61 protein-coding genes (2 of these 61 running past the window's edge) are annotated in these 55221 nt (G+C 62.9%); 41 read left to right on the forward strand and 20 right to left on the reverse strand.

Going from position 1 to position 55221, the window contains the following annotated elements:
- On the reverse strand, positions 1-437 hold the start of the coding sequence (locus ACWF6P_RS12440; RefSeq protein ID WP_452621181.1) for an NAD(P)-dependent alcohol dehydrogenase. The gene continues 553 nt to the left of window position 1, outside the view; 437 of the gene's 990 nt are visible here — the first part of the coding sequence; the start codon lies at positions 435-437; the stop codon falls past the left edge of the window.
- Positions 438-502: 65 nt separating this feature from the next.
- On the opposite strand from ACWF6P_RS12440, the gene ACWF6P_RS12445 reads away from it, so the two are divergent.
- The 7 genes from ACWF6P_RS12445 (at position 503) to ACWF6P_RS12475 (ending at position 7018) form a co-directional block, all read left to right on the forward strand.
- A complete protein-coding gene (locus tag ACWF6P_RS12445; RefSeq protein ID WP_452621182.1) occupies positions 503-1159 on the forward strand; it encodes a TetR/AcrR family transcriptional regulator C-terminal domain-containing protein in 657 nt (218 codons plus the stop codon).
- A gap of 96 nt (positions 1160-1255) precedes the next feature.
- Entirely contained in the window at positions 1256-2221 is a 966-nt protein-coding gene (locus ACWF6P_RS12450) for an NADPH:quinone oxidoreductase family protein (RefSeq protein ID WP_378548677.1), read from the forward strand.
- 88 nt (positions 2222-2309) lie between these two features.
- Positions 2310-2780 (forward strand): MarR family winged helix-turn-helix transcriptional regulator, encoded by a 471-nt coding sequence (locus ACWF6P_RS12455; protein ID WP_317552414.1) that lies wholly within the window; start codon positions 2310-2312, stop codon positions 2778-2780.
- Positions 2777-4309 (forward strand): DHA2 family efflux MFS transporter permease subunit, encoded by a 1533-nt coding sequence (locus tag ACWF6P_RS12460; protein ID WP_003942006.1) that lies wholly within the window; start codon positions 2777-2779, stop codon positions 4307-4309. The genes ACWF6P_RS12455 and ACWF6P_RS12460 overlap by 4 nt, the downstream gene beginning before the upstream one ends.
- A gap of 147 nt (positions 4310-4456) precedes the next feature.
- A complete protein-coding gene (locus ACWF6P_RS12465) occupies positions 4457-5551 on the forward strand; it encodes an LLM class flavin-dependent oxidoreductase (protein WP_452621183.1) in 1095 nt (364 codons plus the stop codon).
- On the forward strand, positions 5538-6011 hold the full coding sequence (locus ACWF6P_RS12470; RefSeq protein WP_452621246.1) for a MarR family winged helix-turn-helix transcriptional regulator: 474 nt from the start codon (positions 5538-5540) through the stop codon (positions 6009-6011). The genes ACWF6P_RS12465 and ACWF6P_RS12470 overlap by 14 nt, the downstream gene beginning before the upstream one ends.
- 20 nt (positions 6012-6031) lie before the next feature.
- Entirely contained in the window at positions 6032-7018 is a 987-nt protein-coding gene (locus ACWF6P_RS12475) for a pirin family protein (RefSeq protein ID WP_452621184.1), read from the forward strand.
- 40 nt (positions 7019-7058) lie between these two features.
- Here ACWF6P_RS12475 and ACWF6P_RS12480 read toward each other — a convergent pair whose 3' ends face one another.
- Genes ACWF6P_RS12480 through ACWF6P_RS12490 form a run of 3 tightly spaced genes read right to left on the reverse strand, consistent with a single transcriptional unit; the run spans position 7059 to position 9288 of the window.
- A complete protein-coding gene (locus ACWF6P_RS12480; RefSeq protein WP_378638372.1) occupies positions 7059-7586 on the reverse strand; it encodes a gamma carbonic anhydrase family protein in 528 nt (175 codons plus the stop codon).
- Between the two features lie 44 nt (positions 7587-7630).
- Positions 7631-8491 carry an EamA family transporter gene (locus tag ACWF6P_RS12485; protein ID WP_452621185.1) on the reverse strand — a complete coding sequence of 287 codons (861 nt, stop codon included), beginning with the start codon at positions 8489-8491 and terminating at the stop codon, positions 7631-7633.
- On the reverse strand, positions 8488-9288 hold the full coding sequence (locus ACWF6P_RS12490) for a crotonase/enoyl-CoA hydratase family protein (RefSeq protein WP_452621186.1): 801 nt from the start codon (positions 9286-9288) through the stop codon (positions 8488-8490). The genes ACWF6P_RS12485 and ACWF6P_RS12490 overlap by 4 nt, the downstream gene beginning before the upstream one ends.
- A 125-nt stretch (positions 9289-9413) precedes the next feature.
- On the opposite strand from ACWF6P_RS12490, the gene ACWF6P_RS12495 reads away from it, so the two are divergent.
- From ACWF6P_RS12495 to tuf, 14 genes are all read left to right on the forward strand, one after another.
- On the forward strand, positions 9414-10235 hold the full coding sequence (locus ACWF6P_RS12495; protein ID WP_378537675.1) for a TIGR03084 family metal-binding protein: 822 nt from the start codon (positions 9414-9416) through the stop codon (positions 10233-10235).
- Positions 10232-11953: an acyclic terpene utilization AtuA family protein gene (locus ACWF6P_RS12500; RefSeq protein WP_452621187.1), complete on the forward strand. Its 1722-nt coding sequence runs from the start codon at positions 10232-10234 to the stop codon at positions 11951-11953. The genes ACWF6P_RS12495 and ACWF6P_RS12500 overlap by 4 nt, the downstream gene beginning before the upstream one ends.
- A complete protein-coding gene (locus tag ACWF6P_RS12505; RefSeq protein WP_452621188.1) occupies positions 11950-13098 on the forward strand; it encodes an acyl-CoA dehydrogenase family protein in 1149 nt (382 codons plus the stop codon). The genes ACWF6P_RS12500 and ACWF6P_RS12505 overlap by 4 nt, the downstream gene beginning before the upstream one ends.
- Positions 13095-14693: an acyl-CoA carboxylase subunit beta gene (locus tag ACWF6P_RS12510; protein WP_378447205.1), complete on the forward strand. Its 1599-nt coding sequence runs from the start codon at positions 13095-13097 to the stop codon at positions 14691-14693. The genes ACWF6P_RS12505 and ACWF6P_RS12510 overlap by 4 nt, the downstream gene beginning before the upstream one ends.
- An 8-nt stretch (positions 14694-14701) precedes the next feature.
- Complete coding sequence (locus ACWF6P_RS12515; protein WP_452621189.1) at positions 14702-16687, forward strand: acetyl/propionyl/methylcrotonyl-CoA carboxylase subunit alpha; 1986 nt, start codon at positions 14702-14704, stop codon at positions 16685-16687.
- The gene (locus tag ACWF6P_RS12520; protein WP_452621190.1) at positions 16687-17847 is read left to right on the forward strand and encodes an acyl-CoA dehydrogenase family protein; all 1161 of its coding nucleotides are present in this window, start codon (positions 16687-16689) and stop codon (positions 17845-17847) included. The genes ACWF6P_RS12515 and ACWF6P_RS12520 overlap by 1 nt, the downstream gene beginning before the upstream one ends.
- A gap of 24 nt (positions 17848-17871) precedes the next feature.
- Positions 17872-18657: an enoyl-CoA hydratase family protein gene (locus ACWF6P_RS12525; protein ID WP_378447207.1), complete on the forward strand. Its 786-nt coding sequence runs from the start codon at positions 17872-17874 to the stop codon at positions 18655-18657.
- Between the two features lie 60 nt (positions 18658-18717).
- Positions 18718-19329 carry a TetR/AcrR family transcriptional regulator gene (locus ACWF6P_RS12530; RefSeq protein WP_378447208.1) on the forward strand — a complete coding sequence of 204 codons (612 nt, stop codon included), beginning with the start codon at positions 18718-18720 and terminating at the stop codon, positions 19327-19329.
- Positions 19330-19379: 50 nt separating this feature from the next.
- On the forward strand, positions 19380-19928 hold the full coding sequence (locus ACWF6P_RS12535; protein WP_452621191.1) for a DUF3558 domain-containing protein: 549 nt from the start codon (positions 19380-19382) through the stop codon (positions 19926-19928).
- Entirely contained in the window at positions 19925-20470 is a 546-nt protein-coding gene (locus tag ACWF6P_RS12540; protein ID WP_378447210.1) for a DUF3558 domain-containing protein, read from the forward strand. Before ACWF6P_RS12535 ends, ACWF6P_RS12540 begins: the two co-directional genes overlap by 4 nt.
- A 409-nt stretch (positions 20471-20879) precedes the next feature.
- A complete protein-coding gene (gene rpsL / locus ACWF6P_RS12545; RefSeq protein WP_003941908.1) occupies positions 20880-21254 on the forward strand; it encodes a 30S ribosomal protein S12 in 375 nt (124 codons plus the stop codon).
- A complete protein-coding gene (rpsG, locus tag ACWF6P_RS12550; RefSeq protein ID WP_003941856.1) occupies positions 21254-21724 on the forward strand; it encodes a 30S ribosomal protein S7 in 471 nt (156 codons plus the stop codon). Before rpsL ends, rpsG begins: the two co-directional genes overlap by 1 nt.
- Positions 21725-21925: 201 nt before the next feature.
- Positions 21926-24028, forward strand: coding sequence for an elongation factor G (gene fusA / locus ACWF6P_RS12555; protein ID WP_378447211.1), 2103 nt, complete (start codon positions 21926-21928; stop codon positions 24026-24028).
- A gap of 126 nt (positions 24029-24154) precedes the next feature.
- Positions 24155-25345: an elongation factor Tu gene (tuf, locus tag ACWF6P_RS12560; RefSeq protein WP_019744283.1), complete on the forward strand. Its 1191-nt coding sequence runs from the start codon at positions 24155-24157 to the stop codon at positions 25343-25345.
- A gap of 93 nt (positions 25346-25438) precedes the next feature.
- Here tuf and ACWF6P_RS12565 read toward each other — a convergent pair whose 3' ends face one another.
- From ACWF6P_RS12565 to ACWF6P_RS12585, 5 genes are read right to left on the reverse strand one after another with little or no spacing between them, the layout of a single operon-like run.
- Positions 25439-26002 (reverse strand): hypothetical protein, encoded by a 564-nt coding sequence (locus ACWF6P_RS12565; RefSeq protein ID WP_452621192.1) that lies wholly within the window; start codon positions 26000-26002, stop codon positions 25439-25441.
- The gene (locus tag ACWF6P_RS12570) at positions 25999-26985 is read right to left on the reverse strand and encodes a DUF6286 domain-containing protein (protein ID WP_452621193.1); all 987 of its coding nucleotides are present in this window, start codon (positions 26983-26985) and stop codon (positions 25999-26001) included. The genes ACWF6P_RS12565 and ACWF6P_RS12570 overlap by 4 nt, the downstream gene beginning before the upstream one ends.
- Positions 26978-27157 carry a hypothetical protein gene (locus ACWF6P_RS12575; protein WP_003942043.1) on the reverse strand — a complete coding sequence of 60 codons (180 nt, stop codon included), beginning with the start codon at positions 27155-27157 and terminating at the stop codon, positions 26978-26980. The genes ACWF6P_RS12570 and ACWF6P_RS12575 overlap by 8 nt, the downstream gene beginning before the upstream one ends.
- Before the next feature lies 1 nt (position 27158).
- On the reverse strand, positions 27159-27536 hold the full coding sequence (locus ACWF6P_RS12580) for a hypothetical protein (protein ID WP_452621194.1): 378 nt from the start codon (positions 27534-27536) through the stop codon (positions 27159-27161).
- The gene (locus ACWF6P_RS12585; RefSeq protein ID WP_452621195.1) at positions 27533-28000 is read right to left on the reverse strand and encodes an Asp23/Gls24 family envelope stress response protein; all 468 of its coding nucleotides are present in this window, start codon (positions 27998-28000) and stop codon (positions 27533-27535) included. The genes ACWF6P_RS12580 and ACWF6P_RS12585 overlap by 4 nt, the downstream gene beginning before the upstream one ends.
- 184 nt (positions 28001-28184) lie before the next feature.
- Here ACWF6P_RS12585 and ACWF6P_RS12590 point away from each other — a divergent pair, with 184 nt between their 5' ends.
- The gene (locus tag ACWF6P_RS12590) at positions 28185-29363 is read left to right on the forward strand and encodes an NAD(P)/FAD-dependent oxidoreductase (RefSeq protein WP_452621196.1); all 1179 of its coding nucleotides are present in this window, start codon (positions 28185-28187) and stop codon (positions 29361-29363) included.
- Between the two features lie 42 nt (positions 29364-29405).
- Positions 29406-30170, forward strand: coding sequence for a glutamate racemase (locus tag ACWF6P_RS12595; RefSeq protein ID WP_452621197.1), 765 nt, complete (start codon positions 29406-29408; stop codon positions 30168-30170).
- 33 nt (positions 30171-30203) lie between these two features.
- Here ACWF6P_RS12595 and ACWF6P_RS12600 read toward each other — a convergent pair whose 3' ends face one another.
- A complete protein-coding gene (locus ACWF6P_RS12600) occupies positions 30204-30572 on the reverse strand; it encodes an SPW repeat protein (RefSeq protein WP_452621198.1) in 369 nt (122 codons plus the stop codon).
- 359 nt (positions 30573-30931) lie between these two features.
- Between ACWF6P_RS12600 and ACWF6P_RS12605 the strand changes: the two genes are divergently transcribed.
- Together ACWF6P_RS12605 and ACWF6P_RS12610 are read left to right on the forward strand one after the other, a co-directional pair.
- Positions 30932-31669: a DNA alkylation repair protein gene (locus ACWF6P_RS12605; RefSeq protein ID WP_452621199.1), complete on the forward strand. Its 738-nt coding sequence runs from the start codon at positions 30932-30934 to the stop codon at positions 31667-31669.
- A gap of 38 nt (positions 31670-31707) precedes the next feature.
- Positions 31708-33024 (forward strand): glycosyltransferase 87 family protein, encoded by a 1317-nt coding sequence (locus ACWF6P_RS12610; RefSeq protein ID WP_452621200.1) that lies wholly within the window; start codon positions 31708-31710, stop codon positions 33022-33024.
- On the opposite strand, the gene ACWF6P_RS12615 is transcribed toward ACWF6P_RS12610, so the two are convergent.
- On the reverse strand, positions 32996-34051 hold the full coding sequence (locus ACWF6P_RS12615) for a 2Fe-2S iron-sulfur cluster-binding protein (protein WP_378447219.1): 1056 nt from the start codon (positions 34049-34051) through the stop codon (positions 32996-32998). The two genes, ACWF6P_RS12610 and ACWF6P_RS12615, sit on opposite strands and share 29 nt — an antisense overlap.
- A 361-nt stretch (positions 34052-34412) precedes the next feature.
- Between ACWF6P_RS12615 and mdo the strand changes: the two genes are divergently transcribed.
- The 4 genes from mdo (at position 34413) to ACWF6P_RS12635 (ending at position 38780) form a co-directional block, all read left to right on the forward strand.
- A complete protein-coding gene (gene mdo / locus ACWF6P_RS12620; protein WP_452621201.1) occupies positions 34413-35687 on the forward strand; it encodes an NDMA-dependent methanol dehydrogenase in 1275 nt (424 codons plus the stop codon).
- Between the two features lie 86 nt (positions 35688-35773).
- Positions 35774-36856, forward strand: coding sequence for a MadB family AAA-type ATPase (locus ACWF6P_RS12625; RefSeq protein ID WP_452621202.1), 1083 nt, complete (start codon positions 35774-35776; stop codon positions 36854-36856).
- Positions 36853-38376: a MadC family VWA domain-containing protein gene (madC, locus tag ACWF6P_RS12630; RefSeq protein ID WP_452621203.1), complete on the forward strand. Its 1524-nt coding sequence runs from the start codon at positions 36853-36855 to the stop codon at positions 38374-38376. The genes ACWF6P_RS12625 and madC overlap by 4 nt, the downstream gene beginning before the upstream one ends.
- Positions 38377-38432: 56 nt before the next feature.
- Entirely contained in the window at positions 38433-38780 is a 348-nt protein-coding gene (locus ACWF6P_RS12635; protein WP_452621204.1) for a hypothetical protein, read from the forward strand.
- Here ACWF6P_RS12635 and ACWF6P_RS12640 read toward each other — a convergent pair.
- Positions 38769-39188: an RNHCP domain-containing protein gene (locus ACWF6P_RS12640; RefSeq protein WP_452621205.1), complete on the reverse strand. Its 420-nt coding sequence runs from the start codon at positions 39186-39188 to the stop codon at positions 38769-38771. The two genes, ACWF6P_RS12635 and ACWF6P_RS12640, sit on opposite strands and share 12 nt — an antisense overlap.
- Positions 39189-39203: 15 nt before the next feature.
- On the reverse strand, positions 39204-39566 hold the full coding sequence (locus ACWF6P_RS12645) for an RNHCP domain-containing protein (protein WP_452621206.1): 363 nt from the start codon (positions 39564-39566) through the stop codon (positions 39204-39206).
- 463 nt (positions 39567-40029) lie between these two features.
- Between ACWF6P_RS12645 and ACWF6P_RS12650 the strand changes: the two genes are divergently transcribed.
- The 3 genes from ACWF6P_RS12650 to ACWF6P_RS12660 are packed head-to-tail and all read left to right on the forward strand — an operon-like array spanning position 40030 to position 43377.
- Complete coding sequence (locus ACWF6P_RS12650) at positions 40030-41235, forward strand: iron-containing alcohol dehydrogenase (protein WP_452621207.1); 1206 nt, start codon at positions 40030-40032, stop codon at positions 41233-41235.
- Positions 41236-41293: 58 nt separating this feature from the next.
- Positions 41294-42697: a MadS family sensor histidine kinase gene (locus ACWF6P_RS12655; protein ID WP_452621208.1), complete on the forward strand. Its 1404-nt coding sequence runs from the start codon at positions 41294-41296 to the stop codon at positions 42695-42697.
- Positions 42694-43377, forward strand: coding sequence for a MadR family response regulator transcription factor (locus tag ACWF6P_RS12660; RefSeq protein WP_452621209.1), 684 nt, complete (start codon positions 42694-42696; stop codon positions 43375-43377). The genes ACWF6P_RS12655 and ACWF6P_RS12660 overlap by 4 nt, the downstream gene beginning before the upstream one ends.
- On the opposite strand, the gene ACWF6P_RS12665 is transcribed toward ACWF6P_RS12660, so the two are convergent.
- Both ACWF6P_RS12665 and ACWF6P_RS12670 read right to left on the reverse strand, forming a co-directional pair.
- Entirely contained in the window at positions 43374-43913 is a 540-nt protein-coding gene (locus ACWF6P_RS12665; protein WP_452621210.1) for an RNA polymerase subunit sigma, read from the reverse strand. The two genes, ACWF6P_RS12660 and ACWF6P_RS12665, sit on opposite strands and share 4 nt — an antisense overlap.
- A gap of 83 nt (positions 43914-43996) precedes the next feature.
- A complete protein-coding gene (locus tag ACWF6P_RS12670) occupies positions 43997-44491 on the reverse strand; it encodes a GbsR/MarR family transcriptional regulator (protein WP_452621211.1) in 495 nt (164 codons plus the stop codon).
- Positions 44492-44559: 68 nt separating this feature from the next.
- Here ACWF6P_RS12670 and ACWF6P_RS12675 point away from each other — a divergent pair, with 68 nt between their 5' ends.
- Positions 44560-45495, forward strand: a complete 936-nt coding sequence (locus ACWF6P_RS12675) for an ATP-binding cassette domain-containing protein (protein WP_452621212.1) — start codon at positions 44560-44562, stop codon at positions 45493-45495.
- Positions 45492-47162: an ABC transporter permease gene (locus ACWF6P_RS12680; RefSeq protein WP_452621213.1), complete on the forward strand. Its 1671-nt coding sequence runs from the start codon at positions 45492-45494 to the stop codon at positions 47160-47162. Before ACWF6P_RS12675 ends, ACWF6P_RS12680 begins: the two co-directional genes overlap by 4 nt.
- A gap of 11 nt (positions 47163-47173) precedes the next feature.
- Here ACWF6P_RS12680 and ACWF6P_RS12685 read toward each other — a convergent pair whose 3' ends face one another.
- Together ACWF6P_RS12685 and ACWF6P_RS12690 are read right to left on the reverse strand one after the other, a co-directional pair.
- On the reverse strand, positions 47174-47962 hold the full coding sequence (locus ACWF6P_RS12685; RefSeq protein ID WP_452621214.1) for a thioesterase family protein: 789 nt from the start codon (positions 47960-47962) through the stop codon (positions 47174-47176).
- Positions 47963-48195: 233 nt separating this feature from the next.
- Positions 48196-48672 (reverse strand): MaoC/PaaZ C-terminal domain-containing protein, encoded by a 477-nt coding sequence (locus ACWF6P_RS12690; RefSeq protein WP_452621215.1) that lies wholly within the window; start codon positions 48670-48672, stop codon positions 48196-48198.
- Between the two features lie 110 nt (positions 48673-48782).
- On the opposite strand from ACWF6P_RS12690, the gene ACWF6P_RS12695 reads away from it, so the two are divergent.
- Entirely contained in the window at positions 48783-49208 is a 426-nt protein-coding gene (locus tag ACWF6P_RS12695) for a DUF6314 family protein (RefSeq protein WP_452621216.1), read from the forward strand.
- 16 nt (positions 49209-49224) lie between these two features.
- Here ACWF6P_RS12695 and ACWF6P_RS12700 read toward each other — a convergent pair whose 3' ends face one another.
- Positions 49225-49437, reverse strand: a complete 213-nt coding sequence (locus tag ACWF6P_RS12700; protein ID WP_003942061.1) for a TOBE domain-containing protein — start codon at positions 49435-49437, stop codon at positions 49225-49227.
- Positions 49438-49578: 141 nt separating this feature from the next.
- On the opposite strand from ACWF6P_RS12700, the gene ACWF6P_RS12705 reads away from it, so the two are divergent.
- Entirely contained in the window at positions 49579-49782 is a 204-nt protein-coding gene (locus tag ACWF6P_RS12705; protein ID WP_452621217.1) for a DUF4287 domain-containing protein, read from the forward strand.
- Positions 49783-49788: 6 nt separating this feature from the next.
- On the opposite strand, the gene mftM is transcribed toward ACWF6P_RS12705, so the two are convergent.
- Together mftM and mftR are read right to left on the reverse strand one after the other, a co-directional pair.
- Positions 49789-50622 carry a mycofactocin oligosaccharide methyltransferase MftM gene (gene mftM / locus ACWF6P_RS12710; protein WP_452621218.1) on the reverse strand — a complete coding sequence of 278 codons (834 nt, stop codon included), beginning with the start codon at positions 50620-50622 and terminating at the stop codon, positions 49789-49791.
- Between the two features lie 47 nt (positions 50623-50669).
- Positions 50670-51269 carry a mycofactocin system transcriptional regulator gene (gene mftR / locus ACWF6P_RS12715; RefSeq protein WP_452621219.1) on the reverse strand — a complete coding sequence of 200 codons (600 nt, stop codon included), beginning with the start codon at positions 51267-51269 and terminating at the stop codon, positions 50670-50672.
- Between the two features lie 150 nt (positions 51270-51419).
- Between mftR and mftA the strand changes: the two genes are divergently transcribed.
- From mftA to ACWF6P_RS12740, 5 genes are all read left to right on the forward strand, one after another.
- On the forward strand, positions 51420-51515 hold the full coding sequence (gene mftA / locus ACWF6P_RS12720; RefSeq protein WP_063836238.1) for a mycofactocin precursor MftA: 96 nt from the start codon (positions 51420-51422) through the stop codon (positions 51513-51515).
- Positions 51500-51787, forward strand: coding sequence for a mycofactocin biosynthesis chaperone MftB (mftB, locus tag ACWF6P_RS12725; RefSeq protein WP_007728309.1), 288 nt, complete (start codon positions 51500-51502; stop codon positions 51785-51787). The genes mftA and mftB overlap by 16 nt, the downstream gene beginning before the upstream one ends.
- 76 nt (positions 51788-51863) lie before the next feature.
- On the forward strand, positions 51864-53078 hold the full coding sequence (gene mftC / locus ACWF6P_RS12730) for a mycofactocin radical SAM maturase (RefSeq protein WP_317552369.1): 1215 nt from the start codon (positions 51864-51866) through the stop codon (positions 53076-53078).
- Positions 53079-53118: 40 nt separating this feature from the next.
- On the forward strand, positions 53119-54297 hold the full coding sequence (mftD, locus tag ACWF6P_RS12735; protein WP_452621220.1) for a pre-mycofactocin synthase MftD: 1179 nt from the start codon (positions 53119-53121) through the stop codon (positions 54295-54297).
- 26 nt (positions 54298-54323) lie between these two features.
- A protein-coding gene (locus ACWF6P_RS12740) for a mycofactocin system FadH/OYE family oxidoreductase 1 (protein ID WP_452621221.1) crosses the window boundary here: on the forward strand, positions 54324-55221 show its beginning. It continues 1034 nt past the right edge of the window; the window shows 898 of its 1932 coding nt (coding positions 1-898); the start codon lies at positions 54324-54326; the stop codon falls past the right edge of the window.

Consider the following 55221-nt stretch of genomic DNA (forward strand, 5'->3'; position numbering starts at 1 on the left):
TGATCGCGCACCGCTTGCAGTGCCGTCAGGGCGGAGACCGGTACCGCTGCCGCTTGCGCGAACGACAACCGGGCAGGTTTTGCGGCAATCTTCGATTCGAGCGCGCACGCATATTCCGCAAAAGAACCGACTGCGATCCCGTACACCTCCTGGCCGACTGTCACGCGGGTAACCGAACTGCCGACGGCTTCGACGCGACCGCAGACGTCCAGTCCGCGTACCCGGTTCTTGGGTGCGCGCAGTCCAAATCCCGCGAGGCGCAACGGATATGGCAACCCGGCCATGAGGTGCCAGGCCCCTCTGTCGACAGACGCAGCCTCCACGCGTATCAGCACTTCGTTGTCGGCGACGGTGGGGCGCGGAATGCGATCGAGGTAGAGAACGCCGGCTTCGCCGTAGCGATCCTGCACGACGGCGGTCATCAGTTCCTGTGCCATGCGAGTCTCCGTTCGTCGATTACTTACACCGTAAGTATGACACTTACGGTGTAAGTTCTGTCAATGTGGAGAAGCGCGCGAGATTGACCCGGGACGACGTCGTAGGCGGTGCCGTCGCACTGGCCGATTCCGTGGGGATCGACTCGATGACGATGCGCAAACTGGGGACGCAACTGGGCGTCGAGGCGATGTCTCTGTACAACCACGTGTCGGACAAGGGTGACCTGCTCGACGGAATGGTCGACGCGGTTTTTGCCGAGATCGACCTGCCGACGCCGGGACGCCCATGGCGAACGGAACTTCACGCGCGAGCGGTTTCCACTCGTGCAGTATTGGGGAGGCACCCGTGGGCAACTCCGTTGATGGAGTCTCGAACGACCCCTGGTCCCGCGACGTTGCGTCACCACGACGCAGTGATCGGGACGCTACGCTCCGCCGACTTTCCGGTTTCCCTTGCTGCGCATGCCTTTTCGATCATGGATGCGTACATCTACGGCTTCGTGCTGCAAGAGGTGAGCTTGCCGTTCGAAACTGCGCAGGAGACGACGGAACTGGCGAACGCGATCATGGGATCGTTCGAGAGCGGTCAGTATCCGCACCTGGCCGAGTTGACCACCGAGCACGTGCTGGCGCCGGGATACAGCTACGCTGCCGAATTCGCTTTCGGTCTCGATCTGATTCTCGACGGACTCGAACGACTGCACATCGGGAGTGAACGATGATCTGACGTGAGTACCGGGTTAAGGTCGAGAAAAACCGGGTTACCGGTCCAGATTTCAGATGTCCCGAATTTCAGATGTCCCGAAGAGGAGCTTTCTGTGCGCGCAATGGTGGTTACGGAACTGACCGGTCCCGAAGGAATTGTCGCGCAGGAGGTTCCCGAGCCCGCAGCCGAAGGTCTGGTCCTCATCGACGTGAAGGCCAGTGGCGTCTGCTTTCCTGACCTACTGATCACCTACGGCAAGTATCAGATCCGGCCGGAACCGCCGTTCATTCCCGGAGCGGAGATATCGGGCGTCGTGGTCTCCGCGCCCGAGGGTTCGGGCTTCGCTCCGGGTGATCGTGTTCTGGCGGCCGCATATCTGGGCGGCTATGCGGAGCGGATCGCAGTCAACCCGGCGCAGGTACTTCGAATTCCGGACGGACTCGCATTCGACGAGGCGGCTTCGCTGATCATCAACTATCAGACGATGGAGTTCGCGCTCGCTCGTCGCGCAAAGATCGTCGCGGGGGAGACGGTGGTTGTACTCGGCGCTGCGGGTGGCGTGGGAACGGCAAGCATTCAATTGGCGAAGGCGCACGGCGCCCGGGTGATCGCGGTAGTACGACGCGAGGGCGTCGAGGACTTTCTTCGTGAGCTCGGTGCCGACGAGGTTGTCGCCCTTGCCCCGGGATGGGGAGAGCGGATTCGGGAACTGACCGACGGCGTCGGCGCTCAGATCGTGGTGGATCCGGTGGGCGGCGACGCGTTCGACGACGCGGTTCGTGTTCTGGCACCCGAAGGACGGCTTGTGGTGATCGGATTTGCCGGCGGCGGTATCCCCGAGGTGAAGGTGAACCGCGTGCTGTTCCGGAACATCAGCATTGTCGGGGCGGCGTGGGGCGAATTCACACGCACCAATCCCGAAGCGGTAGCCGAGGTGCACGCATCGTTGGTCGAGCACGTCCGAAACGGCCTGCGACCCCTGGTCAAGGCACGGTATCCGCTCGCGGACGCTGCGGTTGCCCTCGCTGATCTCGAAAGCGGCAAAGTTCTCGGAAAGGCCATTTTGCTGCAGGAATGATGTCGGCAACGTGATGGTGCTCACCAAATAATAAGTTGCAACATGTTTTCATTTGGGCAATAGTTGCAACCGCACTACCATTTGCCAGGTGATCGCTTCCGATTCTGATGACCTGTTTGGAGCACTCGACGAGTTGTTCACTCGCCTGATGAGCGCCGGTGATTCGGAGTCGATCGATGCGTTGATCGAGCTGGATCTCTCGTTCTCTCAGGTGCGTGTGCTGTTCGTACTTGCGCAACGTGATGCGGCGATCCCGATCAACGAGGTTGCCGAGGAGCTTCGGCTCTCGGTGGCAGCTACGGGACGAAACATCGACCAGCTCGTGAACATGGGCCTGGTCGATCGCCGTGAAGACGAGCGGGACCGGCGCGTCAAGCGGGTTTCCTTGTCGGAGGCCGGTCGTAAGGTGACGACCAACCACATCGAGTGCAAGCGCGGCCAGCTTCGCGAATTCGCGTCGCGTGTTCCTGAGCCAGAGCGGATTCGTTTGTTCGAGGCTCTCAAGCCCATTCTCGCGGGTGACTATCTGCGAGCACTTAACCAGGAGACTTCGCGATGACATCGCCGAACGCGCCGGCACCGGCGTCCGACAAACTTGACGGGGCGGTCCTCAAGATCGCTTCCGTGGTGGTGCTCGGCGCCATCATGTCGATTCTCGACGTAACCGTGGTGAGCGTCGCGCTCACCACCTTTGCCGAGGACTTCGAAACTTCGTACGCCACCGTCGCGTGGACGATGACGGCCTACACCCTCGCTTTGGCGACGGTCATTCCGGTTACCGGTTGGGCTGCCGACCGTTTCGGCACCAAGCGCCTCTACATGACGGCCCTGGTGCTCTTCGTGCTCGGTTCGGTCGCCTGTGCGATGGCGTGGGACATCACCTCGCTCATCGGCTTCCGTGTGCTCCAGGGCCTCGGCGGCGGCATGTTGATGCCGCTCGGTATGACGATCATGACCCGGGCCGCCGGTCCGGACCGTGTCGGTCGTGTCATGGCAGTTCTCGGTATCCCGATGCTGCTCGGTCCTATCGGCGGCCCGATTCTCGGTGGTTGGCTGATCGAGGCCGCGAGCTGGCACTGGATCTTCCTGATCAACTTGCCGATCGGCATCATCGCTCTGGCTGCTGCGTTCATCATTCTGCCGTCCGACAAGGCGAAGCCTTCGGAGTCCTTCGACTTCCTCGGCATGATCCTGCTGTCACCCGGCCTGGCGCTGTTCCTGTTCGGTGTGTCGTCCATCCCTGAGGTCGGAACCGTCGCGTCCGCTCGGGTTCTGGTGTCGGCCGGTATCGGTCTGGCACTGATCATCGCCTTCGTGTTCCACGCGCTCAACAAGGATCACCCGCTGATCGACCTGCACCTGTTCAAGAACCGTCAGTTGACCACCGCCGTCATCACGACGTCGCTGTTCATCGTCGCGTTCATGGGCGCCGGGTTGCTGTTCCCGAGCTACTTCATTCAGGTCGGCGGTCACACCACGCTCGCTGCCGGATTGTTGATGGCTCCGCAGGGTCTCGGCGCTATGGTCACCATGCCCATCGCTGGTCGACTGGTCGACAAGATCGGCCCGGGCAAGATCGTCCTGACCGGTTTGCCGTTGATTCTGATCGGCTTGGGTGTGTTCACACAGGTTGCCTCGGATTCCCCGACGTGGCTGCTGATGGGTGCCTTGTTCGTCATGGGCCTCGGTATGGGTTGCACCATGATGCCGCTGATGACCGCAGCTATCGTGACGCTCTCCAACGAGCAGATTGCTCGCGGCTCCACCCTGATGAACATCGTTCAGCAGACCGCAGGTTCGATCGGTACCGCCGTGATGTCGGTGGTCTTGACCAACCAGCTTCTCGATCGTGGCCTCGACACGACGATGGTCGGTGCGGCCTCGCACATTCCGACCGAACCGGGAAGTCCGCAGGAGTCTGCTGCGAATTCGATTCTCAGTGCGGCGTCGGATGCCTTCGGTAACACCTTCCTCGTTGCCACTGTGCTGATCGTCCTGACCCTCATCCCGGCGTTCTTCCTGCCGCGGAGCAAGACCACCAGGCCGGTGGCCGAGGGCGAGACGGCAACGCCGATCGTTATGCACTGACCGCTTTTCGGTAGATCGTTCGTCCAGGTGAGGGCGGCACACATCTTGTGTGCCGCCCTCACCTTTTTGCCGTGGAATACAGCTGGATGGTTGAATGTTTGATCAGTTACATGCAAACGAATGGATCTAGTTCGCGGAGGAGCAACCATGCAGTTCGGAATCTTCACGGTCGGTGACGTCACCACTGATCCCACGACGGGTAAGACCCCGACAGAGCACGAGCGCATCAAGGCCATGACGACCATCGCCAAGCACGCCGAGGAAGTCGGTCTCGACGTCTTCGCGACCGGCGAGCATCACAACAAGCCGTTCGTGCCGTCATCTCCGACCACGATGCTCGGATACATCGCGGCCCAGACCGAGAAGATCACGCTCTCCACGTCCACGACGCTGATCACCACCAACGACCCGGTGAAGATCGCCGAGGACTACGCGATGCTTCAACACCTCGCCGAGGGGCGCGTCGATCTGATGATGGGTCGCGGAAACACCGCGCCTGTGTACCCGTGGTTCGGCAAGGACATTCGCGCCGGAATCCCGTTGGCGCTCGAGAACTATCAACTTCTTCGCAGGCTGTGGGACGAGGAGGTCGTGAACTGGCAAGGGGAGTACCGCACACCGCTGCAGGGATTCACGTCCACTCCGCGCCCGCTGGACGGCATCGCTCCGTTCGTGTGGCACGGGTCGATCCGCAGCCCCGAGATCGCGGAGATCGCGGCGTATCACGGTGACGGATTCTTCGCGAACAACATCTTCTGGCCGAAAGAGCACTACATCGAGCTGATCAATCTCTATCGCCAGCGTTACGAGCACTACGGCCACGGGTCCGCGGATCAGGCGATCGTCGGCCTCGGCGGTCAGGTCTTCATGCGCAAGAACAGTCAGGACGCGGTCAAGGAGTTCCGTCCGTATTTCGACAATGCCCCGGTGTACGGCCATGGACCTTCCCTCGAGGAGTTCACCGAGCAGACCCCGCTGACGGTCGGTTCCCCCGAACAGGTCATCGAGAAGACCTTGGCTTTTGCCGATTTCTTCGGTGACTATCAGCGCCAGCTGTTCTTGATGGATCACGCAGGACTGCCGCTCAAGACAGTGCTCGAGCAGCTCGATCTGCTCGGTGAGGAAGTTGTTCCGGTTCTGCGCCGTGAGTTCGCGGCCCGACGCCCCGCCCATGTGCCGGACAACCCGCCTACTCACGCGTCGATGAAGGCGGCTCGTGAGGCAAGCAGTGTCACTGCCTGACGCACAACAGCCAGAGGCTCCGGTCAGCACCACCGAGCTCGCCACCGACGCCTGGGAAGCCTTGTTTCGCGCCCAGGTGTCGGTGATGCGGCGGCTCTCTGCCGACGACGTCTGGAATCAGGTGTCAATGCGCGAGTACGACGTGCTGTTCACGCTCAGTCTCGCGCCGCGGAACTGTCTGCGCCTGCATGACCTGAATCGGGAGATTCTGTTGAGTCAACCGTCGCTCAGTCGCCTGGTGGAGCGGCTGGAGGGCGAAGGCTTGGTGTCCCGAAGCGTGGATCCACTCGACCGCCGCGGCACGATCGTGCAACTCACCGAAGCGGGTGCAGCGCTGCAGAAATCAGTGGGTCGCCGTCATGCGGCAAGTATTCGCCGCCATGTCGGACCGGCGTTGGACGCGGACGAACTTCGACTGTTGGCCGAATTGTGCACGCGTCTGCGTCTCGCGCAGGCATGACTAGAGGCAGGATGGACGATATGAGCAACCTCGAAGCGCAACCCGTCGAGCAGGAATGCGAAGGCCATCCGGTCGAGAGCGAGATTCAGATTCTCACCCCGCGCGACGTGCCGCTCGGCGGCCCGCGGGCAATGCGAGTACGACGCACCCTCCCACAACGCGAGCGTTCGTTGATCGGAGCGTGGTGTTTTGCCGATCACTACGGTCCGGATGACGTCGGCTCTGGTCCGGGCATGCATGTGCCGCCGCATCCGCACACTGGATTGCAAACGGTCAGTTGGCTGTTCACCGGAGAGATCGAGCACCGTGACAGCATCGGTTCCCATGCGATGGTGCGACCGGGTGAACTGAATTTGATGACGGCCGGGAGTGGGATCGCGCACTCCGAGGTGTCAACGCCGAACACCAAGGTTCTGCACGGGATGCAGTTGTGGGTGGCGCTTCCGGATGCGGCACGCGATACCGCACCCGCATTCGTTCACTACCGGCCCGAGCCGGTGACCACCGGCGGCGCCACGCTCAGTGTGTTCCTCGGTTCGCTCGCCGGTGACACATCTCCGGTGTCGACGTTCACCGAATTGTTGGGCGCAGAGGTGATTTTGGATCCTGGCGCCGAGATCGCCCTCGACGTCGATCGTTCACATGAGCACGGCGTAATCGTCGATCAAGGATCGGTAGTGCTACGCGGAACCACCGTCGGCTGGGCCGAGTTGGGTTATCAAGCAACGGGTTTCGGCAAACTGACATTGCGTAATCCGGGATCCGAACCGGCTCGACTGCTACTTCTCGGCGGTAAACCGTTGGGAGAGCAGGTCATCATGTGGTGGAACTTCATGGGCCGCACCCACGAAGAGATCGTCGAGTATCGACGCAAGTGGCAGGCCGAGCTTGGCTCCGGATTCGACGGCAGCGTCCCGGACCAGCGTTTCGGCGTCGTGCCGGGATACGACGGTCCGGCGCTCCCGGCACCCGAGTTGCCGAACAGTACGTTGCGGCCCCGAGGCTAGTCGTTGCTCTTGCTGCTACCGGCCGCGAGCGTCGTCTCGATCAGGCCTGCTCGATGTCCTGGTGGGCCTTCGCGAGCATCAGGTAGCCGGCGCCGTTCGCGGTGATACCGGCCTTTTCGCCTTCGGAGAGTTCACGTTTGACCTTGGCGGGCACACCGGCGACCAGCGATCCGGGCGGGATCTGCATTCCCTGAGACACGACGGCACCGGCCGCGATCAGCGATCCCGAACCGATGTGCGCGCCGTTGAGCACCACGGCGCCCATGCCGACGAGCACGTCGTCTTCGACGGTGCACCCGTGCAGCACCGCGTTGTGGCCGACCGAGATTCGTTCGCCCAGTACCGCGGGGAACGTCGGGTCGGCGTGAACCGTGCAGTTGTCCTGAATGTTGGTGTCAGCACCGATGGAGATCGATTCGGCGTCGCCGCGCAGGACTGCGCCGTACCAGATGCTGGCGCCCGCAGCGATGGTCACCGCGCCGACAACGGTGGCGTTGGGTGCGATGAACGCACTTTCGTCGATCTGCGGGGTGTTACCGAGAACGGTGGCGATGATCGGGTTGGTCATGGTTCTCCTGTGCGTTGGAATGACGTGCTCTGACGGTACCTGGACTATTTCGGCGTGGACTTTCGATTCATGACAACAGTCCCGACACCCGCGGTCACCACCAGTCCGACGGCGACGAGTGTGAAGGCGTCGAGCGATTGCCCGATCACGAGAACTCCGGCCAGTGCAGCCGCAGCGGGTTCGAGGGCGATGAGGACGGCAAAGACCTTCTTGGCCAGCGAGCGTAGGGCCCACATCTCCAGGCTGTACGGAATGACGGACGAGAGGATGGCGACGGCCGCGCCGGCGGCGAGCATCTTCGGATCCAGCAGTTCGCTTCCGCCGGAGACGAGGCCGAACGGTAGGGTCAATACGGCCGCGACGATGCTTGCGCCGGCCAAACCGTCGGCGCTCGGGAGGGTCGCAGCGAGATGGGAACCGGCCACGATGTAGCCGGCCCACGCAGCAGCGGCGATCAACGCGAACATCACCCCGACCGGGTCCAATCCGGATTCGCCGTGATCTCCCAACCCGAGCAGCAGCACTCCGCCGAAGGCGAGCAGCACCCACGCTCCGTCGGCCCATCGACGAGACAGCACTGCGGCCAGCGTCAACGGTCCGAGAAACTCGATGGTGACAGCGGTGCCGATGGGCACCGTGTCGAGGGCGAGGTAAAAGGCACCGTTCATGACGGCCAGCGCGATACCCAACGCGAGGATGCCTTTGCGCTGCCGGTTCGACCACCTGCTCCATCTCGGGCGGACGATGACGCCGAGGATGATCGCGGCGATAGTCAGTCGCAGCGTCGTCGCTCCGGCCGGCCCGATCTGTGAGAACAGCGTCGTCGCGAATGCCGCTCCGAATTGGAGCGAAAGTATCGAGGTGAGGACTGCACCGACCGGCAGTAGCTGACTGCCGGCCTTCATTCTCCGGTGAACTCAGGTCTACGACGTTCGAGCATCGCGGCGACGGCTTCGTGGTGATCGCGAGTGTGATGCGCGATCGACTGCATGGCGGCGGAGAGTTCGAGCAGGCTCTCGAGGCTTTGGTGCTGGCCTTCACGGAGCAGTTTCTTGGTCATGCGGAGTACCTGCGGGGGATTGGCTGCTACTCGCGCTGCCAAGGCGTGCGCGGCGGAGAGCAATTCTTCGGGATCGGTGACCTGCGAGATCAGCCCCCAGTCGAGTGCCTTGGCGGCGTCGATCGGTTCGCCGGTGAACGCCATCTCGGCGGCGCGGGCGTTGCCGATCGCGCGGGGGAGCAGCCAGGCTCCGCCGTCGCCGGGGATGAGTCCCACCTTGACGAAGCTCTCGGCGAAGACCGCCGCCGTCGACGCGATGCGGAGGTCGCACATGAGCGAGAGGTCGCAGCCCGCTCCGATAGCGGGGCCGTTGACGGCTGCGATGGTCGGGACCTCACACGTGTACAGAGCGAGGGGAATGCGCTGGATCCCGTGCCGGTAGCCCTGGCGGATCTCGCCGGGAGCGCCACCGAACATGCCTTCCTTGTCTCGCATGTGTTTGACGTTGCCGCCGGAGGAGAAGGCCGACCCGGCTCCGGTGAGGATCACCGCGCGCACACTCTGATCTCGGTTTACTGCGGTGACCGCGTCTTCGAGGGCCTCGATCATGTCGATCTCGGAGATCGCGTTGCGGGTGTCCGGGCGATTGAGGGTCCAGGTGACCACGTCGCCGGTTCGTGAGATGAGTACGGCGTCGCTCATGGGTGCTCCTGTTTGATCGATGGTGCAGGGTCGGTGATCGGTTCCGCTCAGTCTCTCACCACAGGATTTCGCAATAACAATCATTCATGCTTGATTTTTATAACCTCGAGTGTGATGCTGGTCGCATGGCCGAACTTCAGACGTTCATCGATGACTTGCGGGCCGAAGGCGAGAGCCTCGACGCCCTGGTTGCAGATCTGCCCGAGGAGAAGTGGGCGACATTGACGCCCGCGGAAGGGTGGACCATCGCCCATCAGATCGGGCACCTGCACTGGACGGACAGTGCAGCAATCCTGGCGATCACCGACCCGGACGGGTTCGCGGAGCAGTTGAAGGCGGCGTTCGTGAATCCGGCGGGGTTCGTCGACGACGGCGCTGCCGAGCAGGCCGCCCGGCCGCCCGCAGAGTTGCTCGCCGATTGGCGGGCGGGGCGCACTGCTCTCGTCGAGGCGCTCACCGCTGCCCCGGCCGGCACCAAGTTCCCCTGGTACGGCCCGCCCATGGGCGGTGTCTCCATGGCAACTGCGCGGTTGATGGAGACGTGGGCACACGGACAGGACGTCGCCGACGCTCTTGGCGCCGAACGAGTTCCGACGTCGCGCATCAAGAACATCGCTCACCTGGGTGTCCGCACGCGGAACTTCGCGTACTCGGTCAACGAGAAGACGCCACCCGCCGAGGATTTCCGGGTTGAGTTGACGGCGCCCGACGGCTCGATCTGGACCTGGGGGCCGGAAGATGCGACGCAGAAGGTGACGGGGCCGGCGTTGGATTTCTGCTTGCTGGTCACTCAGCGCGCCAACCGCGCCGATCTCGATCTGGTCGCCGACGGCGGCGACGCGGACGAGTGGCTCGGGTTCGCGCAGGCATTTGCGGGGCCCAGCGGTGAGGGACGAGCTGCCGTCGGATCCAGCGGTGAGGGACGAGAATCGAAGGTGGACAAATGAGTTCGGTGCGGATCGGCAACTGTTCCGGTTTCTACGGCGACCGCGTCTCGGCGATGCGCGAGATGCTCGAGGGCGGCGAACTCGACTACCTGACCGGCGACTACCTTGCCGAACTGACGATGTTGATCCTCGGCCGCGACCGGATGAAGGACCCGTCGCTCGGCTATGCGAAGACGTTCCTGCGGCAGGTGGAGGACACCCTCGGCCTCGCGCTCGACAAGGGCGTGAAGATCGTCGCGAACGCCGGCGGCCTCAACCCGGCCGGACTGGCCGACGCGCTGCGCGAGGTCAACGCCAAGCTGGGTTTGAACGCGAAGATCGCTCACGTCGAGGGTGACGATCTGGTCTCCCGCGCCGACGAACTCGGACTCGGCTCCCCGCTGACGGCCAACGCGTACCTCGGCGCCTGGGGCATCGTCGAAGCATTGTCGGCCGACGCCGATGTCGTGGTCACCGGACGTGTCACCGATGCGTCGGTGATCGTCGGTCCGGCCGCTCATCACTTCGGTTGGAAGCGAGATGATTTCGATCAGCTGGCCGGTGCTGTCGCGGCGGGTCACGTCATCGAGTGCGGCACCCAGGCCACCGGCGGCAACTACGCGTTCTTCACCGAGATTCCCAATCTGGGCCGCCCTGGCTTCCCGATCGCCGAGATCGCCGCGGACGGCTCGTCCGTCATCACCAAGCATGTCGGAACGGACGGCGAGGTGAGCGTCGGCACCGTGACGGCGCAGCTGCTGTACGAGATCACCGGCGGACGCTATGCAGGCCCGGACGTGACCACCCGCATCGACAACGCAGTGCTCACCCAGGAAGGTCCGGATCGGGTGCTGATCAGCGGCGTCACGGGCGAGGCTCCGCCGCCGCAGTACAAGGTCTCGCTGAACACACTGGCCGGGTTCCGCAACGAGGCCACGTTCATCCTCACCGGTCTCGACATCGAGGCCAAAGCGGATCTGGCAAAGGGGCAACTCGAATCCTGGCTGACGAAGAAGCCGGCCGAATTGGTCTGGACCCTCGCTCGCACGGATCATCCGGATTCCGATACCGAAGAAACTGCGAGTGCGTTGCTGCGCTGCGTGGTTCGCGATTCCGATCCCACGGTGATCGGGAGGCCATTCTCCGCGGTTGCGGTGGAAATGGCACTTGCCAGCTACCCAGGCTTCTCGCTTACCGCGCCCCCGAGCAACGGCCAACCGTACGGAGTGTTCACCCCCGGCTACGTCGACGCGGGATCGGTGCCTCACATCGCCGTGCTTCCCGACGGCACTCGGGTGGACATCGCTCCGTCGACGCTGACGCAGGACCTCGAACCTGTCGATGAACCTGAGCGTCCGGAGCCCTTGCCGCCACAGTCGTCGCTTTCGGCACCACTCGGCACGATCGCCGGCGCTCGAAGCGGCGACAAGGGTGGAAACGCCAACGTCGGCGTCTGGGTTCGCACGGACGATCAGTGGAAGTGGTTGGCGCACACCCTCACCGTCGAGAAGCTCAAGGAACTACTGCCTGAAGCGGCAGAGTTGACAGTCACTCGCTACCAGCTTCCGCACCTTCGTGCTGTCAACTTCGTGATCGAGGGAATCCTCGGTCAGGGTGTGGCCTCGCAGGCGCGGTTCGATCCGCAAGCCAAGGGAATTGGCGAATGGTTGCGCTCGCGCCACGTCGACATCCCGATTTCGCTACTCCCCACATCTGACGAGAAAGAGGACTCACGGTGACCGTGTGGACCACACCGGAAAGGCTTGCGCTTCGCGAGACCGTACGCGGATTCGTGAACCAGGAGATTTTGCCGCATCTGACGCAGTGGGAGCGTGACGGTGAGATCCCGCGCGAATTGCACCGCAAGGCAGGCGCTCTGGGTCTCCTCGGGGCCAGTGCTCCCGAATCTGCGGGCGGTGAAGGCGGCGACGCCGTCGACTCCATCGTGATCTGTGAGGAGATGCACCAGGCTGGTGCGTCTGGCGGATTGTTCGCCTCACTGTTCACCTGCGGTATCGCCGTACCGCACCTGATTGCCGCCGGCGACGAGGCCCAGATCGACAAGTGGGTCAAGCCGACTCTGCGCGGAGACAAGATCGGCTCGCTCGCCATCACCGAACCCGGCGGCGGCAGCGACGTCGGACACCTGACAACCACGGCCAAGCGCGACGGCGACCATTACGTCGTCAACGGCGCCAAGACGTTCATCACCTCCGGGGTTCGCGCCGACTTCGTCGTCACCGCAGTGCGCACCGGCGGCTCCGGGGCCGGTGGCGTCTCTCTTCTCGTGATCGAGAAGGGCACACCGGGATTCACGGTGTCACGCAAGCTCGAGAAGATGGGGTGGCGCGCGTCCGATACCGCGGAGCTGTCCTTTGTCGACGCCCGGGTTCCGGTGGAGAATCTGGTCGGGGCAGAGAACAGCGGCTTCGCGCAGATCGCGCAGGCATTCGTCTCCGAGCGTGTCGCCCTCGCCGCGCAGGCGTATGCCAGCGCGGAGCGATGCCTGGAATTGACGCTCGAATGGTGCCGTGCCCGTGAGACGTTCGGCCGCCCACTGATCAGCCGCCAGGCAGTGCAGAACACCGTCACCGAGATGGCCCGCAAGATCGATGTGGCCAAGGTGTACACGCACTCGGTGATCGAGCGATACATGGCCGGTGACGGAGATCTGATCGCCGAGGTGTGCTTCGCCAAGAACACGGCCGTCGAAACCGGTGAATGGGTTGCCAACCAAGCGGTTCAGCTGTTCGGTGGCCTCGGGTACATGCAGGAAAGTGAAGTGGAGAGGCAGTACCGGGACATGCGAATTCTGGGAATCGGTGGCGGTACCACCGAAATCCTCACCGGCCTCGCAGCCAAGCGATTGGGGTATCAGTCATGAGTGTCATCCGGTCCACGCTGGACACCAATTCCGAGGTGTACAAGACCGCAACCTCGACCATGAACACCAAGCTAGCCGAGATCGAGGTCGAGCACGCCAAGGCGCTGGCGGGCGGCGGTGAGAAGTACACCGAGCGGCACCACAAGCGGGGAAAGCTCTTGGCGCGTGAACGGATCGAACTTCTCCTCGATCAGGATTCACCGTTCCTCGAGGTGTGCCCCCTCGCCGCCTGGGGAAGCGATTTCCCGGTCGGGGCCAGCACCGTGGTCGGTATCGGCGTCGTCGAAGGCGTCGAATGCCTGATCGTCGCCAACGATCCCACCGTGCGCGGCGGCACCAGCAACCCGTGGACGCTTCGTAAGGGTTTCCGCGCCAACGACATCGCCATGCAGAACCGCCTGCCGGTGATCTCCCTGGTCGAGTCCGGCGGCGCAGATTTGCCGACGCAGAAGGAGGTGTTCATCCCGGGTGGGCGTATGTTCCGTGACCTCACGCAGCTCTCCGCCGCCGGAATCCCCACCATCGCACTGGTCTTCGGCAACTCGACGGCCGGCGGCGCGTACATTCCCGGCATGTCCGACCACGTCGTGATGATCAAGGAACGCTCCAAGGTGTTTCTCGCGGGTCCGCCGCTGGTCAAGATGGCCACCGGTGAGGAATCCGACGACGAGGCACTCGGCGGCGCCGAAATGCACGCCCGCAAGTCCGGGCTGGCCGACTACTTCGCCGCCGACGAGCAGGATGCGATCCGCATCGGGCGCTCGATCGTCAAGCGACTCAACTGGACCAAGAAGGGGCCGGCGCCTCGCGCCGAGATCATCGAACCGCTCGAGGATCCGGAAGAGTTGCTCGGCATCGTTCCCGCCGACCTGAAGATCCCTTTCGATCCGCGTGAGGTCATCGCCCGCATCGTCGACGGTTCCGACTTCGACGAGTTCAAGCCGCTCTACGGGTCGTCTCTCGTGACCGGCTGGGCGGAGCTGAACGGCTACCCGATCGGCATCCTGGCGAACGCCCGTGGAGTTCTCTTCAGTGAGGAATCCCAGAAGGCCACACAGTTCATCCAGCTGGCCAACCGCTCCAACACGCCGTTGCTGTTCCTGCACAACACCACCGGCTACATGGTGGGCAAGGAATACGAGGAGGGCGGCATGATCAAGCACGGATCGATGATGATCAATGCGGTTGCCAACTCCAAGGTTCCGCACATCTCCATCCTGCTCGGAGCGTCGTACGGCGCTGGTCACTACGGCATGTGCGGGCGCGCGTTCGATCCGCGATTCCTCTTCGCCTGGCCCAGTTCCAAGTCCGCCGTCATGGGCGGTGCGCAACTCGCCGGCGTCATCTCCATCGTGGGACGCGCTGCCGCCGAGGCGCGTGGCCAGGTCTTCGACGAGCAGGCCGATGCCGGCATGCGCGCGATGATCGAGAACCAGATCGAGGCCGAGTCACTTCCGATGTTCTTGTCCGGGCGTCTCTACGACGACGGCGTCATCGACCCCCGAGACACCCGCACCGTGGTGGGAATGTGCCTGTCGGCCATTGCCACCGCCCCGATCGAAGGCACCGAGAACTTCGGCGTCTTCCGTATGTGAGGCACGCCGTGACAATCACTTCAGTACTGGTCGCCAATCGTGGCGAAATCGCCCGCCGTGTCTTTGCGACCTGCCGCAAGAACGGAATTGGCACGGTAGCGGTATTTTCCGACGCAGATGCCGACAGCCCGCACGTCGCCGAAGCCGACGCCTCGGTTCGGCTGCCGGGTAACACACCTGCCGAGACATACCTGCGGGGTGAGCTGATCATCGCCGCCGCCAAGGCCTCGGGCGCCGACGCGATTCACCCCGGATACGGATTCCTCTCCGAGAACGCGGAGTTCGCGCGCAGCGTCATCGACGCGGGACTGACGTGGATCGGTCCGCCCGTCGAATCCATCGAGCTCATGGGTTCGAAGGTCGAGTCCAAGAAGATCATGGACGCCGCCGGAGTGCCGGTGCTTTCCGAACTCGATCCTGCCGCTGTGACTGAAGCTCATCTGCCGGTGCTCATCAAGGCGTCGGCCGGCGGCGGTGGACGCGGAATGCGTGTCGTTCGTGAATTGTCGGCGCTGGACGGCGAGCTGGAAGCGGCTCGGCGTGAGGCGCAGTCCGCATTCGGCGACCCGACGGTCTTCTGCGAGCGCTACCTCGAGACCGGTCGGCACATCGAGGTTCAGGTCATGGCCGACCGACACGGCGGCGTGTGGGCGGTGGGGGAGCGCGAGTGCTCGATCCAGCGTCGGCACCAGAAGGTCGTCGAAGAGGCACCGTCGCCGCTCGTGCAACGCATCCCGGCGATGCGCGACAAGCTTTTCGATGCCTCTCGACTCGCCGCCAATGCCATCGGCTACGAAGGCGCAGGAACCGTCGAGTTCCTCGCCGACGAAAAGGGCGACTTCTTCTTCCTCGAGATGAATACCCGTCTGCAGGTGGAGCACCCGGTCACCGAATGCACCACCGGACTCGATCTGGTGGAGCTGCAATTGCAGGTCGCTTCGGGCGACGCGCTCCCAGGCGAGCTGCCGCAGATCCGCGGGCATTCGATCGAGGTGCGTCTGTACGCCGAGGATCCCGCGAAGAACTGGCAGCCGCAGAGCGGTACCGTTCACCACATCGAGTTGCCCGGTGACGTGGCAGAATTCAGTGTCCTGCGTGAGCAGGGCGTTCGCCTCGATTCGGGCGTCATCGACGGCAGTGTCGTCGGCGTCCATTACGACCCGATGCTGGCCAAGGTCATCTCCTACGCGCCGACGCGAACGGCAGCTGCGCGCCTGCTCGCATCGACGCTCGCGCGCACCAGGATTCACGGCTTGCGTACCAACCGCGACCTGCTCGTCAACGTCTTGGCCCATCCGGCCTTCATTGCCGGAGATACCGACACTGCCTTCTTCGAGACTCACGACCTCGAGAAGCTGTCAACACCTCTGGCCGACACGGACGCCGAAAGACTCTCGGCGCTGGCGGCGGCACTTGCCGATGCCGCGCACAACCGGGCGTCGGCCCGCGTCATCGGCCGCTTGCCCAGCGGGTGGCGCAACCTGCCGTCGCAGCCGCAGAGCAAGAGCTATTCCACTGCGTCGGGCGATTACGACGTCCGCTACTCCCTGAGTCGAAGCGGCGTACTGAGTGCAGAGGGCTTCGACGACGTGAGCCTGGTATCGGCAACTGCGACCCGGGTAGTGCTCGAGCAGAGCGGAGTTCGGCGTTCGTTCGACGTGGCTGCCTACGCGAGTGAGATTTTTGTCGACTCCTCGCTCGGACCCGTCGCGTTGACGGCAGCACCGCGCTTCGTGGATCCGTCGGCGGAAGTCGCTGCCGGTTCGTTGCTCGCTCCGATGCCGGGATCGGTCATCCGCCTCGGCGCCGCACTCGGTGACACCGTCACCGCCGGCCAGCCGATTCTGTGGCTCGAGGCCATGAAGATGGAGCACACTGTCACCGCGCCGACTGCCGGTGTCCTGGTAGAACTTCCGGTCGCCGTCGGCCAGCAGGTCGAGGTCGGATCGGTACTCGCACGTGTGGAAGAACCCGCTACAGAAGAGGAAGCATGATGAGTTTCATCGAAACCGAAGAGCAGAAGGAACTGCGGGCATCCGTTTCCAAACTGGGTGAGCGCTTCAACTACGTCGACTACGTGCTGCCCAAGGCGCGCAAGGGTGAGCCGCTCACCGAATTGTGGAACGAGGCGGGCAAACTCGGATTCCTGGGCGTCAACCTGCCGGAGGAATATGGCGGCGGCGGTGCCGGCATCTACGAACTCGCGCTGGTGCAGGAGGAACTGGCAGCGCAGGGTGCCGGTCTGCTCCTGGTTGTGGTCTCGCCGGCCATCTGCGGCACCATCATCGGTAAGTACGGCAGTGCGGAGCAGAAGCAGCAGTGGCTACCCAGCCTCGCCGACGGCTCCAAGATCATGGCGTTCGGAATCACCGAGGCCGACGCAGGTTCCAACTCTCACCAGATCACGACGACTGCTCGTCGCGACGGCGAAGACTGGATCCTGAGCGGCAACAAGATCTACATCTCGGGCGTCGATCAAGCTGATGCGGTCCTCATCGTTGCGCGCACCGAGGACTCCAAGACCGGCAAGCTCAAGCCCGCTCTGTTCATCGTGCCCACGGATTCTCCCGGATTCGTGAAGACGCAGATGGAGATGGACATCATCGAACCAGACCACCAGTTCATCTTGTTCCTCGACGACGTGCGCCTGCCGGCCGACGCTCTGGTCGGTGAAGCTGATGCCGCTCTGATGCAGTTGTTCGCCGGCCTCAATCCGGAGCGCATTCTGGGTGCGTCGATGGCGATCGGTATGGGCCGTTACGCCCTCAACGCTGCGGTGAAGTTCGCCAACGAGCGAACGGTGTGGAAGACGCCGATCGGTGCGCACCAGGGTATTTCGCATCCTCTCGCGCAGGTGAAGATCGAGCTCGAACTCGCCAAGCTGATGATGCAGAAGGCCGCGGTGCTCTACGACAGCGGTGACGATTTCGGTGCTGCCGAGGCCGCGAACATGGCGAAGTACGCGGCCGCCGAGGCCAGCATCAAGGCACTCGATCAAGCGATTCAGACGCACGGCGGCGCCGGTCTGACGAAGGAGTACGGACTGGCTGCCATGCTCGGCGCGGCACGTATCGCCCGCGTTGCCCCGGTCAGTCGCGAGATGATCCTCAACTTCGTCTCGCAGCATTCCCTCGGTCTGCCGCGGTCTTACTAGACGGTCCTACTGAAGAGGAGACTCATGACGGATCAGGACAAGCCATACGTACGGTACGAAGTATCAGGCGGTGCTGCCACGATCACTCTCGACTCACCCCACAACCGCAACGCGATTTCGACGCGGTTGGTCACGGAGTTGCAGGCGGGGTTGACGTCGGCTGCGGCCGATCCAGCGGTTCGGGCGGTAGTGCTCACCCACACCGGTGGAACATTCTGTGCGGGAGCCGATCTCAGTGAGGCTTCGGGGTCGTCCGCGTCACCGGAGGAAGCCGTCAAGGAGCGCGGCCGGGGGATGCTGACGCTCTTGCGCAGCATTCTCGAGCTTCCCAAGCCGGTGATCGGGCGCATCGACGGTCACGTCCGGGCCGGAGGCATGGGTCTTGTCGGGGCGTGCGACATCGTCGTCGCCGGACCGGCGAGCACCTTCGCGGTGACGGAATCGCGATTGGGTTTGGCAGCATCCATCATTTCGCTCACGGTCCTGCCGCGGCTCGACCAGCGATCCGCGAGCCGCTACCTGCTCACCGGAGAGAAGTTCGGCCAGCACGAGGCCGAATCCATCGGACTCGTCACCTCCGCGTCGCAAGACACAGGGGAGTCGATCACCGAACTGCTCGGCACTTTGCGCCAATGTTCACCGCAGGGGCTGGCGGAATCGAAGTGGATCACGACGCGTTCGGTCCTGGCCGGATTCGACCGGGACGGCGAGGAGATGATCGCGCAGTCGGCTCGGCTGTTTTCCTCTGACGAGGCTCGTGAGGGCATGATGTCTTTCTTGCAGAAGCGTCCAGCGGCCTGGGCGCAGTAGAAACTGCGCAGCTGGGACACAGAAGCGCTGGAACACAGAAGTAGAAGGGATGGCGGCGCGATGACTCGAGAGCCCAAGCAGGACCGAAGTCGAGTCACGCGCTCCCACCTGCTCGAAGTGACGGTGGAGTGTCTCGCCGAACTCGGATGGAGCGCAACGACGATGAGCGTCGTCGCGCAGCGTGCCGGGGTGTCCAGAGGTGCGATGCAGCACCACTTCCCGACTCGTGAGGACCTCATCACCGCGGCGCTCGAGGTGATGTTCGACGCCCGGATGGATCAGGCGCGAAAGGAATCGACCGACCTTCCGGTGGGTGCCGGACGAACCGAGGCGATCATTTCGCGGCTGGTCGAGTACTACACCGGGACTCTGTTCAAAGCAGCACTGCAGGTGTGGACGGCCGCCGCCTCCGACCCCGACCTGCGTGCCCGCGTACTGCCCCTCGAGGAACGATTCGGGCGCATCGCGCACCGCATGGCCGTCGAGAGTCTGGGTGTCGACGACTCCGATCCGGTGACGCATCGCTTGGTACAGGCGACACTGGACCTGGCCCGAGGGCTAGGGCTGGCAGACGTACTCACCGACGACTCGCGTCGGCGCACCGAGGTGGTCAAACAGTGGGCGGCGCAATTGGATTCCACGCTGGTTCGGGTACCGGTCACAACCCCCTGAATCGGTAGCGGGGCGTGTGTCGGGGGCCACCGAGAAGTACAGTCGGCTCCATGGCCGCGCGCACTCTCACTTCGATCGGGACTTCGGTATTGGTCTCGGCTGCCGTGCTCTCGGCGGTGGTCGGCTGCAGCTCCGACGACGGGTCCGCCGACCGGCCGGGCGACGGCGCCAGTTCGCCGTCGCTCGCACCCACCGATCCCGGTCCGATGTTCGCCGAATGCGGCTCGGTGACCGACGAAGAAGTTGTCAACGCCTTCAATCTCGGCACGTTTGCGACGACGACACGCAACGGCGTCGGTTGCCAATGGGAGGTCGCCGGTTCGAATGGCCCGAGCGTCAGTTTCTCCTGGTACCGCGGAAGCCCGATCGGCCGCGAAAGGGCAGGGTCCGACCTGCTCGGACGTCCCGCCGACGACATCACGATCGGTGGTCACCAGGGCTTCATCGCGTCCACGGCGGGTTCGCTGTGCGAGTTGGGTATCGCGTTCGGCGGAGACTTCGTGCACTGGTCGATCACCTACGGCTTGCTGCCTCCGACCGCTGATCCGTGCACGGTTGCACGGGATCTGATGGAAAAAACAGTTTCGAGGGCACAGTGAGGTTCGAGGGCACACTGAAGAGCGCAAGGATCGGACTCGCCCTGGCGGGGTCGATGGTTCTACTCACGGGCTGCGGCTCGGTGGTCACCGGGACTCCCCGCGCGGAGGGCAGCTACCGCGGTAGTGACAGCCAGGAATTCGCGAACGTCCTCCAAGAATGCGAAGCGGTCACCGACGAGCAGATCGCCGGCGCCGTGGGTGCCGACGCCGTCGGTCGTGGGTTCTTCGGCGCTATCTGCCGCTGGGACGGCATCGGGGCCGCGGGTCCGATCAAGATCACCTTCAACTGGTTCGAGACGGGCACCCTCGATCACGAGCGCGCTGCTTTCGAACATCTGGGATACGTGGTGGCGAAGATCGACATCAACGGCAGTAGCGGGTACCAGGTTCGCCAGCCGGCCGATCCGCAGAGTTGCGGGGTGAGCGCGAGCGCGCCGGCCGGGGGAGTGTTCGGGTGGTGGGTCACCGAGCCGCAAGGCGGAGCGGATCCGTGCGAGGCTGCGGCAAAGCTCGGCGGGTTGACGTTGAACCGCAGTATCTGATCGGGACCGATCCGGCTGTGTGGTCTGCGCATGCGGCCAGATTGTCTGGTCAGAGCATGAGGTCACTATCACCGTGGCCTCGCTTTGACCTTGTGGCGCGCCGACAGGTATCGTTATGGGTCGTGTCCGGCATGCCCGGGCCGATCTGTGTGCCTAGCTAGGTATTGCCGTGCGCGCGTTCGAGCAGATTTTGCTGATGAACGAGCATCCGGCTGCCTGTGTGGGGGTATGCGACACGCCCGACCTCGGGGGTGGTGCAAGGTGCGAAAGTGCTGAGTACAGACTCTGGGGTGGGTGAGGAGCAGCAGCTCTCTTGCTCCAACTGCTAGATCCCTAATTTCAGAACAGCCACGTTTTCGAACGGCCCGAGTTCGCTCGAGCAGTCTGTTCGTCACAAGAAAGCCGGTAAATGCCAACCATCAACCAGCTGGTCCGCAAGGGTCGCCGCGACAAGACCGCCAAGGTCAAGACGGCAGCTCTCAAGGGCAGCCCGCAGCGTCGTGGCGTGTGCACTCGCGTGTACACCACCACCCCCAAGAAGCCGAACTCCGCGCTCCGTAAGGTCGCACGTGTTCGCCTCACGACTTCGGTCGAGGTCACCGCGTACATCCCCGGCGAAGGTCACAACCTTCAGGAGCACTCCATGGTGCTCGTCCGTGGCGGTCGTGTGAAGGACCTCCCGGGTGTCCGTTACAAGATCATCCGCGGCTCCCTCGACACCCAGGGTGTCAAGGGTCGCAAGCAGGCACGCAGCCGCTACGGCGCCAAGAAGGAGAAGAGCTAATGCCACGTAAGGGCCCCGCTCCGAAGCGCCCGCTCATCAACGACCCGGTTTACGGTTCCCCGTTGGTGACGCAGCTCGTCAACAAGATCCTGCTGGACGGCAAGAAGTCCACCGCAGAGCGAATCGTGTACCAGGCTCTCGAGCAGGCACGCGAGAAGACCGGCACCGATCCGGTCGTCACCCTCAAGCGCGCCCTGGACAACGTCAAGCCTGCACTCGAGGTTCGTAGCCGCCGCGTCGGTGGCGCCACCTACCAGGTGCCGGTCGAGGTTCGTCCCGGTCGTTCCACCACGCTGGCACTGCGCTGGCTGGTCACCTTCTCGCGTGCACGTCGTGAGAAGACCATGGTCGAGCGTCTCGCCAACGAGCTCCTCGATGCCAGCAATGGCCTCGGTGCAGCTGTGAAGCGTCGCGAAGACACTCACAAGATGGCCGAAGCCAACAAGGCATTCGCCCACTACCGCTGGTGATGTAAAGCGTCGGAGCAACTGCCATCGGGTGGGGCTCCGACGCTTGTCGCCGTTGGCGACCTGATCATCTCGCCGGTTTCCGGACGCAGGTGGCCAGGTTCGCCTCGGCAGAGACATAATTGAAAGACCATGGCCTTGACGGTGGAGCACACCGGATACGGCCGACACCCGAAAACCAAGCAACGAGCGGGGAAGAAACCTGTGGCACAGGAAGTGCTGACTGACCTGAACAAGGTCCGCAACATCGGCATCATGGCGCACATCGATGCCGGCAAGACCACCACCACCGAGCGCATCCTGTTCTACACCGGTGTCAATTACAAGATCGGTGAGACGCACGACGGTGCGTCGACGACGGACTGGATGGAGCAGGAGAAGGAACGCGGCATCACGATCACGTCTGCCGCCGTGACTTGCTTCTGGAACAACAACCAGATCAACATCATCGACACCCCCGGCCACGTCGACTTCACGGTCGAGGTGGAGCGGTCGCTGCGCGTGCTCGACGGCGCAGTTGCTGTCTTCGACGGTAAGGAAGGTGTCGAGCCGCAGTCCGAGCAGGTTTGGCGTCAGGCTGCCAAGTACGACGTTCCGCGTATCTGCTTCGTCAACAAGATGGACAAGATGGGCGCGGACTTCTACTTCACAGTCCAGACCATCATCGACCGTCTCGGCGCGAAGCCGCTCGTTCTCCAGCTGCCCATCGGCGCTGAGGACGACTTCGACGGCGTCGTCGACCTGGTCGAGATGCGCGCCATTACCTGGCGCGGCGTGGTTCCGACCGGTGCACTGCCGACCATCGAAGAGATCCCCGCGGACCTCGCCGAGAAGGCTGCAGAGTACCGCGAGAAGCTGCTCGAAACCGTTGCCGAGTCCGACGAAGCTCTCATGGAGAAGTACTTCGCAGGTGAAGAGCTCACGGTCGAGGAGATCAAGGGCGCCATCCGCAAGATGACGGTCGCTTCGCAGCTCTACCCCGTGATCTGTGGCTCCGCGTTCAAGAACAAGGGCGTTCAGCCCATGCTCGACGCGGTCATCGATTACCTGCCGAACCCGTTGGACATCGGCGAGGTCGTCGGCCACAAGCTCGGTGACGAAGAAGTGGAGATCACTCGCAAGCCGAGCAAGGACGAGCCGTTCGCGGCTCTCGCCTTCAAGATCGCCGCTCACCCGTTCTTCGGCAAGCTGACCTTCGTTCGCGTGTACTCGGGTCGTCTCGATCCGGGCCAGCAGGTGCTCAACGCGACGAAGGGCAAGAAGGAGCGCATCGGAAAGCTTTTCCAGATGCACGCCAACAAGGAGAACCCGGTAGACGAGGCTGTAGCCGGCCACATCTACGCAATGATCGGCCTCAAGGACACCACCACCGGTGACACCTTGTGCGATCAGGCGAACCCGATCGTCCTCGAGTCGATGTCCTTCCCGGCACCGGTCATCCAGGTCTCCATCGAGCCCAAGACCAAGTCCGACCAGGAAAAGCTGGGTGTCGCCATCCAGAAGCTGGCCGAAGAGGATCCGACCTTCTCGGTCGAACTCGACGACGAGACCGGTCAGACCGTCATCGGTGGCATGGGCGAACTCCACCTCGACATCCTCGTCGACCGCATGCGTCGCGAGTTCAAGGTCGAGGCCAACGTCGGCAAGCCGCAGGTCGCTTACCGCGAGACCATCACCAAGAAGGTCGAGAAGCACGACTACACCCACAAGAAGCAGACGGGTGGCTCGGGCCAGTTCGCAAAGGTCATCATCGCTCTGGAGCCTTTCGTGGGCGAAGACGGTGCTACCTACGAGTTCGAGAACAAGGTTTCCGGCGGTCGTATCCCGCGCGAGTACATCCCTTCCGTGGATGCCGGCGCGCAGGACGCGATGCAGTACGGTGTTCTCGCCGGCTACCCGCTCGTGAACCTGAAGCTGTCGCTGCTCGATGGTGCTTACCACGACGTCGACTCCTCGGAAATGGCATTCAAGGTTGCCGGTTCGCAGGCATTGAAGGAAGCCGCCCGCAAGGCCGGCCCCGTCATCCTCGAACCCATCATGGCTGTCGAGGTCACTACGCCCGAGGACTACATGGGCGACGTGATCGGCGACCTCAACTCCCGCCGTGGCCAGATTCAGGCCATGGAGGAACGCAGTGGTGCCCGTGTCGTCAAGGCGCAGGTTCCGCTCTCGGAGATGTTCGGCTACATCGGTGACCTGCGGTCCAGGACTCAGGGTCGCGCGAACTTCTCCATGGTGTTCGATTCCTACGCAGAGGTTCCCGTGAACGTTGCGAAGGAAATCATCGCCAAGGCGACAGGCGAGTAAGCGCAAGCAAGCTCCCCAGCCCGCGCCGGTAAGCGACCTCGGTTTCTTCCGGCACGAAGCACGACCAAGTAACAACCAACCGCACTGCTGCATACGGCAAGCAACAACAGTCCAGGAGGACACAAAGTGGCGAAGGCGAAGTTCGAGCGGACGAAGCCGCACGTGAACATCGGCACCATTGGTCACGTCGACCACGGCAAGACCACGACGACGGCGGCCATCACCAAGGTTCTCGCGGATGCATTCCCCGACCTGAACGAGGCTTCGGCCTTCGATCAGATCGACAAGGCTCCCGAGGAAAAGGCTCGTGGCATCACGATCAACATCTCGCATGTTGAGTACCAGACGGAAAAGCGCCACTACGCGCACGTCGATGCACCGGGTCACGCCGACTACATCAAGAACATGATCACCGGCGCAGCTCAGATGGACGGCGCTATCCTCGTCGTCGCAGCTACCGATGGCCCGATGCCCCAGACGCGCGAGCATGTCCTGCTCGCTCGCCAGGTCGGCGTTCCTTACATCCTCGTCGCCCTGAACAAGGCCGACATGGTTGACGACGACGAGATCCTCGAGCTCGTCGAGATGGAGGTCCGCGAACTGCTGGCCGCTCAGGAATTCGACGAGGAAGCCCCCGTCATTCCGATCTCGGCACTCAAGGCACTTGAGGGTGACCCGAAGTGGACGCAGTCCATTCTCGACCTGATGGCTGCTGTCGACGAGTCCATCCCGGACCCGGTCCGCGAGACGGACAAGCCCTTCCTCATGCCCGTCGAGGATGTCTTCACGATCACCGGCCGTGGCACCGTTGTCACCGGTCGTATCGAGCGCGGCTCGGTCAACGTGAACGAGGAGGTGGAGATCGTCGGCATCAAGGAGACCTCCACCAAGACCACCGTCACGGGTATCGAAATGTTCCGCAAGCTGCTCGACTCGGGCCAGGCCGGCGACAACGTCGGACTGCTCGTTCGTGGCATCAAGCGCGAAGATGTCGAGCGTGGACAGGTTGTCGTCAAGCCGGGCACCACGACTCCCCACACGGAGTTCGAGGGCCAGGCATACATCCTGTCGAAGGACGAGGGCGGCCGCCACACCCCGTTCTTCAACAACTACCGCCCGCAGTTCTACTTCCGTACCACGGACGTTACGGGCGTCGTGACGCTGCCTGAGGGCACCGAGATGGTCATGCCCGGTGACAACACCGAGATGTCCGTCAAGCTCATCCAGCCTGTCGCCATGGACGAGGGCCTGCGCTTCGCAATTCGCGAAGGCGGCCGTACGGTCGGCGCCGGCAAGGTTGCCAAGATCATCAAGTGAGACTCTTGTCTCGCTAGCTGATTCACAGCACTAGGAAAGGCGCTCATTCCCTTCGGGGAGTGAGCGCCTTTTCTGTGTCTGTTTGCTTCTTACCTACTTGGTGGCTTCCACCCGGTCGAGATGCAACAGAACCTGCACTGCGACGGGTGAGCCGTCGAGGCTTCGTCTGGTTGCACCGGCGATGCGTTCGGCCGAAGCGGTGAATCCGGCGACGTCGATCGCCGGGTCTGCGGTGACGACAATCGACAGCGTCGGCAGGCCGCGATCGATCGTCGCTTTGCTTCTGGTGTTTCGCACGCCGCTCAGTTGGGTGAGTTCGGCAGCTACGCCGTCTGCAACGGGTCCGAGATCTACGCTGACGTCGGTACCGGATTCGTTGTGCCGCAATGTGACTGCGCTCGTTCGGCGCCGGCGAAGGTTCAAGTACAAAAGCCCGAAACCGGTGACGACACAGAGAACAAAGGTGCCAGAGAGGACCCAGTGCCACCAAGGCTGCTCCGGAAGGCCGAAGAGGACTTCACGATCAAGTCGTGACACCCAGGTTCGAATCAGCGAGGCACCCGCGTCCCACGCGATGGCGTATGCGCCGGCCGCAAGCAGCGCGATTCCGACAATGAGGACGATGGTCCGATCGACCGCGGAGATCCAACGGTTCACGAGACGTCCTTTCGTCGGACTGCGGCTTCTCGTCGTGCGGCGGTTTCTCTCACGACCACCGAAAGTTGCAGTGGCTGCTGCAGTATCGCGAGGTGAGGCCGAACGGCTGCATCGACGGCCGCGGCAAGTTCGGTCCGATCGCCGCCGGTGGATTCGACGTGGACTTTGACGTGTTTGCGGTCGACGCTGGTGTGGGCCGAGCCGACGCCGGGAACGATCGCTGCGAGGCTACTGCACAGACGTGCAATGTCCGTCGGCCGCATCCATACCGTCGATGCGCTCGGGTTACCCAATGGGACATGGGTTTTCGCGCGGCGTTTGATCGCAGACATAATCAGGACCACGCCCGCGACGACGGCGGCGATTGCCACCGGAAGCAGCCACGGTTGCCAGTGCAGACGCGACGTCCATTCCACGGAGTTTCGGATCCAGGGTGCCGATTCGAAAGTTCCACGGTTGATGAACCATTCGCGGGAGACCACGAACGCGAGCGCGAGCAGGCCGCAGGCGATGACGACCGCGGAGACCGCGGCGGCCGGGTTCGCGGAGGGAACTCGCGGTGCAATCGGATCCGAGAGCGCCTCCTGTGCAGGGTCTTCCGCGATCTTGACGCCGGAAACGCAGGAATCGTCGGTGCCCTCGGTTGCCGCGATCATGACGTTCATGTCATGGAGGGGCAGGCCGGTCAGCGACTCGACGCTGCGTCCGACTTCCGCTCGCACGCGCCCGGTCAGTTCGGTGACCGAACACGGCCAGGACACGGCGAGGAAGAGGTTGATGGCGACGGCGTCGCTGCCCATCGAGATGTCGGCTCGCGGAAGGTCGCGTCCGGTCAAGCGGGTCAAACCGCCGGACTGGCGGACCACTCCCGGTACGTTTACCGCTGCGGCCGTGGCGATCTTGGCCATCGCCCGGTCCTTGATGACCAGCGAACCGCGTAGGCCGGGATCGGCTGCCGCGCTCGAATCAACTGGCTCAGCCACGGCCACGGCTTCGAAGGATCGCGCCGAGATCGAGATGTCCGTCGCGGTGCGCTCCGATCGCCATACCGGCGGCGCCGAGCAGGACTGCGAAGACGAATCCGCTGAATCCACCCATGATTCCGGCGAGCGCGAGGAGCAGACCGACCAGCAGTCCGACGGTGGTGCTGTTCATGTCAGTTCCCTTCTCGAATGTTCGGTGCAATGTCGGTAACGGTGGAAGGCTCGGTGTCTACATTCTCGGAGATATCCGGCAGGTACCCCGCTGTCGACAAGTCTCCGACGGTGACGTCGACCGGTACGTCGACCAACTGCGCCACCACAGCTCGGACACGTTCGGCGACGCTGCGAACGTCGGCCGGGTAGTGAACGGAAATATGTACCGCACAGGAGTTTTCGTCGACGACGACGCCGGTGATTCGGCGTCCTGGGAGGTAGGTTCCCACCTCACCGAACTGCCCGCCGTGCAAATCTGCCACTTCCGGGATCGCAAGAACGGCGTCGGCAACAACCTCGGCCGCGTCGATCTCGCGGCCGGCGTCGGCGGTACTCACTGAACCCTCGGCTTGGCTTCCGGATCGGTAGTGCCGCTGCTCTCGGCATCCTCGAAGAGCATGACGTCGAAGACGGTGATGTTGACCTCGGTGACCTCGAGACCCGTCATGCTTTCGACTGCGGCAATGACGTTTCGGCGGATACCTACCGCCAGTTCGTGGAGTGCGACGCCGTACTCGGCGACGATTCCGATGTCGATGGCGGCTTGTTTCTCGCCCACCTCCACCGCCACGCCCTGGGCGTGGTTGACGCGCGCGCCCGGTATGCGGTCGCGAAGTGCCCCCACCGCACGCGCTGTGCCCCCGCCGACGTCGTACACGCCGTTGATCTCGCGGGTCGCGATACCGGCGATCTTGGCGACCACGGCGTCGGCGATGATCGTCTTGCCCTGGGTGCTGACTAGTTCCGCGCCACCGTCAGCGCCGAATCGGACGCTGTTCTTTTCACTGGAATCGCTGGTCATGGGGGCTCCCTGCTCATGTGTCAGTGCGTGCGTCTGAAGTACTTACAACTGTAGTGACTGGTCGGTGGCCATGCGGGATGCACCACACCTACTCCGGCATTTCGTATGGCAGAGTCGGAGGCAAATAGTGACGGCGTTCATAGTGGGCGCTGCAAGTGACGTGGGTCGGACAGGGTGGTACGTGGTGGCACGGATAGTGATCGTGGGTGCGGGTTTGTCGGGACTGCGGACCGTCGAGGAACTACGACGAGCGGGTTTCGACGGCGAGTTGACGCTCGCCGGTGGGGAAACGCATCTGCCTTACGACAGGCCTCCGTTGTCGAAGGAAGTGATCCGTGGTGACAAGGACGAGACAACGCTGCGCCCGGCCGAGTTCTACTTAGAGAACAAGGTGGACCTCAAGCTCGGTTCGCCGGCAACCTCGGTGGACACTGCTGCCAAGTCCGTGGCGTTCGCAGACGGATCCACCCTGGACTACGACGAGTTGATCATCGCGACCGGACTGACTCCGCGTCGGATCGCCGGCCTTCCGGAGCTGTCCGGAGTGCACGTTCTGCGCTCCATCGAGGAGGCGTTGGCCCTTCGCGCCGACTTGGCTCCCGGCAAGCGCGCGTTGATCGTCGGGGCCGGCTTCATCGGTTGTGAACTGGCCGCGAGCATGAAGTCTCACGGCGTCGACGTCGTCCTGCTCGAACCCCAACCGACACCGCTGGCATCGGTGCTGGGCCCTGTCGTCGGCGCTCTCGTCGAACGTCTACACCGGAACGAGGGCATCGACGTCCGCGTCGGCACCGGCTTGACCTCGCTGTCCGGTGAGGGAGCGGTTACGGCCGCGACCTTGAGCGACGGTTCGGAGATCCCGGTCGACGTGGTGGCGATCGGAGTCGGTTCGGTGCCTGTCACGGGCTGGCTCGACGGTTCGGGGATCGAACTCGACAACGGAGTGCTCTGCGACGGCGTCGGCCGCACCAGCACCGAACACGTCTGGGCGGTCGGCGACGTCGCGTCCTGGCAGATCGGTGATCGACGCAAGCGTGTCGAACACTGGACCAACGCGGGAGACCAGGCCAAGATCCTGGCAGGTGCGATCACCGGAACGGGTGATCCGGATGCGCCGGCGCAGGTTCCGTACTTCTGGAGCGATCAGTACGACGTCAAGATCCAGGCTCTGGGGACCGTCGCACCCACGGACACCGTTCACATCGTCAAGGACGACGGCCGCAAGTTCGTCGCCTACTACGAGCGTGACGGTGTGTTGGCCGCTGTCGTCGGCGGAGGTAGCGCGGGAGCCGTGATGAAGATGCGTGCAAAGATCGCGGCCGGCACGCCCATCTCGGACGTGTTGGAGTCCACACCAGCCTGAACGGATGAGGCAGGACCGGTTCCGAGACGATAGATTTGTGCGGTGATCGTTGCACTCATCGACTCGGGACTGGGCCTGCTCCCTACCTCTGCGTGGCTCAGACGCCTGCGCCCGGATCTCGATCTGGTGCTGTCCCTGGATCCGGACGGCGCCCCCTGGGGCCCCAAGCCGGAGCCGTGGGTCATCGACCGGGTCCTCGGTGCGGTGCGGCGGAGTCTCGATCGTGGAGCTCAGGTCATCGTCCTACCTTGCAATACCGCCAGCGTCACAGCGCTGCCGCACGTCCGCGAACTCGTCGGACCGCAAGTGCCCGTCATCGGAACCGTGCCCGCGATCAAGCCCGCTGCCGCCGCGTGCGATTCGGTGGCGATCTGGGCGACCGCCGCTACAACTGCCAGCCGGTACCAAGCCGATCTGATCGAGCAGTTCGGCAACGGCGCAAAGGTCGTCGGGGTGCCGTGCCACGGCCTGGCCGATTCGATAGATCTCGGTGAGCGCGCAGCCGCACTTGCTGCCATCGATTCCGCGGTTGCCCGAACACCGGACGACGTCAGCGGCGTGGTCCTCGGGTGCACCCACTACCCACTGCTCGCCGACGAAATCGCAGCGCGGTTGCCGGCCGGCGTCACACTCTTCGACAGCGCGGAAGCCGTTGCACGACAGACTTTGCGGCGGATCGACGGGCTCGGCGCCGCGGGCGTGGGATCGGGAACCGTCGAGGTATTTGTGAGCGGGAGGCCGGGCGCGCTACCGCCCAGCGCCGAAGCCTTCGACGCCGGGCGGTTGTTGGGCGCGATCAAAGCCTGATTCAGCAGCTCTGTCCCTGATTCAGCAGCTCTGTCAATGGGCAGCTACGCCGCCGTGACCCCCGTGATGCATCCGCGCACTCATCACCGGCATCGCACTCACCGCGACCACAACTGTCAAGGCCCCGACCACCCAGGCTGTCCACGACGCACCGCGCAGAGCGTCGTAGTTCATGACCCAGGGTGAAATGAACATCAAGACGCCGAAAACGCCCATCGCGTAATCCGCCATGGCCATGTCCGGACGTGCCATGTGCGCCAGACCCGACAGTGCAACCAGGACACCCAGGACGACGAGTGACCACATTGCCCGATCGGTGGTGTCGAGCCACATCGGCGAGAGAGCCGCAAAGACGCCGAGAACCACCGCGACGGCATCTTGCATTCGATTCCACGACTTCATGACGAGACCTCCAAAGACGAGAGTGTGTCCACCTGTAGTACACGCCCGCGGCAGATCGAGATCAACTCTCCGCCAATTGCATTCGCGTTGCAGTTAGAGGCGATGTGGAGGCTCGAATATCAAGATTTGTGACCATTCGTCCGGATTGCCACGAGCCCGCGCGGCGCGCTTGCCGCGATATGTCCCGAGAGTGCCATGAGGGTGAGGGTGGTGAATGCGATAGCGGCGGTGATCATGGGTGGTCCTTTCACTGACTGTCCTCGAGTGTCGTCTGCCGACCTGTGGCCGAGCAGGGCACACGGTGTGAGGACGCTGAGAATCGAAGAGTCAGCGCGGGCGACTCGTGAGAAGGTTCTGGGGTGACGCAATCGAGTGCCCAGGACGTGATCGAGCAGTTGGCCGATCTCGCGGATCCCGCCGATGCCGTCCACCTTCAGCGGTTCTTCAAGACGGGGCCGGGGGAGTACGGCGAGGGTGACGTCTTCATCGGAGTGCGAGTGCCGAAGACGCGTTCGGTGGTGAAGAAGCATGTGGGCCTCGCGTTGCCTGAAATACGCCTCCTTCTCGACAGCGACGTTCACGAGCACCGGTTGGCCGGGCTGCTGATCCTGGTCGCTCAGTTCGAAAAAGTCAGTCGCCCAAAATTTTTCGACGACGAGAGTAGTGCCCGCATCGCCGACTTCTATCTCACCGCTGTCGAGGACGGGCGGGTGAACAATTGGGATCTCGTGGATTCGTCGGCCGGACAGGTTCTCGGCGGCTGGCTGTACGACCGAGATCGCCGGCTGATCTTCGAGCTTTCCGATTCGGGTGACCTGTGGCGACGGCGGGTTGCGCTGTTGACGACGTACGGCTTCATCACGCGCGGCGACGCGTCGACCACGCTCGAACTTGCCGCACAGGTGCTGGGTGATCGACGGGACCTCACTCAGAAAGCCATGGGGTGGATGCTGCGGGAGGTCGGCAAACGGGTGGATCGGGATCTGTTGACCGGGTTCCTCGAGGAGAATGCCGCAAACATGGGACGCACGGCGCTGAGCTACGCGTGTGAGCACTTGACCGCAGACGAGCGAGCGCACTTCCGAGCGGCCCGCTAGACGACTACCGCTCGGTAGGTTGTGGGACGATTCTCGGTATGCCCGCCACCCGTGTCGAGGCGTCTCGAATTGTGACGATCGGTTCACTGATCGCTGCCGGCGTCGCAGCTCTGTGTTATCTCGTGTACTCCGTTCGAGCCGTCGAACCCGTTGATTTTCTCGTCTACCGCTACGCCGCCCAGGCATTTGCCGCAGGCTCGAACATCTACGAGAGCAATCTTGTCGGCCCGTTGATCGTCGACGAGGGCATGCCGTTCACCTACACCCCGTTCGCGGTGATCTTCCTCTGGCCGACTGTTCTCTTCGACTGGTGGACTGCCTATCTGCTGTGGTCGGGGTTGTGCATCGCGGCCGTCGTGTGGACGGTCGCAAGGTTCACTCCCGCGCGCGTCCCGAAGCGGCCCCTGGTCATGGCGGCATTGGTCCTGGCCGTGTCGGTGACGCCCATCGTCAGTGCACACATCTCCTTCGGGCAGGTGAACCTGGTGCTGATGGTGCTCGTCCTGTTCGACGTGACCCGCCGGGAGGATTCGAGATTCGGCCGATGGATTCCACGAGGACTTCTGATCGGCGTCGCGGCCGCGATCAAGCTGACGCCCGCTCTGTTCGTCGTCTACTTCGTCGTGACGAAGCAGTGGCGGCTCGCGATCTGGAGTTCGATCGGATTTGCCGCGTCAACGGCCGTCGCAGTACTGGTCGACCCGGCCGTCAGCTGGACCTTCTGGTCGGACGTCGTCTGGAATCTCAGTGATCGGGTGGACTTGAGCGGGCAGGCGATCGCGAGTGCCGGCAACAGTTCGCTGCAGGGTGGACTTGCGGCCCTGGGCACCTGGACGGCGGCGCTGACGATGCCGTTGACCGTGCTGTGCGCGGCGGCAGCGCTCTGGGTCGCCCGAGATGTCTATCGCGTCGGGCGTGCGTTTGATGCGGCGTTGGTGATCGGATTGAGTGCGCCGATCCTGTCGCCGATCAGCTGGATACACCACTGGGTGTATCTCGTGCCCGCTGCAGTCACGGTTCTCTTTCGGCTTCGATCGCCCCTGCAGTTCGGTGCCGCAGCACTGGGGTTGGCGCTCGTCTACTGCGGGCCGAGTATGGGGCAGCAGTTCATCGAGACGTCGCCGCTCCTGCTGCCGTTGGGGTTGGTCCTTCGTGAGGGTTTCCTGATCGTGACCGTGGTACTGATTCTTGCGCTGTGGCGGTTGCCTACAACGGCGCCGGAGTGGGTTTCGGAGTGTGGATCGGGCGGCTCAGGAGATGACTCGGAACATGACAATTCCCCCGATTCCGCAGGGAATCAGGGGCCGTCATGCGTGGAAGCAGGGCTTAGAACTCGATCTTCAGGTGATCGGTGATCGGCTTTGCCTGGCAACCGAGGATGTAACCGTTCGCCACGTCCTCGGCGTCGAGGATTTCGGAATTGTCCATCTGAACTTCGCCTTCGGTGACGGTGCAGGCACACGAGCCGCACTCACCTTCCTGGCAGGAATACGGTACGTCGAGGCCCTTGGCGAGCATGATGTCGACGAGCGTCTGCTTGCGCGGCCAGACGAGGGTGTGGGTTTCACCGTCCAGTTCGACCTCGACAGTCGCGGCGTCGGCTGCTTCCTCGTCGGAGACCTCGGCTACCTCGACGTCGCGGAACGGGTCGCCGGCGAGTGAATTGAAGACCTCGGCGTGAACCTGCGTGCGGGGCATGCCGGCCTCTGCCAGTGCCTTGTGGACGGCGTCCATGAAGGGGCCGGGGCCGCACATGAAGGCTTCGTACGAGACAAATGGCTTGGCCAGCGTCGCCAACTGTGAGACGGCGGGGAGTCCCTGCACGGTCTCGATCCAGTGGACCACGGTGAGGCGGCCGGGGTGTTGCGCTGCCAACTCGCGAAGTTCGGCGCCGAAGATGACGGACTTCTCATCGCGGTTGGCGTAGATCAGCACGACATTGCCGCTGCCCTGTGTGAGGGCGGACTTGAGGATCGAGATCACCGGAGTGATCCCGCTGCCCGCGCCGAAGAGCAGGAAGTCGTGATCGAGCGACTTGGGAGTGAAGACACCTGACGGCGGCAGCACTTCGATGGTGTCGCCGACCTGGAGCTTGTCGCACAGCCAGTTGGAGCCGTAGCCGTCGACGGTTCGCTTGACGGTCACCTTGGGGGCGTCGTCGGTGAAGGGCGAACTGGCCAGGGAGTAGCAGCGCGCGACCGAGCCGGTCTGATCGCTCGGGATGCGCAGGGTCAGGAATTGACCGGGCTTGTAGTCGAACTTGTCCTTCAGTTCTGCGGGAATTTCGAACACCAGCGACCGGGCGTCGGAAGTCTCTTCGATGACTCCGGACACGGTGAGTACCGCCGATCGCGAGCTGTGCGGTACCTCGACTGTCGTCATCGCGAAGCTAGTCCTCTCGTGAAGCTGGGTAAAGCGCAGGTCAGTGAAGTGCAACATCTAGAACGTGTTCTAGTTCAATGTTAGCAGTGATGAAAAGCTACTGGGGATCGTAGTCGCCGAGCAACACGTTCCCGATCAGCGGGAACCACCTCGGTCTGATCGGGCCGTCCTGGCAGTCCGGGGTGGGGCCGACCTGCCCGAACGGGCGGTTCGCGGGCGGCGTCCGGGCGGTTGAGCTGCCGAAGCCTGTGCACGGGCTGTTTGTCGGTACACAGTGGAAACCAGGTGAGACGTCGGTCACAAAGAATCGGCTCGAATCCCTCCCGCAGTCACATTCGTGCACATCCCCGAGGAGATACCGATGGCTATCGAGCTCAACCAGATATGGGACTTTCCCATCAAGGAGTTCCACCCCTTCCCGCGCGCCCTGATGGGTGTGGGCGCTCACGACATCATCGGGGTGGAGGCCAAGAACCTCGGCTTCAAGCGCACCCTTCTGATGACAACCGGTCTGCGCGGTTCGGGCATCATCGAGGAACTGGTCGGCAAGATCGAGTACCAGGGTGTCGAGGTCGTGCTCTACGACAAGGTCGAGTCGAATCCCAAGGACTACAACGTCATGGAGGCCGCGGCTCTCTACCAGAAGGAGAAGTGCGACTCGATCATCTCGATCGGTGGTGGTTCGAGCCACGACGCCGCCAAGGGTGCTCGCGTCGTGATCGCACACGACGGTCGCAACATCAACGAGTTCGAGGGCTTCGCCAAGTCCACCAACAAGGAGAACCCGCCGCACATCGCCGTATCCACCACGGCCGGAACGGGTTCCGAGACGTCGTGGGCATACGTCATCACCGACACGTCGGACATGAACAACCCGCACAAGTGGGTCGGCTTCGACGAGGCGACCATCGTGACGTTGGCGATCGACGACCCGCTGCTCTACTACACCTGCCCTCAGCACTTCACCGCGTACTGCGGCTTCGACGTACTCGCGCACGGCAGTGAGCCTTTCGTGTCTCGTCTCGATTTCGCCCCCTCGCTCGGTAATGCGATCTACTCGGTCGAGTTGGTCGCGAAGAACCTGCGCGAGGCTGTCTTCGAGCCGCGTAACCTCAAGGCCCGCGAGGGAATGATGAACGCGCAGTACATCGCCGGACAGGCCTTCAACTCCGGCGGACTCGGTATCGTTCACTCGATCTCGCACGCGGTCAGTGCCTTCTTCGACAGCCACCACGGTTTGAACAACGCCATCGCGTTGCCGCGTGTGTGGGAGTACAACCTGCCCTCACGGTACGAGCGCTACGCCCAGTTGGCCGGCGCACTCGGTGTCGACACTCGCAACCTCACCACGGTTCAGGCCGCAGATGCTGCCGTCGAGGCTGCCATCCGTCTGGCCAAGGACGTCGGTATCCCCGACAACTTCAGTCAGGTTCGCACCGATTCGTATGCGAAGAACCAGATGAACACCAAGAAGTACGAGGGTCGTGGTGATGTCATCAAGGGTGACGAGAAGACTGTGCGCGCCATCTCCGAGCACATTCAGGACGACTGGTGCACCCCGGGTAACCCCCGTGAGGTCACCGTGGAGTCGATGATCCCGGTTGTCGATCACGCGATCAACAAGTCGTACTTCTAGCAGGGCCTCCGGCCCCGTGCGCGCTTAAGGAGTCCAGAGACTCCTTAAGCGCGCACGGGGGCTGTGCCCCTATCGAAAGGTGTTCCATGTCCGGTCGCAGTTTCTCCAGCGGAATCGAAGTGAAAGATGCTCTGCGAGAGCAGGACTACATTGCCGATGACGAGTTCGCGGTAGTCGTTCATCTGGCGACGGCGCTGGGACGTCCGCTCCTGCTCGAAGGGCCGGCGGGTGTCGGCAAGACGGAACTGGCGAAGTCGCTGGCTGCGATCGGTGGACGCAAGCTGGTGCGTTTGCAGTGCTACGAAGGGCTGGACGACAATCGCGCCCTTTACGAATGGGACTACGCGAAGCAGCTCCTGCACGTGCAGATGCTCCGCGACCGGATCAGTGATCAGGTCTCCGAGTTCGACAGCGTCGCCGAAGCGTCGAAGTTTCTGGCCGATCAGGATTTCGGATTGTACTCCGAGAACTTCTTGTCCGTGCGGCCGCTGCTCGAAGCGATCCTCTCACCCGAACCGGTGGTGCTACTGGTCGACGAGGTGGACCGCACCGAGGAATCGATGGAAGCGTTGCTGCTGGAGATCCTTGCCGAACAGCAGATCACCATCCCCGAGGTCGGCACGTTCGTGGCCCGATCGCAGCCTTGGGTCATCTTGACGTCCAACGACACTCGCGAGCTCTCGCCGGCTCTCAAGCGTCGTTGTCTGCATTACCATCTCGGCTATCCGACATCGGAGCGTGAACGCGAGATCGTCACGGCCCGAGCGCCGGAGGTCGATGCGGCTACGGCCACCGAGGTTGTCGAATTGGCTCGCATCCTGCGTGATCTCCCGCTGCGCAAGAGCCCGTCCATCTCTGAGGTCATCGACGCGGCCAGGGCGGCAACAGTGCTGGCGGCCAGCGGATTCGACACCGGTTCCGACGCCAAGGTGCGCGACATCTTGCTGACGGCGTTGCTCAAGTACTCGTCGGATGTGACGCTGGCCAAGGAGCGATTCGACGGAAAGCTTCTCGAATCACCGTCGCGTGAGGGTGATGAACCGATCGAGCGAGCAACTGTGGCAAGCAAACCCGCCAACACGACGACGGCCGTGTTCCGGGGAACCGGCGGACGCGACCCCCATCAACAGGGAATCCGCGGCGGTAGCGGAATCCGTTCGACGCGATGACGACGCTCGGTGGCCTCGCCGTGTGGCAGCCGTCGTTTGTTCTCGACGTGGTGTCCGCGAGTTTCGGCCGATTGCTGAGGGCGGCCGGAGTTTCCGCGTCACCGGCCGAGGTCATCGAGGTTCGGCGTGTTCTCGCGATGGTCGGCGCTTCGGATCGTGAGACGTTGCGAGCGTGTCTTCGGGCAGTGTGCGCCAAGTACTCTCACGAGCAGGCCGGTTTCGAACGGGCGTTCGACGCGCTGTTCCGGCCGGCCGCAGGCAAAGCGCACGCCGAGCGGATGGCTTCGCGAGCCGAGGTGGCGGACGGTCTGCCTACCGCGCTGGGGATCGACGAGGATCAAGAAGTAGGCCGATACGCCGAGTACAACGAGCGCGCGGCCGAGGTCGGCGACTATTTCGACACTCCGGAAGCGGAGAAGGGGTTCAACCCGCACAAGGACGACGACGATGTGTCGATGACATCCAGCGATGCGGAACTGTCGGTGGATACCGGTTCGGAGACCGGTCGACGGGGAGTCAGTTACACGGTCGACGTGGACCGTGCGGCCTCGGCGGTGGTCGGTGACCTCAGTACCAGTGTTGCTGCAGCAGTGGTCGGTTCGCTGTCGTGGGACGATCCGACGTCGATACTGGCCTGGTTGGACGCATACGACCCGAGCAAGGCGTATGCGGACGTCTCCGACGACGGGCCGCTGACGCAGGCGCAATTGAATCGGCTCGTGGAGGCGGTCGAAGCGTTTGTGCAAGCGCTCTCGGCCGCTGCGCTGGCCGAATCCGCTCCCGATGCGCCCGACAGCGAATCTGCCGCGGGCGCAACGCACAACGACATAGAACTCGCGTGTCACGAGGTGCTTCGGCGGATGAGAGGTCCGTCCAGGCCGCGCCCCCGTGAGCGCTCTCGTGGGCATCTCGACATGCGCCGCACGGTGCGTTCGAGCCTGCGCACCGACGGGATACCCTTCCATCTGGTCGTGAAAGCTCCTCGCCCCGATCGTGTTCGGCTGCTTCTGATCGCAGACGTGTCGCTGTCCGTGCGGCCCATCACTGCGTTTACTCTGCGGTTGGCTCAGGCAATGCATCGGCGAGCAGACCGTTGTGAAGTACTCGCATTCGTCGATCGTCCGGTGGACGTGACCGACACACTTCTCGCCAGTAGTGGTGACGGTGCACTGGCCGCGGTGCTCGCGCACCCGGGCCTGGATCTGGAAGCCAGCAGCGACTACGGGCGGGTGCTGACAGAATTGTTGGACGAGCACGGAAACACCTTGAACTCGCGGACTTCCGTCATCATCGTGGGTGACGGTCGATGCAACGGCTTGCCTCCGCAGGTGGACAAGCTGGAAGAGTTACGACGCAAGGTCCACCGTCTGGCTTGGATCACGCCGGAACCACAGCGTTACTGGAACCAGGCGTCGTGCGCGATGCCGGAGTATTCGGAGATCTGCGACGAGGTTGTTGTTGCCCGAGATGCCGCGCAACTGATGACCAAAGCAGCCGAACTGGGGCACGCACTTCGCTGATGTCACTGCAATTCACCGATGTCATTGCGCGATCCGTCGTGAACTAGTTTGGTCTCATGACCAAAATCAGGGGATCGATCTGGCGACCGATCGCGGCGCTGACAGTGCTCGGCTCCGTGTGTGGGCTGGTGGCGCTCGGCGTGTTTCAGTGGTGGTGGAACTCGTTGGCATCACCTCACATTCTCACCGGCGGATCCTATCGGGAGCCGTTTGCCGAGCCGACATACACTGGACCCGATTTCATGGACATCTTTCCGGCAGAACCTGCCCCGTGGTTGTATTCCGGATTGGTTCTCGGACCGACTGTGGTCGGCTTGCTCGGCGGGATCGTGTTCGTGGTGTTCGTCAGGTGTATTCGCACGCAGAACCGCGCGATTACACCTGACGAATCATCAGAGCGCTAGCAACGCCCGCGAGCCAAGGCGAGGGTCCGCCAACGGGCGTAGCGCCAAGCGCAGGAGGACCAGGGCGTTGTCGTCGCCGGTGATCCTGTTGACTTTCAACGTATTGCACTCGACGCACTGGTGAACGAGCATCCATTCACCGTCTTGCCGTACCGACAGGGACAGCGCCGCCATTGCGCCTCTGCACTGTTGTGCTCGGTCGCCGGGAATACGTCCATCGACGTGTCGGCTTGCCAGACAGTTCGGGCAGTGGTTCCGATGGGCGGTGCCCGGGGCCGCGGTGGGGATATCCAAACGGCATGTGAGACAACGGAAACTTGATCCTGGCTCGCCGCCGATTCCGTGCAGTACATGCTTGGTGCGTTGCGGTGCCCGCCGCGAGCGGGTGCTGGGATTCCTACGTGGCATCTGCGTTCCCACCCCTCACAAGTCGCCGAAGGCTTCGAGCGGGAAGGGCGGTTGCGCGAGTGGCCGCACTGCCATCCTCATCAACAACAACTGGTTGTCGTCTCGGCTGACGGGGTTGGAGGTGAGCTCGAAGCATTGTGCGCAGCGGTGGATGATCATCCAATCGCCACTACGCAGCACCGCGATGGAAATGGGGGCCATCCGCATTCCGCAGTCTGACGGCCCACCTTCCACCTGGTCGAACAGGTGTCGGGAATGCAGGCAACTGGGGCAATGGTTTCGGCGATCGCCGTCGGGGCCGTGCGTCATGACGGTGAGCCCGCACTGAACGCAGGAGAAGGTGTCGGTTTTCGAGTTGGAATTGTGTGATCGAGGCACTGGAGAACTCCTAGCTGAGTGAACAAAGCAGGTAGGAGCAGGCCGAGGGGACCTCGCGCTGTCAGTCCGTCGTTTGGAATCAGGCTTCGGGGGTCAGCAGGTGATCTCGAGGATTGCGGACAGAGCAGGGGCGAGAGGCGCGCTCGGCGCGGGCTGGGTCATAAACACCTTCTGGATCAGTACTACCGGCCGCTCTGGCCGAACCCGAAAGTACAACGGGAACTGATCGCCGCGCCAACTATTTTCCGGAGACGCCGTACCTGCCCGAATGGGTAGGTAAGTGCCTCTCCTTCGGTGGGTGTGCCCCGACCGCCGTCCGCGTAGGCTCGGGGCCAGCGATTGTAAGGTGGATCACACCAATTGGTGCACATGATGGCTGGTGCACGTGAGAGCTGATGCACTGGGAGCGACGGATGCGGAATCCCGAGCGGAGATCTCAGCGCAGCGAGAGGAGAGTGGGGTCGTGTCCGTGGCTTATCCGGATGCTGTGAACCACGGTGTTCATCGCCGCGGCACTGCTGCTCGACTGGTCAAATTTCACGCCCCCGAGATCGTCTTCGGTATCGGTTCCCTGGTCGAGGCAGCACACGCGACTCTGAGGTTCGGCGGGTTCCGACCGTTCCTGGTGACCGATCCCGGTCTGATCGACGCGGGATGGGTCAGCGAACTGGAAGGCCATCTTGCCGAGCAGGGGTTGACCGCGACGGTGTGGTCAGGGCTGACGCCCAACCCCAAGGACTTCGAGATCGCGGCCGGATTCGAGGTGTACCAGGAAGGCGAGTGCGACGTCATCATCGCGCTCGGCGGCGGTTCCGTCATCGACGCGGCAAAAGGGGTCGCCGTCCTCGCTGCCAACGGCGGCAACATACTCGATTACGAGGGTGTAGATCAGGCGACAAAACCGATCCCGCCGTTGGTGATGGTTCCCACCACGTCCGGCACCGGCGCGGACGTGTCGCAGTTCTGCATCGTCACGGACACGACCCGCGGCACCAAGATCACCATCATCGGCCGGGCTCTGGTCCCCGATGTGACGGTCATCGATCCGCGGTTGCTCACGACGATGCCCGAGTGGCTCAATGCTGCAACGGGATTGGATGCACTGACGCACGGTATCGAAGCCTTCGTCTCGCTGGCGCACAATCCGTTGACCGATCATCACGCGCTCCGCGCTGTCGGGTTGGTGACCGAGAATCTGGTGCACACGATCCAGGACCCGATGGAGATGGAAGCGCGGTCGGTGATGGCGCAGGCGAGCCTCGAGGCCGGGTTGGCGTTCACCAACGCGATACTCGGCGCCGCGCACGCGATGAGCCATCAGGTGGGCGGCATGCTCGACCTGCCGCACGGCGTCATCAACGGAATTCTGTTGCCCCACGTCATCCGCTTCAATTCCACGACGGACGCTGACCCCTTTGTTGCCATCGCTGCGGCACTGAGTCTTCCCGAGCAACACGGCACCCCGGAGGAAGCAGCGCTGGCGGTGGCCGATCGGGTCGAACGGCTCGCGCGTGAGGTCGGCGTGCCGAAGGGGCTGGGGGAGTTGGGTGTTCGCGAGGAAGACCTGAGTAGGCTCGCCAGCTTCGCGTTGCTCGACGCCTGCATGTCCACCAATCCCCGGGAAGCGACGCAGGAGCAGATGGTGGCGTTGTTCAGAGGTGCCTTGTGAAGATGGACGCTGTGAAGATGGGCGCTGTGAAGAGGGACGCTGTGAAGTGGTGGAGGCGATGACCGCGGACCTGTCCAGGCTCACCGGATTGCGGTCGGGCAAGAGTTCGTTCTACCCGCAGTATCGCGGTGCGGCCGAGCGACTCGAACGCGTCGTACATGCGTTGGAGTTGATCTCGCGGGCTTTGGTGCGCACCGTCGAGGGCCCGGAAACCCTGGTCTGCGCGGTCGCGGAAGCTGCCCGCGCTCACCTGAGTGCCAACTGGATAGTCTTCGCCTTGGCCGACGGGACTTTGCCCGACGCCGGGCCTCGGCGATTGGTCCTCGGTCCGGATGCGACGCCGTTCCTGGTCGACAATGTGGAGGGCCCACCGCTTCCGGAGGATGTCGTCGAATGCCTCGACGACATCCGTTACGGCAGAATCGAATCCAACTCGGTGATCGACGCGCACTACGCGTTTGTGCCGATCGTGCTCGGCGGTGGTGTGGTCGGCGCCTTTGCTGCCTGGACGCCGGCCAACCGGACGCTCGATACGACGGACGGTGCCGTGCTCAGTATTCTGGCCAGCCAGACTGCTGTGGCCCTGCAGAATTCGGCGCTCTATCAGCGCGGACAGTTACTGCTCGAGCGTGCCGAAGATGCGTATGCGGAGGCCAATCGCACGGCGGCCGATCTTGCGGTGCGCAACAGCGAATTGGAGTCCACTCAGCGTCAGTTGGGAGTGGCGCACCGGCATCAGGTGGTCGACGACGAACGTCACCGGATCGCCCGCGAACTTCACGACAGTGTGACGCAAGCGGTGTTGTCCGCCGGCATGCAGATCGAGGTGTGCCGCAGCGACATCCCGGAGGCGGAGCGCAGTGAAAGACTGGACTTGGCAAAGGATTTGACCAGGCGGGCAGTCGAGCAGCTTCGTTCGGCGATTTACGCTCTCAATCATTCCTCGGACGCGGACAGGACGTCGCTGCCAGAGATGCTCGAGCAGCTCGGCGTGGTTCACATGCCCGACGAGTTGGCGGTCAGCGTTCGCGTCGGCGGTACCCCGACAGAACTTCCGGGCGATGCGGAACACGCCCTTCTACGGATCGCCGGGGAAGCCCTGTTCAACGCAGCGGTCCATGCTCACGCGAATCGGGCGGTACTCCGTCTGACCTATCGGGCGGACTCCGTGTTGCTGTCCGTTTCCGACGACGGTGACGGTGACCCCGCCAGGATGCGGCTGATTCTCAAACTCGCAGCCACCAACGATCTCGACGGCCGCCACCGCGGTCTTGCGAACATGCAGGCGCGAACCTTGGAGTTGGGTGGTGCGCTGGAAGTGCGACGGGCTCGGATCGGTGGGATTCAGATTCTCGTGCGACTACCACTGCCGCTCGCCTCGGGCATTGAACACTCGGGCATTGAAAACTCGGGCATGGAAAACCTTTGCTCTACAACTGAAATCGAGAGCGAGGAATCATGACCACTGCCCGCCCCGTCGTCACCCGTGGAGCGTCGCCGGTTCACAGTTCGGTTCACATAGTCCTGGTCGACGACCACGCGATACTTCGGCAAGGGCTCCGCTCGGTGCTCGAGCGCGAAAGCGACCTCGAGATCGTGGGGGAGGCGTCGTCCCTCGCCGAGGCGCTTGCCGTCGTAGACAAGGTCGGGCCGGACATCGTCCTGATGGATCTCAAACTCTCCGCAAGCTCCGACTACGAGGGGCTGACCCTCTGTGGCCAATTGTCGTCAGCGCATCCTGGGCTCGGACTGTTGGTTCTCACCACCTTTCTCGATGATCAACTGGTGGTGCGAGCGGTGCACGCAGGTGCTCGCGGCTATGTGGTCAAAGACGTCGACACCACCGAGTTGGTGCGGGCGATCAGAGCGGTCTCGCGAGGCGAGAGTGCGTTCGATTCTCGCAGCGCATCGGCTGTCGTCCGTTCGCTCAACGGACAGTCGGCAACCAAGGAACGATTGACCGATCGCGAGCTAGAGGTACTGCGGCTTCTCGCAAACGGCTTGTCCAACATCAAGATCGGTGAGCGATTGTATATCTCACCGACCACTGTCAAGTTTCACGTCAGCAACATCATGCGCAAACTCGAGGTGAGCCGACGAGCGGAAGCTGTCTACGCCGCGAGTAAGCAAGGTCTGATCTAGCTTCGGCCGGAGACCGTCCAGGCGCGTAGTGCCTGATGCTGGACGACGAGCACACTCGCTCGAGTCGTGCGGAGAGTTGACGCGGTCATGTCGGCAGTCAGACCGACTGCGATTCGAAGTACCAGAACCTCACGTTGGTCGTCGGTCAGGCGACGTGGGCGTTTGAATCGCCCGTCGATGTTGCGTGACTGAGGAATTGCCGCAATTCGTTGCGAGGCCAACTCGTACGCACATGTCTCGATCCGTGTGTCGGCCGAGATCGTGTCGGACATTCGTGTGACGACGTCCAGGGTGCATTGGTGGGCGAGATCGTCGGCGAACGCTGCGACAGACGTTCCGAGAAGTCTGGCGCGATAGTAGAGAACGACGCGAGGGTGCAGCCGGGCCAGGAGTTTCGAGAGTGCATGGTGATCGCCGGCGAATGCTTCGGCGGCGGTGCGATTCAACGAAATCGATTGTTCACAGGTTTCGGGTGAAGCGGTGTGTGCGAGGGGCGGAGTCGGTGAAGTGTTCGCGCCCCTGATCGACAGCTTCATCAACAACTCCTCGGGTACACCGCACTTCACCATGCTGGACCGAGAATTGAGGTACCCCGCCGAAATTGCGGGTAAACCTGAAGTTACCTGCCAGGTGTCCGGTCTTTTCGCCGGGAGCGCCAGTCCGCGAGCATGCGCGGCATTTCCGCGGCCATGAAGTCGAAGAAGTCGCGCAGATCGGCCATCCGATCACCGGCCATGGTTCCTTCGCCGAGGACCTTGATCCCCTCGTCTGCAACTGCCGAGACCTGATAGAGGGAGGACTGTTTCGTGACAAACGCGTCGGCCCACATCTCGACGCTGACGCAGTAGTGCTGACGTCTCGACCCGGGGACGGCCACACGCTCGATCAACCCGACTTGCTGGAGGTATCGGACGGCTCCGGAGATGGCAGCGGGGCTCACTCCCAACCGAGATCCGAGATCTCCAGGTGTGGACGAGGGTGTTTCGCTGGTCATCAACGCGGCCCAGACGCGGGCGGGCATCGGCGGAAAACCCATGTCGCTCAGCACGAGTGAGAGTCGCTCGACATAGTGTCGGCTCTCGTCCGGGACGACGGTATGGCTGGTGTCGGTCATCGGAACCTTTCGATCTTTCCTTCTTTTCTATCTTCACACATTTGTGAAATCGGCGTACGGTCAAATTCATGGGTGCGGCAATTTCAGTGAAAAGCCTCGTCAAGACCTTCGGTACCACCCGCGCGCTGGACGGCCTCGATCTCGACGTCTCGACGGGTGAAGTACACGGATTCCTGGGGCCGAACGGCTCCGGAAAGTCCACCACTATTCGTGTGCTTCTCGGCCTGCTCCGCTCCGACTCCGGGGACGCAACCGTCCTCGGCGGCGATCCGTGGCGAGACGCCGTGACTTTGCATCGACGGCTCGCGTACGTGCCTGGCGACGTGAATCTGTGGCCCAACCTCACCGGTGGGGAGGCGATCGACCTCTTGGCCGGTCTGCGCGGTGGTCTGGATCGAAAGCGGCGCAGCGAGTTGCTCGAGCGCTTTGAGCTGGACCCGACCAAGAAGGCGCGTACGTACTCGAAAGGTAACCGGCAGAAGGTTGCACTCGTGGCTGCCTTTTCGTCGGACGTCGACCTTTACGTCCTCGACGAACCGACATCAGGACTCGACCCGTTGATGGAAGCGGTATTTCAGGACTGCGTCGAGGAGGTGGCTCACGCCGGGAAGACGGTTCTGCTGTCGAGCCATATCCTGGCCGAGGTAGAGGCATTGTGCGATCGCGTGAGCATCATCCGCGACGGGCGGACGGTGGAAGAGGGAACACTCTCCGAACTCAGACATCTCACCCGCACATCCGTCTCGGCGGAGACGGTGCGCCCGATCGGTGGACTCGACGGACTCGGCGGTGTCCACGACGCGGTAATCGACGGTAACCACGTCACCTGCGAAGTCGACAGCGCACAACTCGGGCCACTCATGAAGTACTTGGTCGGCTTCGGGATCGTGGCGCTCACTTCCACTCCACCGACGCTCGAAGAACTCTTCTTGCGGCACTACGGTGACGAGCGGGCCAGGGAGACTTCGGTCCACCTGCGGGCCGAGACCGGAGTATTGCCATGACCGTTGTTGCCGAAGCCGCTCCACCGGTACCGGCGTCGGCAAGTCAGTTCACCGGCACGCGCCGACTGGTTCGGTTGGCTTTGCGACGGGACCGGATCCAGCTTTCCGTGTGGGTCGTCTCGATCGTGCTGTTCATGCTGCTCGTCGTCGCCAGTGTGACCGGGCTGTACACGACACCCGAGGAATTGCGAAACATCGCAGTCAGTTCCGCGGTATCGCCGGTGGCGCTGGCAACCAACGGAATCGTGTCCGGCGATTCGCAGGGCGCGATAGTCGCCAGTCAGTCGGTGCTCGTGTTCGCGTTGGTGGCGGCATTGATGAGTACCCTTGCGGTGGTTCGCCATACGCGACAAAATGAGGAGACCGGCCGTGCCGAGATGATCGGTGCGGCGGTGGTAGGTCGGCGAGCGCTCCTGACCTCCGCGTTGATTGTCACGGTCGGTGCGAATGTGGTTCTGGCACTGGGAATTGCACTGGGATCGATCGCCGTCGGCCTGCCGGTCGGCGGTTCGCTCGCACTGGGCGCGTCGATCGGCGGTACCGGAATCGCGTTTGCCGGAGTGGCGGCAGTGACGGCGCAGATCACCGACGGTGCTCGTACGGCCAACGGGTTGGCGGGCGCCGCGATCGGTGTTGCCTTCATGCTGCGCGCGATCGGTGACGTCAACAGTACGGTCGTCGACGACGGAACTCGCGTGGTGAGCGGTTGGTTGTCGTGGCTCTCACCGATCGGGTGGGCACAACAGATCAGACCTTTCGACGACGACGCCTGGTGGATCCTGTTGTTGCTGATCGGATTTGCGGCTGCGCACGTGGTGGTGGCGTTTGTTCTCATCGACCATCGCGATCAGGGAGCGGGACTCGTTCAGCCCCGACCCGGCCCGCCGGCCGCGGCATCGTGGCTACCGTCGGCTTGGGGTCTGGCGTGGCGCATGCAGCGAATGACGATGTTCTGGTGGATCTTTGCCGTTGTCATACTCGGATTCGCCTACGGCGCTGTGGGCAACGAGATCGACGCGATGGTGGGATCATCGCAGCAGACTGCGGAGATGTTCGAGAAACTCGGTGGCGGCGGTACGGATCTGGTGGATTCCTACTTGGCCACCGCACTCGGTCTCACGTCGATAGTCATCGCGGCATACTCGGTCCAGAGTCTTCTCCGGATGCGGGGTGAGGAAACGTCGGGACGGCTCGAACCGTTGCTGGCAACCTCGCTGTCGCGGCGGAAGTGGATGCTGTCCCACTTGGGGGTGGTTGTCGGCGGTGTGATTCTCGCGCACGTCTTGATGGGTGCGTTCACCGGATTCGCCTTCGGGCTCGTCACGGATGACATCGGCGGCAACACACTTCGGATGACCGGCGCGGCGTTGGCATATCTGCCTGCGGTGCTTGTCGTCGTGGGGTTGGTGTCGTTGGCTTTCGGACTGTTTCCGACGTATGCGTCGTCCCTCTCCTGGGGAATCTTGGCGGCATGCATCGTGCTCGGGCAACTCGGTACGCTGCTGAAACTTCCGCAGATAGTTTTGGATCTGTCACCCTTCACCCACGTACCGGGTGCCCCCGCCGAGCCTGTGACTGTTCTACCCCTGCTTGCGATGATCGTTGTGGCAGTTGTGCTTTCGATCGTGTCGCTTGCCGCATTCCGGCATCGCGACATTCAGATGTAGTAGAGCTGAACTCAACGCAGAATTCTGCGAAGCTGACGCGCCTTCGCAGCGAGACGTCCGGTCGAGTCGAATAGTTCGGAGTCGTCGACGCAGAGAGTGTCTGTCGCCCAGGCAGTCCCGTGGCGCAGGCGATACCACGGTGACAGTGATTGGGGTTCTGCCGTGATGTGCTCCGGCATGAAATGCGCGGTGAACTCGATGGTCGGAATGGCCACGGGCATCGTCAGTGTCGCGAACAGTCCAGGTGGAAGTGCATCGAGCAGGACCGCCGCACGCTCCTGCGCCGTGAAATCGAGATCTGTGAGCAGGCGGATCCAGACGTCGAATTCGGGGGAGTCGCCACCGGCGAACGGCCTCGCCGAATTGATCGGCCGAATGTCGAGGTGCTGGGCGAACGGCACAAAATCCACCGGGATCTCCAGTGGCGGCAGGGTAGACGGGTCGGCCGAACTCGGCTCGACTCCGGGGGCGGACAGCGTCGTGACTCCTGTGTCGCGGGCTAGTCGAACGAGAGCGGATCCTGCACCGGTCAGCGTGACGTGGCAACTGACGGTCCGCCCGCCCCGCATCTCGCCGACAGTCAATTCGGCCGGCCCCGGAGGGACGGGGCGGTCCAGGTGCGCCGTGACTGCCAGCGGTTCGGCTCCGGACGCGTCGGCGGCAACTCGCAGCATCCGTGCTACGGCAAGTCCGCCCTGAATGCCGTCGAAACTTCGCCAGCTGGAGTCGAATTCGGTGTGATGACGCGCTGCGTCGGTCGACGGCACGGCCGTCACCGATGCCTGACTAGTAATTGCCATAGTCAGCACACTAGATGCTGACTATGGCAATGGCAAGCTAGGGTCTATTCGGGAGTGCTGGACGACCCACCGAAGAGCATGTAGATGAGGATCTGAAGAATGCCGAGAGGATTGATCTCGCCGAGGCTGCTCATGTGTGAGGAACTCCTGATTGCGGGGATGGGTAGTGTTGCGTCGCAACGTCACTGAAAGTACGGCAATTCAGACAGTGTGGTGTGGAATTTACCGACAATTCACTGTCCGCGAGTCGGGCGGCAGTGCAGGTAGGCGTCGGTGACCACGTCGAGAACGCGATTGCCGTGCGCATCGACCAGTTTTGCCGTGATGGTGACCAATCCTCGGGAGCGATTGTCGAACACGACGTTGTCGACGGTGGCCTTTCCGCTCAGGGTGTCACCGGGGCGCAGTGGACGCAGGAAGCTCACGTCGCGCATGGTCTTTCCGGCGATCACGTTCCATTGGTCGTAGAGACTGGCAACCACCAACTTCTGGCAGATCGACAGGGTGTGCAGGCCGCTGGCGATCAATCCACCGAAAACGCCGGACGCAGCGGCTTCCTTGTCGATGTGAAACCACTGGGGATCCCACTGGGTTGCGAACTCTACGATTTCTTCTTCGGTCACCGAATACGAACCCAATGGGATCACTTGGCCGATCTCGAGATCCTCGGCGAACACTGTGCGTTGGTGAGGGGCGGCCGAATCGTTCATGGTTGTGCAAATCTCCTGCGTGTTCCGGGTGTACTCGGAACATACTCCCGCAGTGTGTTCGAGTCGGTCTCCGGTGTCGTCGGCTATTCCAGGGTCACTAGAATCACCACATGGTTGACGACGCGAAGATCGAGCCGAGAGCGCTGGCAGGAACGTGGCACTTCGAGCGCGACATCGTCGACCGCCTTTCCGGTTCCACCAAGCAAGTCTTCGGAGAGACCACCATCGCCAACGCCGGTGACGGTCGAATGCGCTGGTACGAGAGCGGCACTCTGCGCGACGGCGATCTGGAACTGCCCGTGTTCCGGACTCTGTTCATCGCAGAGCGGGGCCTCGAGTGGGCTGTGACATTCGAGGACGGCAGAGAGTTTCACGACTGGGCGCCAGGGGAGGAAGTCGAGCACCTGTGCGGTGCGGATACCTACCGCGGGCGAATCGACGTCACTGCCGGCGATCGATCGGCCTGGACTGTCGTCTGGACCGTGACGGGGCCGAGCAAGGACTACACGATGACCACGCATCTCACCCGGCCCTGATCACAGCGTTCGCCAGTTATTCGACGCCGATCGTCACCTCGGTGGACTTCACGAATACTGTTGCAGCTTGGCCTGGTTCAAGGTCGAGATCCAGCGCGGCGTCGCGGGTGATCGACGAAGTCACGATCTGGTTCCCGCCGTCCAATTTCACCTTGACAGTTGCCATGACGGTGCCGAGGTTGACCTCGGTGATGGTGCCGGTGAGTTGATTTCGTGTGGACAGTCGCATCTCTGAACTCCTGTGCTCTCAAGTAGGTGTACTTCGACCCTAAGCTGCCGGGCCTGTGGAAACCCAGCGATTCCGCAGGTGCGGACATGCAAGCGAGAGAGTTGCGCGGATGATGTCGGCCGGCCGAGGTAGATTCCGGTCATGACTGAACCTGTGAAGGGCCCGGCGTCGTACTTTCCGTCGATCGAGAAGAAGTACGGTCGGCCGATCGGTGAATGGCAAGAGCTGATCCGAAGCTCAGAGCTCACCAAGCACATGGAATTGGTGACTTGGTTGAAGTCGGAGCACGGTATGGGCCATGGTCATGCGAATGCCCTTGTCGCGCATACGTTAAAAGAAGGCTAGTTCGCTTCAAGCGGCAGTAGCGTCCAGCACCAACCAGCCGCCGTGATGCTCGAATACCTCGAACGGCACACCGGTCTGCCGGCCGACTGCGCGCAGCGACTCGAGATCGAAAGTGCGGATGTGGCCGTGGCACGCGGTGGCTTCGTCTTCGAAGGGGACGGCAATGACGACCCGTTGACGAGCGATCCGGAGCGCCTGCGCGATCACGGCTTCGCCCACTGAGTCGTCGACGTGCTCGAGGAGATGAATCGCGGTGACGGTGTCGGCGCTGTTGTCCGGAGCCGGCACTTCACCCGCGTCGCAGATCACCGTGTCGATCTTGATGCCGAGTTCGGGGGCTACCGCGTCGAGCAGGATCATCGTCCCGGGCAGGATGTCCGTGGCGGTCACGTCCATTCCGGCGCGCGCGAGCCGCAGGGGCAGGAAACCGAAGCAGGACCCCAGATCGAGCACGGAACCACGAACCAGTTCTTCGGCTTTGTCGTGGATCGGTGCGAAATCCGCAGTGCCGTCCAGTAGTTCGGCAAGCGAGTTCCGGTAGTAGGTGGTCCAGGATTCGAGAGCACCGTCCACAGTGGAGCGAACCAGACCGACCATCGTCAGCTCGAATTCGTCCTGACCGAACTCCGCGTCCTGAATCGACGAGGTAACTCCGGCGACGAGGCGCTCGCTCAGATCGGCCGGACTGAGGGAGTGCCGGACGTGGAGGCGACCGCCTCGACGATCGAGCGAGATCGGTCCGGAATCGACGCGTTCGACGGTGACATGCCCGAACGACCACAAGCCCGGCGTCGAGGGTGCCAGTGAATCCAGGACCGGTTCGTTTGTGGTGGTGGACATGATCACCTTTCTGGGGTGGTGATGCTTCTCGGGTAGCTGATGCTTTCTCAGGTGCTGATGCCGGTCCGCAGGGCCTGCGTACCTGTTTTCAAGAGTTCCGGTAGCTCGAGTGAATCGTCGGTGAGCCACTGCTCGTACGCCGACATGGCCACCCCGAGCAGAAGATAGCCGACGGTGCGTGGGCCGTGATCGGTCGGTTCGAGATTCATTCGTCGTGCGACGTAGTCGGCGACCACCTGCCGCCACCCTTCGTACATCACCACAGAGTATGCCTGAAGCGTCGGAACTTCGAGGATCAATTCCATCCGTTTGCGATGTACCGCAGTCTCTTCCGGTGGGAAGGTGTTGAACGTCAACAATGCGGATTCGAGTGCGTCGACCAACGCGATGTCGGCGGGCAGTGAATCCAGGTGCTCGCGCATCTCGCCGAGATGTCCGTCGAAGTCTCCCCAGGGAACGGCGTTCTTGGACGGGAAGTAGCGAAAGAAAGTCCGACGCGCGATGCCGGCGGCGTCGGCTATCTGGTCGACGCTCACCTCGTTGAAGCCGACTGTGGAGAACAGCTCGATGCCGATCGTGCTGATTCCCTCCTTCGTTGTGGAGGGGCGACGACCTATCCGAGCGGACGGTTTCTTGCGGCTACGCATACTTTTTTCGCTCCATGTGTGTCATTCTGCACTCGATGCCATTACAGTGGTGAACCGAGTCACAGTGAAGTCCCACTAGTGACCACCAACTCCCAGGTTGGAAGTCTGATCTACAGACTTCCAGACGGAGTGCGAACGCAGGAGGAATCCATGTCAGATCGTGACAACAAGGCGCTCGAGAACGACCTCGTCGAGGAGTCCCTCGTGGAGGAAGTTTCCATCGACGGCATGTGCGGCGTGTACTGACCGTGTCTGCTTTGGATCTCGACGCGGGGTGGAAACTCCACCCGCAGGTAGCGCTTCGCCCCGAACCTTTCGGGGCGTTGCTCTACCACTTCGGAACGCGCAAGCTCTCGTTCCTGAAGAACACGACCATCGTTGCGGTGGTCAAGGCGTTGCCAGACCATCCTGATGTCCGGTCCGCACTGCGTGCGCAAGGCATCGAAGATGACGCGGCTCCCCAATATGCCCGTGCGCTGAGCACTCTCGCCGATTCGCACATGATCGTGCCTGTCTGAGCCAGACGCTCGCCCCCACGTGCGGAACAGCCCTTCTGCACGTTCGCCCGCTTCATTTCTTCGCGAGGACACAGCCATGACCTCAGTTCTTGAACAGCCATCCCCACCCGCCAAGGTGGGTCGCCTCGTCGATCAGTTCGAACTCGGACTCGACGCCCCGATCTGCCTGACGTGGGAACTCACCTACGCCTGCAACCTGTCCTGCGTGCACTGCCTGTCGTCTTCGGGTCGTCGTGACCCCAACGAGCTGAGCACCGAGCAGTGCAAGTCCATCATCGACGAGCTGCAGCGTATGCAGGTGTTCTACGTCAACATCGGTGGCGGCGAGCCGACGGTACGCTCCGACTTCTGGGAGCTCGTCGACTATGCGACGGACCACCAGGTTGGTGTGAAGTTCTCCACCAACGGCGTGAAGATCGACAAGAAGGTCGCCGCACGGCTCGCGGCCAGTGACTACGTCGACGTGCAGATTTCCATAGACGGTGCCACTGCTGAGGTCAATGATGCTGTGCGCGGGCCTGGTTCGTTCGCTATGGCCGAGCGCGCTCTCGCGAACCTGAAGGAAGCCGGCTTCAAGGACGCCAAGATTTCGGTGGTCGTCACGCGGCACAACGTCAGTCAGCTCGACGAGTTCAAGGCTCTCGCCGACAAGTACGACGCGACCCTGCGCATCACTCGCCTGCGTCCTTCGGGCCGCGGCGCCGACGTGTGGGACGACCTGCACCCGCGTCCCGAGCAGCAGCGTGAGCTCTACAACTGGTTGGTGGCCAACGGTGAGGGCGTCCTGACGGGCGACTCGTTCTTCCACCTCTCCGCGTTCGGCGATGCACTGCCCGGTCTCAATCTCTGTGGCGCGGGCCGTGTCGTGTGCCTGATCGACCCGGTCGGCGACGTGTACGCGTGCCCGTTCGCGATTCACGATCAGTTCCTCGCCGGAAACATCGTGAAAGACGGTGGATTCCAGGAAGTCTGGCAGCACTCGGACCTGTTCGAAGAGCTGCGCTCACCGCAGACCGGTGGTGCCTGCAGCAAGTGCAACCACTACGACTCCTGCCGCGGTGGCTGCATGGCGGCCAAGTTCTTCACCGGACTGCCGATGGACGGTCCTGATCCCGAGTGCGTCATCGGAAACGGTGAAATGGCCTTGGCCGGCGCGGGAGAGATCCCCAAGTCCAGCGTCGACCACTCACGTTCCGGTCAACGTAAAACCCCGCGTGCATCGGTGCCTCTGACACTGATGATGCGTCCCCCCGCCAAGATTTGTGACGAAAACCCGCTTGCGGGAATGTAAGTAGCCTTTCCGGCCACTTGCGATACGAGAGGTTTGACTGATGGCAAAGAACGCATTCTTCGAGACCGTCGCCGAAGCACAGCGACGTGCGCAGAAGAGGCTCCCCAAGTCCGTATATGCGGCGCTGGTGGCCGGATCCGAAAAGGGTCTGACCGTCGACGACAATGTCGCGGCCTACAGTGAGCTGGGTTTCGCTCCGCATGCGGCCGGCTTGCCGAACGAGCGGAACATGGCCACCACCATTATGGGGCAGGACATTTCGCTTCCGGTGATGATTTCGCCGACCGGTGTGCAGGCAGTGCACCCCGACGGTGAGGTAGCGGTAGCTCGGGCGGCCGCAGCACGGGGAACGGCGATCGGCCTGAGTTCTTTTGCCAGCAAGTCCATCGAAGAAGTTGCAGCGGCCAACCCGCAGGTGTTCTTCCAGATGTACTGGGTCGGCAGCCGCGACGTGCTCCTGCAGCGTATGGAGCGCGCTCGCGCCGCCGGTGCCAAGGGCCTGATCATCACCACCGACTGGTCCTTCTCGTACGGCCGCGACTGGGGCAGCCCGTCCATCCCCGAAAAGATGGACCTCAAGGCGATGTTCCAGTTCGCGCCCGAGGGCATCATGCGCCCGAAGTGGTTGTTGGAGTTCGCCAAGACCGGCAAGATCCCGGATTTGACCACCCCTAACCTCGCGGCTCCGGGCCAGCCGGCACCGACGTTCTTCGGCGCGTACGGCGAGTGGATGCAAACTCCGCTTCCGACGTGGGAAGACATTGCTTGGTTGCGTGAGCAGTGGGGCGGGCCTTTCATGCTCAAGGGCATCATGCGCATCGACGACGCCAAGCGAGCTGTCGACGCCGGTGTCTCCGCGATTTCCGTCTCCAACCACGGTGGCAACAACCTCGACGGCACCCCCGCGCCGATCCGCGTACTCCCGGGTATCGCCGAAGCCGTGGGCGATCAGGTGGAAGTTGTTCTCGACGGCGGCATTCGACGCGGCGGCGACGTGGTCAAGGCACTCGCTCTCGGAGCCAAGGCCGTCATGCTGGGACGCGCCTACCTGTGGGGCCTCTCGGCAAACGGTCAGGCCGGTGTCGAGAACGTGCTCGACCTGATGCGGATGGGCATCGACTCGGGACTGATGGGCCTTGGCCACGCGTCCATCACCGAACTGAGCCCGGCGGACCTGGTGATTCCGGAAGGCTTCACCCGCACGCTGGGTGCGAGCTGAATCTCCGGCTCTGATCGAGCTGTGACTTGAGCCTTCACGAACACACAACCCTGGCCGGACGCACCGTCCGGTCCAGGGTTGTTTTCGGTCCGCACGAGACCAATCTGGCTCTCGGTCGCGAACTTTCGGATCGGCACCGCGCGTACTACCAACGCCGCGCCGAGGGCGGTGGCGGGATCGTCGTCACCGAAGTGGCGTCGGTGCTGGACAACGACTGGCCGTACGAGCGGGCACCGTTGGCATCGGAGTGTGGCCCCGGGTGGCGGTCGATCGCAATTGCGTGCGCTCCCTACGGAACGTTAGTGCTTGCCGGTCTCGGTCATACCGGGATGCAGGGTTCGAGCGCATACTCACAATCGGTGCTGTGGGGACCGTCAAGAGTGGCCGACCCGGTGACGCGCGAGTTGCCGATGGCAATGGGGCAGCCGGAGATCGACCAGCTGATAACCGGCTTTCGTGAAGCGGCGGCGCTGGCGATCGCTTCGGGAATGGACGGAGTGGAAATCGATGCCGGCCCCCGAAGTATTCTGCGGCAATTCCTTTCGGGCCTGACCAACACTCGACAGGACCGATACGGCACTGATCGCGCTGCCCTTCTTCGTGAGGTCATCTCGGGAGTGCGGGAGCAACTCGGACCGGATCGCGTCGTCTCCTTGCGGTTGTCCTGCGACGAGGAAGCACCGTGGGCGGGATTGACACCCGATCTTGCAGCAGGCTTTGCGCGTGAAGTATCTCCACTCCTCGACCTCCTTGTCGTCGTCCGAGGTGGACTCTATTCGGCTGACCGGTACCGTCCCGATTTTCACTGCTCGACGAACTTCAACTTCGCCCTGTGCCGTGAGATCAAGGCCGCGGTCTCGATTCCCGTTGTCCTGCAAGGGAGTGTCGTTGATCTTGCCGACGCTTACGCCGCGCTGGAAATTG

The sequence above is a fragment of the Rhodococcus sp. NPDC055024 genome (assembly GCF_053608585.1).

Coding starts and splice junctions, on each gene's coding strand:
- ACWF6P_RS12475 (WP_452621184.1), top strand. CDS start 6,032: ATGAGCAACCTCGAAGCGCAACCCGTCGAGCAGGAATGCGAAGGCCAT.
- ACWF6P_RS12675 (WP_452621212.1), top strand. CDS start 44,560: ATGGGTGCGGCAATTTCAGTGAAAAGCCTCGTCAAGACCTTCGGTACC.
- ACWF6P_RS12680 (WP_452621213.1), top strand. CDS start 45,492: ATGACCGTTGTTGCCGAAGCCGCTCCACCGGTACCGGCGTCGGCAAGT.
- ACWF6P_RS12490 (WP_452621186.1), bottom strand. CDS start 9,288: ATGAGCGACGCCGTACTCATCTCACGAACCGGCGACGTGGTCACCTGG.
- mftR (WP_452621219.1), bottom strand. CDS start 51,269: ATGCGTAGCCGCAAGAAACCGTCCGCTCGGATAGGTCGTCGCCCCTCC.
- ACWF6P_RS12670 (WP_452621211.1), bottom strand. CDS start 44,491: ATGACCGACACCAGCCATACCGTCGTCCCGGACGAGAGCCGACACTAT.
- mdo (WP_452621201.1), top strand. CDS start 34,413: ATGGCTATCGAGCTCAACCAGATATGGGACTTTCCCATCAAGGAGTTC.
- ACWF6P_RS12510 (WP_378447205.1), top strand. CDS start 13,095: ATGAGTGTCATCCGGTCCACGCTGGACACCAATTCCGAGGTGTACAAG.
- ACWF6P_RS12640 (WP_452621205.1), bottom strand. CDS start 39,188: ATGCCACGTAGGAATCCCAGCACCCGCTCGCGGCGGGCACCGCAACGC.
- ACWF6P_RS12695 (WP_452621216.1), top strand. CDS start 48,783: ATGGTTGACGACGCGAAGATCGAGCCGAGAGCGCTGGCAGGAACGTGG.
- ACWF6P_RS12690 (WP_452621215.1), bottom strand. CDS start 48,672: ATGAACGATTCGGCCGCCCCTCACCAACGCACAGTGTTCGCCGAGGAT.
- ACWF6P_RS12700 (WP_003942061.1), bottom strand. CDS start 49,437: ATGCGACTGTCCACACGAAATCAACTCACCGGCACCATCACCGAGGTC.
- ACWF6P_RS12575 (WP_003942043.1), bottom strand. CDS start 27,157: ATGAACAGCACCACCGTCGGACTGCTGGTCGGTCTGCTCCTCGCGCTC.
- rpsG (WP_003941856.1), top strand. CDS start 21,254: ATGCCACGTAAGGGCCCCGCTCCGAAGCGCCCGCTCATCAACGACCCG.
- ACWF6P_RS12535 (WP_452621191.1), top strand. CDS start 19,380: ATGGCCGCGCGCACTCTCACTTCGATCGGGACTTCGGTATTGGTCTCG.
- ACWF6P_RS12615 (WP_378447219.1), bottom strand. CDS start 34,051: ATGACGACAGTCGAGGTACCGCACAGCTCGCGATCGGCGGTACTCACC.
- ACWF6P_RS12600 (WP_452621198.1), bottom strand. CDS start 30,572: ATGAAGTCGTGGAATCGAATGCAAGATGCCGTCGCGGTGGTTCTCGGC.
- ACWF6P_RS12585 (WP_452621195.1), bottom strand. CDS start 28,000: ATGACCAGCGATTCCAGTGAAAAGAACAGCGTCCGATTCGGCGCTGAC.
- ACWF6P_RS12655 (WP_452621208.1), top strand. CDS start 41,294: ATGACCGCGGACCTGTCCAGGCTCACCGGATTGCGGTCGGGCAAGAGT.
- ACWF6P_RS12460 (WP_003942006.1), top strand. CDS start 2,777: ATGACATCGCCGAACGCGCCGGCACCGGCGTCCGACAAACTTGACGGG.
- mftD (WP_452621220.1), top strand. CDS start 53,119: ATGGCAAAGAACGCATTCTTCGAGACCGTCGCCGAAGCACAGCGACGT.
- ACWF6P_RS12685 (WP_452621214.1), bottom strand. CDS start 47,962: ATGGCAATTACTAGTCAGGCATCGGTGACGGCCGTGCCGTCGACCGAC.
- ACWF6P_RS12495 (WP_378537675.1), top strand. CDS start 9,414: ATGGCCGAACTTCAGACGTTCATCGATGACTTGCGGGCCGAAGGCGAG.
- ACWF6P_RS12660 (WP_452621209.1), top strand. CDS start 42,694: ATGACCACTGCCCGCCCCGTCGTCACCCGTGGAGCGTCGCCGGTTCAC.
- ACWF6P_RS12480 (WP_378638372.1), bottom strand. CDS start 7,586: ATGACCAACCCGATCATCGCCACCGTTCTCGGTAACACCCCGCAGATC.
- ACWF6P_RS12465 (WP_452621183.1), top strand. CDS start 4,457: ATGCAGTTCGGAATCTTCACGGTCGGTGACGTCACCACTGATCCCACG.
- ACWF6P_RS12610 (WP_452621200.1), top strand. CDS start 31,708: ATGCCCGCCACCCGTGTCGAGGCGTCTCGAATTGTGACGATCGGTTCA.
- ACWF6P_RS12500 (WP_452621187.1), top strand. CDS start 10,232: ATGAGTTCGGTGCGGATCGGCAACTGTTCCGGTTTCTACGGCGACCGC.
- ACWF6P_RS12665 (WP_452621210.1), bottom strand. CDS start 43,913: ATGAAGCTGTCGATCAGGGGCGCGAACACTTCACCGACTCCGCCCCTC.
- mftC (WP_317552369.1), top strand. CDS start 51,864: ATGACCTCAGTTCTTGAACAGCCATCCCCACCCGCCAAGGTGGGTCGC.
- mftA (WP_063836238.1), top strand. CDS start 51,420: ATGTCAGATCGTGACAACAAGGCGCTCGAGAACGACCTCGTCGAGGAG.
- ACWF6P_RS12525 (WP_378447207.1), top strand. CDS start 17,872: ATGACGGATCAGGACAAGCCATACGTACGGTACGAAGTATCAGGCGGT.
- ACWF6P_RS12485 (WP_452621185.1), bottom strand. CDS start 8,491: ATGAAGGCCGGCAGTCAGCTACTGCCGGTCGGTGCAGTCCTCACCTCG.
- ACWF6P_RS12520 (WP_452621190.1), top strand. CDS start 16,687: ATGAGTTTCATCGAAACCGAAGAGCAGAAGGAACTGCGGGCATCCGTT.
- ACWF6P_RS12625 (WP_452621202.1), top strand. CDS start 35,774: ATGTCCGGTCGCAGTTTCTCCAGCGGAATCGAAGTGAAAGATGCTCTG.
- mftM (WP_452621218.1), bottom strand. CDS start 50,622: ATGTCCACCACCACAAACGAACCGGTCCTGGATTCACTGGCACCCTCG.
- ACWF6P_RS12635 (WP_452621204.1), top strand. CDS start 38,433: ATGACCAAAATCAGGGGATCGATCTGGCGACCGATCGCGGCGCTGACA.
- rpsL (WP_003941908.1), top strand. CDS start 20,880: ATGCCAACCATCAACCAGCTGGTCCGCAAGGGTCGCCGCGACAAGACC.
- madC (WP_452621203.1), top strand. CDS start 36,853: ATGACGACGCTCGGTGGCCTCGCCGTGTGGCAGCCGTCGTTTGTTCTC.
- ACWF6P_RS12530 (WP_378447208.1), top strand. CDS start 18,718: ATGACTCGAGAGCCCAAGCAGGACCGAAGTCGAGTCACGCGCTCCCAC.
- ACWF6P_RS12705 (WP_452621217.1), top strand. CDS start 49,579: ATGACTGAACCTGTGAAGGGCCCGGCGTCGTACTTTCCGTCGATCGAG.